Here is a 57671-nt window from a genome sequence, read left to right as displayed (position 1 = left end):
AATTTTTCGACCAGCCTCATGGGTGTGATCGGAACCTGCGTAATGGTCACGTCGAAAGGCTTCAGCGCCTCCTCGATAGCCGAGGCAATCGCTGCCGTCACAGGCAGCGTGCCGCCCTCGCCTGCGCCTTTGACGCCCAGCGGATTGAGTGGCGAGGGTGTCTCAGTGTGCAGCACTTCGATTTCGGGGATATCGCTTGCCAGCGGCAGCAGATACTCGCCGAAATTGCACGAAAGCAACTGCCCCGACTCGTCATAAACCAGTTCTTCGAGCAACGCATTGCCGATGCCGTGCACGACGCCCCCGACGACCTGCCCATGGACCACCATCGGGTTGATCTGCCGGCCGCAGTCGTCTACCACGACGTAGCGCAACAGCCTGACGGCGCCGATCTCCGGGTCCACTTCGACTTCGACGACATGGCAGCCATTAGAAAAGGTGGACTGAGCCGGCGAGAAATAGCTGGTGTGCTCGAGACCGGGTGTCATGCCTTCGTCGAGCGAGTAACCAGGCATACCAACGCCTACTACGGCCAACCGGGCCAGGCTGATGCTGCGCTCCGGCGCACCGTCAACCGACACCATGCCGTCGGCCAGAACAATTTGTCCTGGATTCGCCTCGAGCACTTTTGCCGCCAGTGCCTGAATCTTGTGCCGCACTTCACAGCAAGCCATGTGCACGGCGTTTCCTGCGTTGACCGCGCTGCGCGCGGCAAAGGTACCGATGCCGAGTGAGATGCCCTGGGTATCGCCGGTCACGATCTTCACTGCCGCTGGCGCAACACCCAGCTGGTCGGCAGCAATCTGCGCCAGTGTCGTGTGGTGCGACTGGCCCTGCGGCGCAGCGCCGGTGTAAACCACGATACTCCCGTTAGTGCCAATCTTCACCGTTGCGCCTTCGTACGGTCCAAGGCCGGTGGCCTCGACAAAGTTCGCGAGGCCGATACCTAAATAGCGCCCTTGCGCCCTGGCGGCTGTCTGGCGGGCCGGAAAGCCGGCCCAGTCTCCGTTTTGGAGCGCCAGTGCCTGAGTGCCGGGATAGTCGCCGCTGTCATAGAGTACGGGGCTGCCATCGCGTCCAATCACGCGGCAGTTAAAGGGCATCTGCTCGGGACGGATAAAGTTGCGCCGACGGACTTCGCTCCGATCCAACCCGAGTTCCTGCGCCACCCTGTCCATGAGCCGCTCCATCGCGAAGACCGCCTGTGGCCGACCTGCGCCGCGTACCGGGGTAGTGGGCACCTTATTCGTAAAGAAGGACTTGAGTGTCAGCGCGAAGGTTGGAACGACGTAAGGCCCCTGGAGCGTAGTCATGGATATCCAGGGAAGGACAAGACCCCAGGGCACGTAGGCGCCGGTGTCATGAGCCAGTTGGCCACGAAGCCCCAAAATACGCCCTTCCTGGTCGACGGCCAGCTCCAGGTCCCATTTCTGGTCGCGCTCCTGGTGCGTGGCGACAAAATTCTCGCGCCGGTCCTCGATCCACTTCACGGGACGCCCCAGGAGTTGCACGCAGTGCGTAATCAACGCGTACTCCGGGTAGAACGAGCCTTTCGGACCGAAGCCTCCGCCCACGTCAGATGGCGCCACAACACGCAACTCGTCGTCGGCCAGGCCGAACAACTCCTGCAAGATGCGTTTGATCCGGTGCGGTGCCTGCATTGCGCCGTACAGCGTAAAACTCTTGCCGAGGGGAGATGGCACCGCGACGCAGCCGCGCGTTTCCATGAAGAAGGCGCCCCCGCGGTGTTGATCGAAGCTCGCCTTGATTACCTTATGCGCACAAGCGAAAGCCGCGTTGCAGTCGCCATCGGCGAACAACGCTTCGCCTGCGAGGTTCGATTCGATCGCCAGGTGCGCCCTGGGCGCGCCGGCCTCGATTGCCTGATCCAGGGAGACCACTGCCGGCAGGGTTTCGTATTCGATATCCGCGAGCTCAGCCGCATCCTCGGCCAAGGAACGCGCGAGCGCCACGACGACCGCCACGGGCTCGCCAACATAGTGCACCTCCTTGTCGGCCAACGCATACTGCGTGATCGGGTGCCGGATCGCCGGATTAGGCATCACCAACGGCATCGGCTTGATCTTGAGGCAGTCCGGCAATTCATCGAACGCAAAGGCAGCCACCACGCCAGGCGCGGATCGGGCACGCGTCAAGTCGATGGCTCGAATGCAGCCGTGCGGTATCGGGCTGCGCAGAATAAAGGTGTGCAGCAGGTCGGGTATCTGAATATCGTCGACATAGCATCCGGTGCCAGTCACCAGCGCCGCGTCCTCCTTGCGGGCAGCGGGAGCACCGAAGTGGGTGCCGGTCATGATGTCACGCTTCATGCCGCGGCTCCATTCGCGCGTGCCCGCGTCAGTTCGCGCACTGCCTCGACGATGTTCTGGTAGCCGGTACAGCGGCAGACGTTACCCGAGAGCATGTCGCGGATCTCTTCGTCGTTTGGCAGGTAGCCGGCCGGTAACTGGCCCAGCCAGGCATCAATCGTCATCAGGAAACCGGGCGTGCAGAAACCGCATTGCAGTGCGTGATGTTTGCTGAACGCGCGTTGCAGCGGCGAAAGCGCATCTGGCTTGCCCAGCGATTCGACGGTCGCGAGCTGCCTGCCGTTGACCTGCACTGCAAGCATCAGGCAGGAGCGCACCGCAGCACCTTCCACTTGCACGGTGCATGCGCCACAGGCGCCGTGCTCGCAACCCACGTGGGTGCCGGTAAGGCAAAGGTCATAGCGCAGAAAGTCGGCGAGCGAGGTCCGCACGGCGACGGTACGTTCGACCTTTACGCCATTGACAGTCGTCGTAATGTCCGCTTCGTTCATGCGGTGCCTCCGTGTGTCATGCGCGCATGCGCGGTAAGCAGCCCGCGTCGCACAAGCACCTGCGCGAGGTGCCGTCTGTACTCCGCGCTGACGTACGCATCCGAGCCAGCTTCGAGATCAACCGCACAGCCTGCCGCCTCGCGGAACAGATCCTCGCAACCGACTCGACCTTCCAGCAGGGCTTCGGCTGCATGCAGTCGGATCGGAGCGTCACCGCACCCGCCCAGTGCGATCGATGCGCGCGCGATCCTGGCGCCCGCGCCTGGCGCCAACAGCACAGCCACGCTTACGATGGCGAAGTCGCCATGCCGGCGCGCGAACTCGGTAAAAGCCCAACCATGACCACGCGGCCATGCGCGCAGACGAATCCCGGTCAGCATCTCGTGCGGCTCAAGGTTGGTCACCAGGTAGCCCAGTGCCCAATCAGCCATCGCGATCTCGCGCGTTCCATCGCTGCTCTCTACGGTGAGTCTGGCGTCGAGCGCTGTGCACACGGTGGGCAATTCCGCCGCCGGGTCGGCATGACAAAGCGAGCCGCCTATCGTGCCCCGGTTGCGGGTCTGCAAGTGGCCGACATGGCCCAATGCCTCGACCATCAGAGGCATGGCCTCGCGCAGTTGCTCCGAGCGCAGTAGGTCGCGTTGACGCGTCATTGCACCAATGGCCAATTCGGCGCCGTCGGCGTGGATGGCGGCAAGATCGGCGACGCCGTTGATGTCGATCAGGTGGTTGGGCTGCGCAATGCGAAAATTCATCATCGGCATCAGCGACTGCCCACCTGCAAGCACCTTGGCGTTGGGTTGTTCCGCGAGCAACGCCAGCGCCTCTGATCGGCTACGCGGCGCGTGGTACTCGAATGCGATGGCTTTCATCGTCTACTCACAGCGTAAAGATATTGATAGCGCAAGCGCCGTGGTCCAAACCCGAGATGCCCCCACCTGTGCAGTGTGCCAGTCCTACCTTTGCACCTTCTACTTGCCGGCCCTTGGCCTCGCCGCGCAGTTGCCAGACGATCTCGGTGATTTGAGCAATGCCGGTGGCGCCCACTGGATGGCCCTTGGACAGCAGGCCGCCGCTCGGATTGACCGGGATGCGCCCTCCCACAGAGGTAGCGCTGCTCTTCAGCAGTTGGATCGCTTCACCTTGGGGGCAGAAGCCAAAAGCCTCGTAGTACAGCAGCTCGGCAATCGTAAAGGCGTCATGTACCTCGGCGACCGAGATATCGCCCGGGCCGATGCCTGCCTCCTCGTACGCATCCTTGGCGCCGCGCACCGTGATCTCGGGCGTGGTCATGTCGCGGAAGCCAGTCATGTACTTGCCGGAAGTGAGATGCGACGTCGCGACCCACACCGGCTTGCGGCCGGAGGCTGGGACGCATTCCGCGGCACACAGCACCACAGCAGAAGCGCCGTCGCCAGTCGGGCAGCAGTGCATCAGCGTGAACGGCTCGGCGATAGGACGGGCGTTGAGCACCTGCTCCAGCGACACTTCGTTGCGCAACTGCGCCCAAGGGTTGAGTGCCCCGTGCTTGTGTGCCTTCACTGCCACCTGCGCCAAGTCTGCGTCCGAGATGCCGTGCTCATGCATGTAGCGACGCGCGCGCATCGCATACATCACCGGCATGCTCATGCCGACCGACACCTCGTGATCCTCCGGCTGTCCTGGCAGAACACCGCCACCCAACGATGTGAGCTTGTCGATGCCCAGCACCAGGGCGACATCGCAGAGGCCGTTGGCGATCGCCAGCCACGCTTCCCGAAAGGCAGTGGCGCCGCTTGAACAAGCGTTCTCGCAGTTCACCACCGGGATGCCCAGCAAGCCCAGCGGGCGCAACACACGCTGGCCAACCAGACGACCGCCATACGCGGAACCGCAATAAACGGCCTCGATTTGCTTGCGATCGAAACCGCTGTCTGCGATCGCCTGCTTGACAACCGGCCAACCAAGGTCTTGCAAAGTGGTGTCAGGACGCTTGCCGAATTGGCTCATGGCGACACCGGCAACAGCGACGCGACGGAAATTGTTACGACTCATCGCGCTTACTCCGGAAGGAAGCAGTGGGCGTAAACCGGCTCGCCGTTGGCGTCGTTACACACGATGCCGATACCAACGCGGACAGTGGAATCGAGTTCGGGCCTCCAACCCTCCGGGCCCTGGACGATCCCGACCACACGTACGTTGCGCTCCTTGAAGTCGACGAATGCCAGCACATAGGGGGTCTTCCAGCCAGCGCGGCCGGAATGCACCACTGAGTAGGTATAGACGGTGCCGGTTGATGGCACCTCGATCTTGTCGATCGTCTCCTCCCAGCATGCGGGGCAAACCTTGGGCGGCGGAAATACCGATTGGCCGCAATGACGGCAGACCCCCGCCATCACTCGCGGCGAGCCGTCGGAGGCATAGACAATGCTGCCCGGAATGGCCCAGACCGGGCGCTCAATGCTGTCGGGGATAACGTGGCTCATAAGTCAAACTCACTGGTGAAATTGGACGGATTCGCTAACGGCGAGCAGGATCTTGCCGGCATGCTCACCGCTTTCCATACGCTCATGTGCGCGGGCGGCCTCAGCCAGGGGAAACTCGGAATCGATGTGCAAACGGATTGCAGACAGGTCCAGCCAGTGCGCGCCGGTCAGCGCTGCAGCAAGCCGCGCTTTGTGTTCGCGCGGCAGTTGCCGCAAGCGCGAGGCGGTGATCCACACCTGGCGTGTCATCAACGCGGCACCATTGAGCGGCTCTGGCCCGCCGGAGGATGAGGAGAGGTAAACGATGCGGCCACCATCGGACGCGAGCTTCAGATTGGAATTGAAGTAGCGCAAGCCTGAGAGATCCAGGATCACGTCCATCCCATTGCCTACCGCTTCTTGCAGAGCTGGAAGAAAGTCAGGCGCGCGATAGTTGAAGGTACGCGCTGCACCGAAGCTGGCACTCAGTGCACGCTTCTCCTCGTTGCCGCAGGTTGACCAGACTTCAGTGCCGCGCATGACGGCGAGTTGCGTGGCAATCAACCCGACCCCACTCGTGCCACCATGGATCAGGAGCCGCTCGCCGGGTTGCAGCCTGGCCAGTTCGATAAGGTTGTACCAGGCGGTAAATAGGCCCTCAGGCAACGCGGCTCCGGTACGCAGTTCATCGGTCGGCCAGGGCAAAGTCAGCGCTGCGTCGGCCAGACACATCTCGGCATAGCCGCCGCCATCGACCAACGCGCAGATGGAGTCGCCGGGCCGGAAGTTCTCTACGCCGGGCCCGCAGGCCATTACCTCGCCCGCCACTTCGAGGCCTGGGATATTCGCTGGCAGCGTGATATTGGGATGGCGCGCGGACGCCCGCTGGTTGCAATCATGCCGGTTCACACCAGCGTAGGAAACACGAAGCAGGAGCTCTCCTGGTCCCGGTTGTGGCTGCGGGCAGATAATCCCCTGCAGTACCTCGGGGCCGCCCGCACGCGAAATATGGATCGTTTGCACAGCCAGTCCGCTCCTGTTGCTCGTCTGGCTAAAAATATACGGCAGGCATTCCGCTGCATCAAAACTCGTATTCCGTTCAGCGGAATCGTCATTCCGACGCCAGACACCGGTTAAGCGAACTGCCTACTGGCATAAGGGCGCCGTAACGACTAGGGGATTGATTATTGGATTCCGTTGAGCGGAATGCTTTGCCATGCAGGTGTGTGCGACCTCGGCTATGACAACATGATTGCTCTCTCTGCAGCGAGCATCAGCGACGGGGTAAGGCACGTCACCCATGGTAAAGGGGCGGAAGTAGCCCTCACCGGATAGGTAAGCCGGCAGGCTACCTGTCCATTCATTCGGCAACAAGTGCTGCCTGGGTCTGCATCTAACCGGGTCAAATAGCGTGACCCGGCGTTTACCTATTAATTTCTGGGGTGCATTCTGGAAACCCACCCCATTACCGCCGTTGATTACGCATCGGCAGTCACCCTGGCGAACATGTCGCTGTACAGCGCGCGCCATCGCAGCAGTTCCGCCCGCTCGCCGATATGCATCGTCTCCGCCGCCTTGTGGATCGACAGGCGCTGACTGCGAAGCTCGTCGGCGATGCGATCCGCGAGATCAGGAAAATCCAGCGACCGGCCCTGTGCCTCGATGGTCTTGCGGAGGTTCTATTCCCTGTACAGCGTGAACTTGTCCGGCGAGCAGAAGTAACCGTTGCGCACGACATGCGTGAACGCATGCGGGAATGTTTCGCCAAACTCAAGCAGCAGTTCGAGACTGTCGCGCTGCCGGTTGATCACCCATAGCATGACGAGACGCCGGGCCAGGTCATCCAGCGTGGCGGCGAGTGTCCCGCCGTACCGGGCAACGCCGGCCTGACTTCGCGCCGCCGTATTGACGACGACTGTCGCGTCCCGATGCTGATCGCAGAAATTGACGAAATCGATCCAGCCGGCCGCCTCACCCAGATCACATGAAGCGCATCCGATTTCATCATGGATGGCTTTCATGACATCAGGATTCGACGTGTCCGTCTCCACCAGGACGGTGTGGACATACGTGCGCCGGAGATATTCGACCAGCGCCAGCGTAACGAAACTCTTCCCAACGCCGCCCTTGCTGCCGCCGACCATAGATTGCAGGATTTTCCATTGCCATTTCGGACCTCTACAGGTTTTCGGTATCCGGCGTGATCGGAAATCCAAGGAAGCCCCGGACCTCTGTGCGTTCGGGTCCGGTAGTTCCCCCATCCCCTTTCTGCTGTAATCCGGCGCGCGCATGGGGAGAATGTGATTGCTTCGCCTGATTGTCTTTCTTCCCCCGAGACGATGTCATGGCGATATTCGTAGCGACGTGCCGCTCGGCCTGCACTGCCTTTTCTTCCCTGGCAGCACGCTGCATCGCGTATCGCAACGTACCGGCGCTGATTTCCACACCGTCCTGGGCGATCTGCTGGACGATTTCTTCCTGTGTGTAGCCCTTTCTCTGTGCATCGATGATTTGAGACTGCATGGACTTCATTGCATCCCGCACATTGACGCGGTGCTCATGCGCGGGCTTTTCCGGCAGTGCATCGAGACGGCGAGCTGCTGCGCCCCATTGCGCCCGGGTAAAGCTTTTCATCACCGGCATGATTAGCTCCTGCACACAGATTTCATGCCATCTTGCAAAGGGGACTGGCACGCGTCAATCCTTGGAAACAGACTCGAATCGGCGTGACGGACGGTGCTGGATTGCACTGGACTTCTCTGGACAACAAATTTTTTTGCGCCGTCGCGTGCGCGCAACGTACCGTTATTACGCATCGGCCAACACGAGTGCATCGGCCTTCGAGTCGAATGATCGGAGGCTGTGCATTGACAACGGGCAGCACACGAAATCCGTCACTCGCCAATTTGCGTCGGATGATCGTGGGATTTGATGTGACGTGTCTGTCTGATGCGCGGCCTACGGTACAGGGCGCGGAACTTTCTCTGTTCAATTTGCGCGAGCGTCGGCATCCTCGCGCGCGGACTCAATACGGCCCTTGAATCTTTCTGTGCTGAGCACGGCAACCCCTGCTCATCCATGTTGCGCCATCAGTCATGCCTTCGCGATCCCGGTCAATCATTTATTTGCGTGTGGGGGGAAACCCGCTCACGCGATACGCTATTTTTTTCAGCCAGGTCAGTTCATCTTGCTGCGCGGATGAGTACATTTTTTTTGCGGCAGGTGTTCATCTTTCTGCGCAACCACTGGCGACCACACTCACAGGATTTGCGGAAGACAAAAGGAAAAGAATAACAACGAGGGATGGAATATCAGGGACTTTCGAGTCGGTAGTGGCACGCGCAAACTGGCACGCACAGCGGCGCGCGAAGCGGCGTGCTGTTTTCTTCCGAACGACGAGGTGAACCATGAACAGTCCCATCACGATCGGCATTGATCTGGCCAAGGAAGTCTTCGCGATCTGTGTGCTCGACGAACGCGGTGCTGTCCGCGAGCGACGGGTGTTGCGCCGGGCGGCATTCGAGCGCTGCGCCGTGCAGGCCCCCAGTGGCACCATCGCGATGGAATCGTGCAGTTCCGCCCATCATTGGGGACGCTGGTTCTCAGCCCGCGGTCACACCGTACGCCTGATCGCCCCCGAATTCGTCGCCCCGTTTCGCAAAGGCGGCAAGAACGATGCGGCAGACGCCGAGGCGATTGCAGTAGCGGCCCGTCAACCCACCCTGCGGTTCGTGACCATCAAGACGGTCGAACAGCAGGCCATCCTGAGCTGGCATCGCGCCCCCCTGGGATGGATCGAGGAGCGCACCGCACTGATCAATCGCCTGCGGGGACTACTCGCCGAATTTGGCATCGCGCTCGGCCGCTCCCGATCGACACTGCGAGCTGCATTACCCCGACCCACCGACGACGCGGCACTACCCTCGTCGATCCGGGCACTCCTGCTGGAAGCGCGCGAGCAATTCGCCGCTCTTGAAGCGCGCGTCACACGGTGTGATGCCGAAATTGCGGCACATCTCGCTGGTAACGGTCCCGCCCGGCGCCTGCGGGAACTGCTCGGTATCGGACCGCTTACCGCCAGCGCGCTGGTAGCCACCGTTTCCAATGCATCCAGCTTCAGGAACGGCCGGCAGTTTGGCGCCTGGCTCGGCCTGACGCCCCAGCAGCATAGCTCCGGCGGCAAATCCCGACTGGGCAAGGTGACCCGGCACGGTGATGGCTATCTACGCAGCCTGCTGGTACAGGGTGCGCGCAGCGCCCTGCAGTCAGCCTTGCGCTGCCTGCCCGACAGGCTCTCCCGCCTCGGGCGCTGGATCGTCGACCTGTTCCACCGCAAGGGCTATCACAGGACGCTCGTCGCAATCGCCAACAAACACGCCCGCATGCTGTGGGCGATGCTGGCTCACGACGAAGCCTACGATCCGCTCGCCTGGCAGCGCTATCGCGCGCCGGCCGCGACCGCGACCGTGTAGTACCAGGCACTTCCCGCCACGCTGCAACGTGCAATAGCAACATGAGGTCAGACCGAACGGGAGCAAACCCCGGCTATCCTGCTGGCCAGCCCCATTCCGTGGCGGTTGATCCCCGCTGCGCAGGCTGCGTCTCGGATGGAATTGGGAGCTCCCGTGCGGCTTCGATATGGTGGCCCGCGCTGGCAGTTCTGGCGCGAGAAGGCCGGTTACAGGGATGCAGTCTGCTACCTCTACAGCTCAGCACACGCCCAGCATCTACAGCCTCACGGCAAAGGAATCGCAAATCACGCGGATATTAAAAATCAGGTCGTACACCGTACCGGGCAAACTTCGTGCGCAGAGGTTTACTCCTTCGCGCAAATCCCACGCGCGTCCGTGAAGTCGGTGAACAGCAATCTGCGCAAATAAAATGAGCATCGAATACGAGCGGTGCCAACGTGCGGCGCAGGAAAACGTGTCACACGCGCAGCAACCCTGCGTAACCGGGGAGCGGAAAGCGCAAATAGATTGAGTACCCCGTGTGCATCAAAACACAAACGAAGACGATCATCCACGGCCCATAAACCGTAGTTGACATACAGCGAAAGTCCTTACAGTAGGATAGGGGGTTCGGAGAAGTAGCGGAGTTTGTTGACGTTGATATGCTTGGCACCCACACTGGACCGATTACCGACCGCCATCTCCATTCGCTCGATGGGATTGGCTGGAGGGTATGGTATGTTCGCCTGCCGATGTCTCAAAGGTCGAATATGCAGCGTTTCACGCCATGAACGATGTGGCTCAAATCACGACCTGCTCCTACTATGCGAAGGGTCCGCACAGGCTTTTTGTTGTGAGCAACGCCACAACTCAAGCCCTGTACCGCTAAAGTCAGAGGACAAACGATACGAGCACAGGCATAAGTCTCGTGCGCCCGCGACCATCGTTTCAATCATTACGGGCAGTAGACATGAAGAATGGTGGGCGACCCAAGGGTTGCTGGTAATGACGCGTTCGAGCGACAGAGTTCAAACGTTGTCACTTAAGGCGCACGTGCACGTAGTTGAGGCGTTAAGCACGATGGGTTGGTCCGTGATGTTTTTCTGCGGACGGCAGGTAGGGCGTCTCGCAAACGACCGAGCTTGGGCGTCTTGCTGCGCCGAGAGTGACGGAGATGCCCGACAAGGCCTCTACGTCGCCGTGATTCGCGCCCCCCTGCGATGGATGCAGTTGTCAATTCGTGAGCCTGGAATTGCGGCGAACAGCCTGTGGTGGCTGCCCCAAAGTCCGCAGAAAGGCACGACGCATACGTTCTCGGTCAGCAAAGCCTGTTTCCCTGGCAACCTGGTCCATCGAAAAGCGGCCTTGCTCCATCATCAGGCGAGCAGCCTCGACTCGGAGGTTCTCCACCGCCTTGGCAGGCGACTGCCCAGTTTCGGCGCGAAAGGCTCGCGTGAACTGCCTTGGGCTAAGGTGCGCAACTTCAGCTAGCTCGTCAACAGACAGCGTGCTCTGCAAGTTTCTTCTTGCGTAGTCGAGCGCGCTTTGAATCCGGTCCGACTTCGGTTCCAGCTCCAGCAGGGCTGAAAATTGCGATTGCCCGCCCGCACGACGGTGGTAAACGACAAGCTTTCGTGCAACAGATCGAGCAACGTCCGCTCCGTGATCTTTCTCCACCATAGCCAAGGCCAGGTCGATGCCTGCGCTCATGCCTGCTGACGTCCAGATTGTCCCATCAACGATGAAGATGCGGTCCTCCTCCACCGTCACGCGTGGAAATCGCGACTTAAGGTCTCGTGCAAACGCCCAATGCGTGGTCGCCCGGCGATCATCGAGAAGACCGGCTTCAGCCAGAATAAATGCGCCGACGCATGTTGTGGCCAGCCGCTGACATGCCTGGCGTGAGCGTCGGACGAATTCGAGCAGACGAGGTGTTGCGGGCTCGGGCAGCATACCGGCTCCGATGATGACCGTGTCGAACCTCGCCTCACCGAAAGGGTCGGTTTCAACGCAGAAGCCTGTTGAAGATCGCACTAGACCGCCGTGTTCCGATAGCAGCGTGGTGTGATAGACGTCCTCGCCCAGAACAACGTTGGCAACCTCGAAGGTGGTAAGCATCGTCAGACCCATCACCTGAAAACCGGGGAACACGACAAAGCCGACGTGGTGCACCATCGTCTCCACGGGATGTCCGAAAAAGGTGTTTATACGACCTTCAGGTCATGATGTAAAGCCCATATAGTCACGGACAAGCGTCAATTCAGACGCCATGATTGATTGGAGAAGCTCATGACCATTTCTTCGAACGGCACCGCGCTTGTGACTGGTGCCTCCACTGGGATCGGTGCTGTCTACGCTGACCGCTTGGCACGTCGCGGCTACGACCTGATTCTCGTTGCTCGTAACCGCGAGCGCCTCAACACTCTGGCCAAACGCCTCACGGACGATACAGGTCGGACCGTCCAGGTCGAGGCGGCGGACCTCAGCAACAAGGCGGACGTCCGCCGGATTGAAGCAGTGCTCCAAACAGATGCGAGCATCACCTTGCTGGTCAACAACGCGGGCGTCGGTGCGACCGCGCCGCTTCTGCAGGCCGATGCGGACAAGGTGGACGATATGATCGAGCTCAACGTCAGTGCCCTCACGCGTCTCACGTATGCGGCAGTTCCAGGGTTCGTCCAGCGCGGTGGCGGGACGATCATCAATATCGCGTCCATCGTCGGCATTCGGCCGGAAATCCTTAACGGCGTCTATGGTGCAACGAAGGCGTACGTCCTCGCGTTCAGCCAGTCTCTCGTCCACGAGCTCGCAGACAAAAATATTCGCGTTCAGGCCGTTTGCCCTGGTGCCATCGCCACGGAATTCTGGCCAATCGCCGGCACGCCGGTCGAAAATTTCCCGCCTGAAATCGTGATGTCGGCCGACGATTTGGTGGACGCGGCACTTGCCGGCCTCGACCAGGGCGAACTCGTGACCATTCCGTCCTTGCCTGACGCCGGGGTCTGGGAGGCGTATGAATCAGCCCGCCAGAACTTCACGCTGGAGAACCTTTCCCGCCGTGTTCCAGCGCCCCGATATCACGTCGCGGCAAAACAAGCCGGCTAGAAAGGCGGTTCATGGGGCGGATTCGTCGCGAGCCGAACGGAGTCGTAACGCTCCGTTCGGCCAAACGCAGCGCGGCTGACGCCAGCTTGTTCAAATTAATTCCATTCGAGCGCTCAACGTTGGTAACGTGCATCTCGTGGGAGGATCTTATGGCGGTCGTGTGGTTGGTTATGAGCGCTGAAATACCCGCAAACCCGCAACTTCTGCCAAGCGTGATCATGAGCGATCCCGGCATCACCGAAGGCAAAGCTGCACTTGCTGACTTCCAAAGGACGTGCCCAATTCAGTGCCCGCAGCAAAGGCTGGGGATGCAATACAGGCAGCGATGCGTTTAAGATGATCCTGCTGCATTTGAGAATGCACCTTTTTTAATATCCGATTAAGCCTGTTCGGACCATCTGCCAAGCATGGTCAGCAACGGTCTTGGCGGCGCCGCGAAAACGATCGCCGTCTGCGTGACAACCTAGGCGCGAGTGACCGCTCCGACCAAGCACTTGCCGGCCGGCACGAAGGCATAGATGTCTGCTGGACCTCGAAACCTGCCGTAGAGGTGCTGCTGGATCCAATGGCCGGAGTGGGTCGATCAGAGCCGGACACGTCGGACCGGGCTCGGCCAGGAGCTGCCGTTCGCTATCTCCGTCACGCGGTCATTCGAGCGGCGGCTACGCTCAAGCATCGGACCTTCAGCGTCGGATGGCACCAGGCCAGTCATCTACCTTCGCTGACGCTCACGCATCGGCGGGGGCGCCGGTCGAGTTTCATGATGCCCTCTCCTGTTCGAACAAACGACACAACACGGCCGGCGGGCTAACGGACAACGAACAATGCGATGCAGAGTGCCACCCCGAACGCGTAAGTTCCCAACGCCCCGATAGCACGAGCCGGATTGGGCTTCGACATGGTGGGCCAGGCAACTAGCGAAACGACCAGGAGCAAGCGGCAGGCCGTTGCACCGGCCATGCACCAAAGCTCCCAGTGAGGCGGATTCTGAGAGCCGAGATACAGGAATAGCACCGCAAGGAACGGCGCGTACTCCGCGGTATTGCCGTGAGCGCGAACCAGTTTGGTTAGCAGCTGATCGGGTTCAGACGCGTAGCCGCTCAGCAGCCCGACGCGCGTGCGCACGACCGTGATGGTGAATCCAAGTGCGAACAGAAGCAAACCGAGGACACAGGTGCAGGCCAGTGCGATGCTGTTCATTCCAACTCCTTGCGTGAGCGTCGAAATCAGTGTGAGGGCATGAGACGCTTCTCGCGCCAAAGGCGCGAGTCAGCCGAACGTAAACGCGTAAGCCAGCACGCCAGGGTCGAGAAACGTGATTTCGAAGGTGCGTTCACCGCTGCCATTGGCCTGCCGCACGAGCTGGTACAGACGCTGCCCTGTGATCGTGCCGTTGCCATCCGCATCGATGTCCGCGCCGCGGTCGGCGCCGGGCGCCTTGTTGTCGATCAGCACACGAAAGCGCACGGGCTGGCCGTCGCGGCCGGGCCCCAGCACCAGATGCAAGTCACGGCCACGGAAGCGATAAACAATGCGTCCGTTAGGGCTGTCAAGCCGGGCACTTTCGTCGCTGACCAACCAGCGCCCGTCGAGCCCCCACTGGTTCACCGTCAGGGTCGAGGGCGCGTGATACGTCGCAGTCTCGTCCTGCGCCACCGTGCCGCTCGCGAAGTTCTGCGCGCGTGCATAGCCGACGTAGGTTTCCGGCGAGCGCCCAGTATCGCCTGAGCCGGCAGCGACCTGCGCGCCCTGTACGCCCGGTTGCACGTAGCCGCCGGGCAGGTCCTTCCGGCCGGCCTCAGCGAGCAGTCGGCGGATCACGTCCTCGCTTTGCCTGTAGTCGCCTTCGCCAAAGTGGTGGTGACGAATGTGCCCCTGCGGGTCAATGAAGTAATGCGCAGGCCAGTACTCGTTGCTGAACGCCTTCCAGATGGTGTAACCGTTGTCGAGTGCGACCGGGTAATCTACGCCCAGGTCCTTCACGGCGTGGGCGACGTTGCCGGGATCCTTCTCGAACGCGAACTCGGGCGCGTGCACGCCGATCACCACCAGTCCGTAGTCCTTGTACTTGTCAGCCCAGCTTCGCACGTACGGCAGCGAGCGGATGCAGTTGATGCAGGAGTAGGTCCAGAAATCGACCAGCACCACCTTGCCGCGCAGCGACTGCGCCGAGATCGGCGGGCTGTTGAGCCACTGAGTGGCGCCATCGAGCGCGGGCAGATCGCCCTCCACCGGCAGCGTATCGCCACCAGCGTTGACGGCGAGTTGCACGAGAGGCGCAGGGCGCATCGCGTCGATCAGCTTCTGTTCGATGCCGCCCGTGCTGGCCAGCGACACGCGTGTCAGCAGCCCGGTATCCAGCCCCAGCGCGATGGCGGCCACACCTGCCAGCACCAGCACGCCCAAGGCGCGGCGCACCCATTTCCCAGCGCCCAGCGAGCGCTTCATCAAGGCGAAGACGCGTCCGCCGATCAGCAGTGCCAGCGCGAGCGACGTCGCCGCGCCCGCCGCGTAGGTGAGCAGCAACAACGTTGTCCGTACGCTGGCGCCTCTGAGGGCCGCACCCGTGAGCAGCAGGCCCAGGATCGGGCCTGCGCAGGGCGCCCAGAGCAGCCCCGTGGCTACGCCCAGCCCAGCCGCCGAGAGCACCGAATCATCCTGGCTCCCGGTGCGCTCGGTGAGCTTGTTGCCAAGCGCCACGAACGGACGGGTGATCCATTCGGCGACGCGCTCCGAGAGCAAGGACAGGCCAAGCACAGCGAGCACGGCCAGGGCGACGAAGCGGCCGTACTGGTTTGCGCGGACGGCCCAGCCGCCGCCGACGGCGGCCAGCGTGGCGACCACGGCGAAGGTCAGCGCCATGCCCGCCAACATCGGCAGTCCGTTGCGTGCGAACGGGCGGTCTGCTCGCGAAAATACGAAAGGCAGCACCGGCAGGATGCACGGACTGAGGATGGTCAGTGCACCGCCGAGGTAGGCAAGGATTAGTACTAGCATGATGGCGACATCCGGGAGGGGTAGCGTGGCTATCTGCGATGGGGGCGGGCCGACTGGCGACGGCGTCGGCCGTCGGCGCAAAGCCGACAGGTGCCCCACCGAGACGATTACCGGTCAGTTCGTCGACTTCGCGGCAGCCTCAATCACTCGCGCGACTGCGGCCGGCTGCGAGATAAAGACAGCGTGGCTTGCGCTCACTTCGGTCACCTTGGCACCCGAGCGTTGATACATCCAGCGCTGAAGCTCAGGGCTCACCATATGATCCTGGGTGGTCAGGATGGCGTAGCTGGGCTTGGTTCGCCATGCCGCCACAGAAACGGGCGCCCCCAACGCTTTCTCGGCGAGCTGGTCCTGCGAGTCCGCCAGGAATTGCGCGTCCGGGGGCGGGACGTCTGCGGCAAAGTTCTCACGGAATTTCGCCGGCGGGAGGAAGAAATACTTGTCCGGCGTCGCTCGCATCGCATCGTTGGGTGCGGCGAACTTCTGCAGCAACTGGCCGCTTGCTTCGCCGGCGTCGGGTTGCAGTGCCGCCACATAGACGAGCGAGCTGACCTTCGGATCCACACCTGCCTCCGTGATCACTGAGCCGCCGTAGCTGTGGCCGACCAGCACCACCGGGCCCGGCTGCTGATCGATGACGCGCCTGGCGGTATCGACGTCCTCGGCGAGGCCTGTGAGCGGCTCTTGCACGATCGTCACGTGGTAGCCATCCTTGACCAGTATGTCGTGGACGGCCCGCCAGCCGGAGCCATCCACCAGTGCGCCGTGGACAATGACCACATCCTTCGCAGCCGCCTTTGCCTCGGCGTGAGCCATGGTGGCGCCCAGGGCAATCAGGGCGGCAATGGCCAGTTTATTTCGCAGTACAAACATTTTACTCTCCAGAATCGTCTGTAGTTGCCCGTCGTTCGCGAGAATCGTGCTTGACGGGCGAGAATTGAACGGTGATGGCTAACCGGGAATCAGTGCAGCTTGTACTTGATCGCCAGAACGTCGATCGGCTCGACCGATGGAGGGCTGGCAAGCATTTCGTCGACCCGCGCCATCAGGGCGCCGGCCATACTTCCGTGCAGGTGTGCCTGGCGATCTTCTTCGCTCGCAAAGGCGTCGAAGACGCCGAACGTCGTCGGCGACAGCCTGAGGGCGAACCAGATCGGTGTGGTCGCCTCGCGATTCGTCATTTCCAGGCCGGCGTCGAGGAAGTCCGCTACCGCCTGCTCTTTTCCCGGCTTGGCTTCAAGTCGGACGAATAGTGCTTTCTTGATCATCTTGGCTCTCCAGTTTGCGCGTGACGGGTTCACGCGTTGGAATAGACTTTACAAACAGAGCGCCCGTGGAGATACTGTCTCAATCGACAATTTTGGTATCGATCCTGCCATGAAGATTGTTGTCCTGGCGCTCGAGGGCGTGTTCGACACCGGCCTCACCACCGTGCTCGATGCGTTGACGACGGCCAACGAACTTGCGCGCTCGACGGGGATGGCCACCCCGGGCTTCGAGATCACCGTCGTAGGGGCGCGGCCAGAGGTACGCACCGCACTTGGGTTGCAGGTTCCCGTGCGCGACATGACAGACACCCCGGCCCCGGATTGGGTCGTCGTACCGGCGCTCAACCGGACGACGACGGATCTGCTCGTGCCTTCGCTAGGCCGGGCGGACGTGGTCGATGCGCTCGGGGCATTGCGCTCGTGGCACAGTGCCGGCGCGCGTATCGGAGCCGCTTGTACGGGCACCTTTGTGCTGGCCGAAAGCGGCTTGCTCGATGGGCGCGAAGCCACGACCACCTGGTGGCTTTCTCCGGTGTTCCGGCAACGTTACCCTCGAGTGCACCTGGACGCGCATCGCATTGTCGTGCCCAGCGGCAGCACGGTAACGGCGGGGGCCGCTCTGAGCCATCTCGACCTTGCGCTTTGGCTGATCCGCAACAACAGTCCCGAGCTTGCGGCGCTCGTGGGCAAGTACCTCGTATTCGATTCGCGGCCGTCGCAGTCTGCCTTTGCGATCTCCGATCATCTGGCCCATTCTGACCCGCTCGTCGAGCGTTTCGACCGTTGGGTGCGCGAACACCTCGACACGGCCATCGCGCTCGACGACGCCGCCGAAGAATTGGCGACCAGCAAGCGAACGTTGACGCGCCGTCTAAACGAGGTGCTCGGTAAAACGCCCGTCGAGTACATTCAGGATCTGCGGGTCGAGCGCGCCGTTCATCTGCTGAAAACGAGCAAGCTGAGCGTGGATCGCATCGCCGAGCAGGTCGGTTACGCGGACGGCGTGACGCTGCGCACGCTGCTGCGGCGGCGCATAGGTAAAGGGGTCCGGGAGGTGCGGGCTTCGTGAGCCTTCTCGACAATTGGAGTGTGCCGGCGGCGGTGCTCGACTGATCCCGCAAGAGGATTTGCCCGCTGAATCGATGAGTCGAATGACGGCTTCACCCTGGAAACGGCCCCCATCCCGACGTTAGCAGGGAAGACAGCTTCGGGTCGGGCTGCGTCAGCCCGCTCTTCAAATTCATCGCCGGAAAGCGGCCAGTGGAATTCGGCATCCCGGAAGCGGCCAGTCGGCAGTGCGAACTCCCGACCCGCTCCAGCCGTTCGATCTAGCACGAACGCAACGGCTCCTTGGGAGGTACAAGGGCCTTGGCGCCGGGGCGTCGGTCGATAAGTCCCGACCTTTCGCGACGCTCGCGGGTTAATGATGGAACGGCCGCTCGAGCGAGATCGGCGGTGGTAACGAGTTGGCCGATAACGACGTGATTGAACAGTTCATTTCGCGTGCGAGTGTGGCGACCAACTCGGCGGCCGGCATCGCTCCCGACAGCCGTACTCCCTGCCCTGCCCATCGCACCGCATAGTCGAAGCTACCGTGCGCCTCTGCCGCAGCATTCAGCGCTTGGGCCGCAGCGAATGCGAACGGAAAATCGGGTACCCGCGGGCAGTCGGGATCTTGCCCGAGATCAGTGAAATGATTTTCGATGCTGCAAGCGGGCCTGCCAGAGATTGCCCCAGTCGTTGCAGTCCTGCTTCGCGGGTCGAGAAGCGCAGCGCGGTCGGCCTCGTTCGCAGCAGACTCACCGTGCCAAGGAAAGCAGTCCCCAGCTGTGCCGCTTGCGCACCCAACGCGAGCACAGCGGCGATACCGGCACCGTCCATGATCGCCCCTGCGGCAACCACGCGCAGTGAGCTTTCGCGCAGCAGCAATCGAACAAGGGTCATCGTGCCGAGCCGTTCGTCAGCAAATGCTGGATCAAACATGCCGCGGTGGCCGCCCGCCTCGATCCCCTGCGCAACAATGGCATCGATTCTCGCTGCCGCTATTTGCCCCGCTTCGTCCAGATTGGTCGCCGTCGCCATCAGCACAATGCCGGTGTTGCGCAACGCTTCGATTTTTTTCGTGGGTGGCAACCCGAAATGAAAGCTGACGGCAACGGGACGTTCTTCCAACAGCATCGTCAACATCGCGTCGTCGTCGACGAAGCTTTCGTATCCAACGCCCGAGGCTATCGTGGGCTCCGCCTGGAAGCGCGCGAAATGCGGCTTCAGATACGTGAGCCACCGAGCGTCGCGCACCGGATCCACGACCGGGCGAACGTGGCAGAAGACGTTCACGCTAAACGGCCGGTCGCCGAAGTAGCCCAGCCGGCCATCGGCGCCTGGATGATCGGTACGGCAATTCCAAGTTTCGGGAGCAGCTCAGCTCTGTTCCCAGTGATGCTCATCGCACGCTCCTTCACCCGTTCACCAGATCATGACTAGGGTATGGCAATTGTGCGCTCGTCACGTCGACGCGGATCGAGTCCAGGCTGGGGTGCTATGACGAAGGGGTTATATCGACCCGATTCAGCCAGCCGCCCAGTTGCGACCGGCGCGGCGCCTCTCCGAGTACAGTGGACATTCGTGAGGCGAAATCGTTGGCGTGTTCACGACCTTTGCGGACGCGTGCCTTGACGCAAATTCGTGGGCAAAGTCATCCCGCGCCGATAGCTCGCTAACCGCGCTATTCACTGACTCCGCGTGTGTCATTGCGCCAGTTGCCAGCGCAGTACCGGATGCGTCGCGCCGGCAGGCATCGACCACACCCCCGTCGGACTGAAGTCATATCCGACGAACGAGGCCGGCGTGCTCATCTGAACGGTCGTCAGCCCGTTCGCCGCGGGAATCGGCGTGCCGTACAAGACGCCGACTGTGGCGTTCGTGGTGTCGGAGTTCCAGTACACATCGCTGCCGATCGTGCCTGTATTGGATCGCGCGATGCCAATCGGTCCATAGCCGGTCGGGTTTGTCACAGAGCCGGTTGCGAATGACTGGGTGATCGTTCCTGAGTTAGTGACGACGAGTGCCGCGCCGCCGCATGGCGTACCGGCAGCGCCTCGGCAAAAGAAAGGTAACGATGTCGAGCCGGTGGCATAAGACTGGCTGATCGTGCCGCTGTTACCGCCGACCAGGCCGCCACCGCCCTCAGCGATATAACCCGACGAATCGACAGGCCCCGTGGCGAAGGATTGGCTGATCAGGCCGCTATTCGTGCCCACCAGACCACCGAGCCCACCCCCCGTTGACACGGCGGCGCTGCTCGAAGAACGCAGGATCGAGCCGGCGTTGGTGCCTACGAGCCCACCGGCGATCGAAAAGTCGACCGCATTGCTGAATGCGACGGTACGAACCGTGCCGGACGTGTTGACCCGCACGACCGTGCCGTTGTTGATGCCGGCCAGCAAGCCCATATAGACGACGGCCATCTGGAGGGGAGTCGTGCTCGCCGTGCCCGAAATGTCGAGGTTGCGCACGACGCCCCGGGGGCCGATTACACCGAACATACCCATCAAGCGTGAGAACTCGGAAGCCACCACCTGCGCGACCGTTAGCGAACCGATCGTATTGCCTTGTCCGTCGAACTGCCCCATGAAGGGTGTGAAGACGGTGCCGATCGCAACGAATGGCGTGCTGCTCGTCGCGCTCGCATCGATGTTCCTGCCGAGTGCGTAGTTACCGGTGAGATTGTTGGCGACGTTCGTCAGATCGGTCAGCGAGTTCACCAGCTTGTATGCGGTGATTTGGGTGACCAGGCCGCTGAATGCCGGAGGTGTCCACCCCGGGTTGCTCAGCTGCGTGCCGGCAACGTAGCTGCCGTTCATGTCATAGAAAGCGCTCAGCGCACCTGTGCTCTTCGACCAGTCGAGCGTGCCGTTATTCACGACGCTGCCGCCGTTATCGATGCCGGTTGCGTCGGCGCGCAAGTTCAGATTGCCTGCGCCGTTATTCGCGACCGTCGCGCCGCTTCCGACTGACACATCGTGGAACGCGGCGAGCGTCAGCGAAGCGGGACCGCGCCAGCGCAGGTTCGATGCGACGTCGATGTCGCCCGTTGCGCCCATCGCGCCGGTCGTGGCGACATCGACGGAGGTGCCAGCATTCAGGCTTTTGCGCAGCGCGCGTGCAGCGGATTGATCGATCGTGAAGGCGGGCGTCGACAGATTCCATTCACCGGCACGGACGGCGGCCTTTGCGTCGAACGCCAGTTGCGCGGCGTCGGTGTCGACCGTCCCGCCGCTGCCGTCTGCGTTCGTGGCCGTGACGACGCCCGCCTGCTCGACCCGGCCGCCGTCAGCGACGAGCCAGACATGGCCGTCGCGGTTCGCCGTGCCCGTGGCCCGGATGCGCGCACCACCGCCGGCGAGCGCAAACACGTTGCCATCGGCGGCCTGCAGGCTGATCTGCGCGGCTCTGATGCGTCCGCTGTTGACAACCGTACCTTCACTGCCTGTCTGCACGAACACCTGCTTGCTGCTGGTCGAGTCCTGCAGCAGCACCTGTTCGCCTGCGGCCAGCTCGGCCGTACCGTCAGGCGCCTTGATCGTCCCTCCGTTGACGACCGCTCCTCGCGCGATCAGGAAAACATCGGCGCCACTCGAACTGATTTTGCCGAGGTTGATCACGCTCGCATTCGAGTTGCCCCACAGCGTGAGTGCGCCGCCATCCATGAACGCACAGTTGTCGGCATCGAGCGTGGACGCGACGAAACGGCCGCCCGTCGTCACGACACCCGACGGGCCTACGACCACGCCTTGCGGATTGATCACATAGAGGCTGCCCGTTGCACTGAGCCTGCCGAGGATGGCCGACGGCGAGCCGCCCGTGACCCTATTCAATGTCGCGCCCGAGCCGTTGTCGAACGCAACGCGGTTTTGGGCACCGATAGAGAAGCTGTTCCAGTCGATCACGCCGCGGGTCGAACCTGGCTGCGTGACCAGCAGCGCACTACCCTGACTGGAGATCGTGCCGGCCCCGGCGACGTACTGACCGCCTTGCGGAAGAACGCCCGCGGCAAGCACGGCGGAGGTGAAAGACGCTCCAGCAAGCGAGATGCCTAAGGCTATCCAGATGCGTCTGCTAGACTGCCAACGATGTGGTGCGCGACGCGCAGCCGGACGTAATTTGGGTCGTGACATACATTTCCCCTCTCCGCGTAGGGGCGGATGGGCCACTAACGACCACGGCGCCGAGCGGAGACGCGCTGGTCGCAGTGTCTGAAGAATAGCCGTTGCAGCCGCGGATGGATGCCGATACTTCGGCGTTTTGTGCCTGGTTGTCGGGCTTTTTTGGCCATTCGTCGTGTTGCTGCATCCATGATGCGCTCACGAATTCTGAGGTCGAGTTGCTCAAGGACGTTGCGGCCTTTTCTGTCGGTTCATAAGCTTTGTACAGCGGAGGGCGATGGCAACTAGCGCCGCTTCTGTTTCAAGGTCCAAGGGCGGTTTGCAGCGCTGACGCGACGTCTGAATGTACGTGAGGCCCAGAGCCACGAGTGACGCTTGATGGCCGGTTCGAACCAGTGCCACCGGCAATTTGCTCGCCAGAAACCGGCCATTGAGCGGGGGCGGACGCGACCTTGGCTACTCAAATTGGATGGCGACCTCGACCGGCGGCTCCTGGCCGACAGTCGCCTTTTAGCCTCCGAATGAAACTCTAAATTGTGCGGAGCTATCCATAAGACTGAGTTCCTGCCTCGCGAAGGAATGCATCGTCACATTGACGCGACACTCCACCATCGGGGAACTCACCTGGCACTGGTGCCGTGCACGTCAAAACACGAATTCTGTCGCCACTTTAGACGCAATTGAGCTTAGACCTGGTTGACCTGCTGTCATGCAGCAGTTGAAACCTGACCCGGCGCAATTGGCACCACGACTGCCGAGTGTCCGGCGCAGTACAATGACCAGTGCTCCATCATCTTCCGACGCCGCTCGACCATATCGCCCCGCTGATACGCGGCACGTGACTTGTTTTTGGTCTGGTGCGCGGGTGCCTTGTCGACCAGAACGTCCGGATATTCGCCGTATTCCTCTGCCCAGTCCTGAAACGTTGATCGGAAGCCATGAACTGTGAACTTGGTGTAGCCCATTCCTGCAAGCAGTTCCAGCATCGCCATGTTCGATAGCGGCTTGCCTTTCTTATCCCCGGGGAACAAGTAGCCCCACTTCGCCATTTTCAGCGCCTTCTCGACGAGCCCGCACGCCTTGTCACATAGCGGCACGCGATGCGGGATACCCATCTTCATGCGCTCACCCGGAATCGTCCATATCCTGGTCTTCAGATTGAACTCCTCCGGCGCGGCGAACTGTACCTCGTTCGTTCGGGCGGCAGCCAGGATCAGCAGATGCAGCATGATTGCAGAGCGCGCGTCCTCCTCTTCCTTGGCCTCAAGCTTCGTTATGAAGCCGGGATGTCGGACCACGGCATAGCCGGATGATGCTGCACGGCTGCGCGCTTGCGCTTCGCCAGCACCTTGTCCAGGTGGCCGCGCCAACGCGCCGGGTTCTCGCCCCCTCGATAGCCAAGCACCTTCTCGGCGTCAAGAATCGTCTCGATGCGACCGCGCACACGGCTCGCGGTCTCACGCTTGTCTGCCCAGATCGGCTGCAGGATTCGGACGATCATCGCCGTGTCGATGTCTTTCACATCCCTATCACCGATTATCGGATGGGCATACGTCGCGAGCGTGCTGGTCCACTGCTTAGCATGCTTGATGTTCTTCCAACTGCGGCGATTGTTTTCGATATATTCCGCCGCGGCGATGCGGAATTGCCGTGAACCTTCGGCAGCCGCCTTGCGCTGCGCCTCGTTGCGCGCCTCGATCGGATCGATCTTGTCCTTCAGGAGCGCCCGGCAACGCGCCGCCTCGGCGCGGGCCTGGGACAGCGAGACCGTCGAGATCGGCCCGAGGCCCATCTCGCGCGAACGTCCGAAGAGCCTGAACTGGAAGATCCACGAGCGTGAGCCCGAGGCGGAAATCTGAAAGTAAAGGCCCCCACCGTCCGGGTAATAGCCCGGATCGACCAGTTTGCCGACGCGCAGCGCCGACAGTCGATGAAGTTGTCGAGATTGAGATGCCCCCACTTCTCACCCCCACTCCCACCCCTACTTGATGGGTCGATTGTGTTGGTATGAACTGGAACGTGCAAGAAGAAAAAAACCCCCAAAACCTTGATGTTTCAAGGCTTTGGGGGTGTTTTTCGGAATCAGTCGGAATTTCGCGGAGCGAGTCCTGGCGGAGAGAGGGGGATTCGAACCCCCGATAGGCTATTAACCTATACACGCTTTCCAGGCGTGCGACTTAAACCGCTCATCCATCTCTCCGGCGGGGAGCCGAATTATAGCAAACTTCGCGCCTTGCGCCACACCCCTAGCCAACGCCGCACACAAACGCCCTACGGATGCCGGATATAGTCGACCAGAGCGATCGTATAAGCGTCCGCGTTGCGATCGATCAAACTCACCCCGATCGCCACGAGAAACCCCGCCGGCACGCCGAACACGCCCGAGCTGATCGGCTCGATGCCGAACCAGCGCGCACCCGTGAAACCCGTCATCTGCGTGAAAAACGGATACGTCGACACGATGTAGTAGATGCACACGACGAGCCCCGCGACCATCCCCGCCACTGCGCCCAGGCGCGTCGTGCGCTTCCAGAACACGCCCAGCACGAGCGCCGGAAACAGGCTCGACGCCGCCAACGAAAACGCCGCCCCGACCAGAAACAGAATATTCCCCGTATTCAGCGACGCAACATACGAAGCGAACAGCGCGACACCCAGCAGCAGAATCTTCGAGATCGTCACGCGCCGCTGGCTCGACGCATTCGGATCGACCATGTGGTAGTACACGTCGTGCGACAGCGCGTTCGCGATCGTCAGCAGCAGACCATCCGCGGTCGATAGCGCCGCCGCCAGCGCCCCCGCCGCGATCAAGCCCGACATCACATACGGCAGCCCCGCGATCTCGGGCGCCGCGAGCACGACCATATCGGGCTGCATCTGGATCTCGCTCCAGCGCACGATGCCGTCGCCGTTCGTATCGGCGAGGCTGATCAGGCTCGGTTCGACCTTGCGCCATTGCATCAGCCACTGCGGCAGATCGGCAAAATGATGGCCGACCAGATTCGACAGGATCTCGTACTTGATCAGCACCGCGAGCACCGGCACGGTCAGATAGAACAACGCGACGAAAAAGAGCGTCCAGCCCACCGAGCGGCGCGCCGACCCCACCGAAGTCGTCGTGTTATAGCGCGTCAGGATATGCGGCAGGCTCGCCGTGCCAAGCGACAGACACAGAAGCAGCGACAAAAAGTTACGCGCATGGGTGCTCCGGTCTTCATCGCCGACAGCAGGAAACGGTTCGTGCATCGGCACCGGGGCGGTCGCCCGCATCAGCATGTCGTCGCGCTTCTGGCTCCACACGATCTGCGCGGCGGCGGCATCGCGCGGAAACTGTTCGAGCGCGCGCTCGCGTTCCTTGATCTCGCGCAACGGACCGTTATGGCGCCGCAGATCGCCGACCTCCTGCGTGAGCCGCTGCTTCTCGTCGATGAACGATTGCGGCAGCGTATCGAGCCGCATCTGCATCAGCGCGGCACGGCGTCGATAGTCGTCGCGCACGCGCTCCTCGAGCGGCGCGTCGCGCACCTGCTTCTCGAGCGCTTCCATGCGCTCCATCAGGCGCCCATAGCTGAATTGCGGCACCCAGCCGAGGCCGTCCTTATGCGCGATCATCGACACCGGTATCAGCATCGCGAGGATCAGGATGATGTACTGCGCAACCTGGGTCCACGTAACGGCGCGCATGCCGCCCAGAAACGAGCACACCAGAATCCCCGCGAGCCCGCAGAAAATGCCGACCGCGAAATCGACGCCGATAAAGCGCGTCGCGATCAGCCCGACACCCTGGATCTGCGCGACCAGATAAACGAACGAGCACAGGATCGCGGCGAGCGCCGCGAGGCCGCGCACCGCGTTGCTCGAATAGCGCGTGCCGAGAAAGTCGGGAATTGTGTAGCGCGCCAGCTTGCGCACATACGGCGCGAGCAGGAACGCAACGAGACAATAGCCGCCGGTCCAACCCATCAGGTACGCGAGGCCATCGTAGCCGGTCGCGTAGATCGAGCCCGCGAGACCGATGAACGACGCGGCCGACAGCCAGTCGGCCGCGGTCGCCATGCCATTGAAGGCCGACGGCACGCGCCGTCCCGCCACGTAGTATTCGACCAGATCGGACGTGCGCGACAGCACGCCGATCACCGCATACACCGCGATCGGCACGAACAGGAACACATAGCCGATCCACACACCGGGACCGGTGCTGCGCTCGATGCGCCACATCACGTAGACGAACAGCAGAAAGCCGAGCGTGTAGAGCGCGTACGAGCGGATCAGCCGATGCGTGAGTTTCATCGGCTCAGCGTCCGCGCGCGGCCGGCGCGGCCGTGCCGACGTTGACTTCATCGTTCGCGCCGCTGGTGGAATCCGCGGCGGGACCGCTTGCGGCATCGCGCTGCGAATCCGCTTCGAACGCGCGCTGCAACCGACGATCGGCGCGCTGCATCAGCACGATATAGACGACGATCAACGCGAGGTAGATCAGGATCGCGCCCTGCGCGCCAAAGTAGAACGGCAGGCTGAAGCCGCCAACGCGCACCTGCGCAAGCGCGGGCGCCAGCAACGGCACGACGAAGGAGACAAAGAAGCCGAGCGTCATCAGCACCGCGATCAGCGCGAGGTTGAAGCGCCAGTACTTGCGATGCGCGAGCGCCATCGCCGCCGAGACCGGAGGCGGTTCGGGCGGGGGGTTCAACGTGGCATGGGAGGATAGGTGCGGCGCGGCCATGCGCCTATGTATCAAAAAGGCAACGGCGAGGCAATTGGGATTGTCCGCGCAATGCCGTGATGCAAGCCGTCCGCTCGATTCACGGGTCTGCTCGATACACCGGCAAGTGTGTCGATCGACACACCGCCGCCGTCAACGCAGACCCGCTTACAACGCTTTAAATCGACTCGCCGAGCTGGTCGAGAATCGCCGGGTTTTCCAGCGTCGACACGTCCTGCGTGATCTCCTCGCCCTTCGCGAGCGAGCGCAACAGACGACGCATGATCTTGCCCGAACGCGTCTTCGGCAGGTTCTCGCCGAAGCGGATGTCCTTCGGTTTCGCGATCGGACCGATCTCCTTGCCGACCCAGTTGCGCAGTTCGTTCGCGAGCTTGACGGCCTCTTCGCCTTGCGGACGCGCACGCTTCAGCACGACGAACGCGCATACCGCCTCACCGGTCGTCGCATCGGGGCGGCCCACCACGGCTGCTTCCGCGACGAGCGGATTGGCGACCAGCGCCGACTCGATCTCCATCGTGCCGAGACGATGGCCCGACACGTTCAGCACGTCGTCGATGCGGCCCATGATCGTGAAGTAGCCGGTTTCCTTGTCGCGCACCGCGCCGTCGCCGGCGAGATAGAGCTTGCCGCCGAGCTCCTCGGGAAAGTAGCTCTTCTTGTAGCGGTCCGGATCGCCCCACACGTTGCGCAACATTGCCGGCCACGGACGCTTGACCACCAGAATGCCGCCCTGCCCGTTCGGCACGTCCTGGCCCGTTTCGTCGACGACCGCAGCCATGATGCCCGGCAGGGGCAGCGTGCACGAACCCGGCACGAGCGGCGTCGCGCCCGGCATCGGCGCGATCATGTGACCGCCGGTTTCGGTCTGCCACCACGTATCGACGACCGGACAACGGCCGCCGCCGACGTTCTCGTAGTACCACACCCACGCTTCCGGATTGATCGGCTCGCCGACCGTGCCGATGATGCGCAACGTCGACAGGTCGTAGCTCTTCGGATGCACTTTGGCGTCGGCCTCGGAGGCCTTGATCAGCGAGCGGATCGCCGTCGGCGCCGTATAGAACAGCGTGACCTTGTGTTTGGCGATCATCTGCCAGAAGCGCCCGGCGTCCGGATAGGTCGGTACGCCTTCGAACATGACCTGAGTGCCGCCGAGCGTCAGCGGTCCGTACGTGATGTAGCTATGGCCGGTGATCCAGCCGATGTCGGCGGTACACCAGAACACGTCGGAGGGGCGCCAGTCGAAGGTCCACTTCAGCGTTTGCGCGGCCCACAGCAGATAGCCGCCGGTGCTGTGCTGCACGCCCTTCGGCTTGCCGGTCGAGCCCGACGTATAGAGGATGAAGAGCGGATGCTCGGCGTCGACCCATTCGGGCGCGCATTGGTCCGACTCACCCTGCGTGAGTTCGTGCATCCACAGGTCGCGTGCGCCGTCCCACGCGACCTTGCCGCCGGTGCGCTGGTACACGATCACGCTCTTGACCTTCTCGCAGCCGCCGAGCGCGAGCGCTTCGTCGGCGATGCTCTTCAGCGGCAAGGCCTTGCCGCCGCGCATCTGTTCGTCGGACGTGATCAGCGCGACCGCGCCGACGTCGACGAGCCGCTCGTTGAGCGACTTCGACGAGAAGCCGCCGAACACGACCGAGTGCGTCGCGCCGATACGCGCGCATGCCTGCATCGCGACGACGGCCTCGATCGACATCGGCATATAGATGACGACCGGGTCGCCCTTCTTCACGCCGCGTTTTTTCAGCGCATTCGCGAAGCGCGATACGCGTTGCAGCAGATCCTGATAGGTGACGTTGGTGACGGTACCGTCGTCGGCTTCGAACACGATCGCGACGCGCCCGCCGTTGCCGGCCTCGACGTGACGGTCGATGCTGTTATACGACGCGTTCAGCTGGCCGTCTTCGAACCACGTATAGAACGGCGCCTTCGATTCGTCCAGCACCTTCGTAAATGGCTTGTGCCAACTTAGCGTCTCCTTCGCAAGACGCCCCCAAAAGCCTTCGTAGTCGCGCTCCGCTTCGGCGGCAAGCGCCCGGTACGCGTCCATGCCGGAGATCGTGGCACCCTTCGCCGTGTCGGCGGAGGGCGGAAAAACGCGGCGTTCCTGAAGAACCGATTCAATCGCAGACATCGACAACCCCTTGGTGAAGATGAAAAACGGAAAACCTGTACGGGCGCGCATCGCGCGCGGGCCTTATCCTGTTCGAGCCGCCACGAGCGGCGCTGTCTCCCACCTCGCAATGCCGTCAAACGCGCGCGCGTGCGGCATCGCAACATCCGTGCTTGCAGGCACCCTGCTCGATCAACCCGCGTCAAGGCTCAACCATAAGCGCCGCAACTTACCGGCCACTTACGCACATCGTGTTGATCTGCAAGCGAAAACCCTTAGATCGGGCGAGCCACCGACGTGCTTGAGCGTTGATCAGACGAGATGCGCGCGGAAAAAATCGCCCGTTCTACGGAGCGTTCAATGTTCACCCGCAGCACATCGCATGCCGCTGATGCGAACCCGTTGCACCGTCCGGTCGCCCGCCTTCGCACCCTTACCACCGGTCGCACGGCCTCTTACAATGCTAACTGAACTAGCCGTCCGGATTCCAGCTTGAATCGCTACGCCCTGCTCCTCATTACCTCGATGCTGCTGGTGGGCAGCAATGTCGGAATCGGTAAATCGATCGTCGCCTTCGTTCCCGTCCCGCTGTTCGCGCTGCTGCGTTTTGTCATCGCGATGGCCGTGCTATGGCCGCTCCTGCGCGTGACCAAACTGCGCCGCGTCAAACGCGACGAATGGATCAACCTGTTTTTACAAGCGCTATTCGGCACCTTCGGCTTCACGCTGCTGATGCTCAACGGCGTCGCGCGCACCAGCGCGGTCGCGGCCGGCGTGATCACGAGCACGATTCCGGCGGTCGTCGCGCTGCTGTCGTGGCTGCTCCTGAAGGAGCGGCCGGATGGCCGCGCGCTCGCGTCGATCGCGCTGGCGATCGTCGGCGTCGTCGTCATCAATGTCGCGCACGGCGAGGCGGGCGCGGACGCGACGGCCGGCACCGGCTCGCTCGCGGGCAACTTCATGGTGCTCGGCGCGGTGTGCTGCGAATCGCTGTACATCATCCTGTCGCGCCGCCTCACGCAGACGCTCGCGCCGATCGACATCTGCGCGTACACGCATCTGTTCGGCCTGTTGCTGATGCTGCCGCTCGGCGCCGGCGCGCTCGCGCATTTCGACTATCGCGCGGTGCCATCGAACGTCTGGATGCTGGTGCTGTGGTACGGGCTGTCGGCCAGCATCTTCTCGTTCTGGCTGTGGATGAAAGGCATCCGCCACGTGTCCGGTAGTCTCGCCGGCGTGTTCAGCGCGGTGCTGCCGGTCGCCGCGGCGCTCTACGGCATCGTGTTCCTCGGCGAGCGGCCCACGCTCGCGCACGGCATCGCGCTCGCCTGCGTGGTCGCCGGTATCGGTCTCGCGAGCCTGAAGGCGCGTAGCGTGCCGCCGGTCGCATCGTAGTTCGTGCGTGGCGGGCGCGCTGCCCGCCGCAGAGCAGCAGATTCGACCGACGCTGTACAATACGGCGCCCGACGCGAGTCTCGCGATCCTCCGATGGCCGCGCCCCGCACCGCCGTCGGCGCCTGGCCCGTGTTCCGTCACGCCCGCTTCATCTGACCGTTGCCTATGTCCGCTTCGCGACCCGCCTCCGCCCGTCCGCGCCGCCCTATGCGCGCGCTGCCCCACCTCGTATTCATGAGCCGTTGGCTGCAGGTGCCGCTGTATCTCGGGCTGATCGTCGCGCAGGCAGTCTACGTCGTGCTGTTCCTGAAGGAAGTCTGGCATCTGGTGTCCGACGCGATGAAGCTCGACGAAACCAGCATCATGCTCGTCGTGCTGGGCCTGATCGACGTGGTGATGATCTCGAACCTGCTGATCATGGTGATCATCGGCGGGTATGAAACGTTCGTGTCGCGCCTCGGCCTCGACGGCCATCCGGACGAACCGGAATGGCTCGATCATGTGAACGCCGGCGTGCTGAAAGTGAAGCTGTCGATGGCGCTGATCAGCATCTCGTCGATCCATCTGCTGAAGACCTTCATCAGCCCCGACCAGAACACGACGCACACGATCATGTGGCAGGTGATCATCCACGTCACGTTCCTCGTATCCGCGCTCGTGATGGCGCTCGTCGACCGCCTCACCACGCACACGCATCCCAAGCATTTCGAAGAGCCCGCGGCATTGCACGCCGTGGGCGGCATCAAGGTTTCCACTCCCCTGAAGGCGCAAGACTGACCGCACGCGCTGCGATCCGAAAACAAGCGCCTCCCCACTGAGCTAGCCATGACCGTCATCAAACAGGAAGATCTGATCCAGAGCATCGCTGATTCGCTGCAGTACATCAGCTACTACCATCCGCTCGACTACATCGAAGCGCTCGGCCGCGCATACGAGCTCGAACAGAGCCCGGCAGCGAAGGACGCGATCGCGCAGATCCTGACCAACAGCCGCATGTGCGCCGAAGGCAAGCGCCCGATCTGCCAGGATACTGGCATCGTCACGGTATTCGTGAAGGTCGGCATGGACGTGCGCTGGGACGGCGCGACGATGAGCGTCACCGACATGATCAACGAAGGCGTGCGCCGCGGTTACCTGAACCCGGACAACGTGCTGCGCGCATCGATCGTGAGCCCGCCCGAAGGCGCGCGCAAGAACACCAAGGACAACACGCCGGCCGTGATCCACTACGAGATCGTTCCGGGTAACACCGTCGACGTACAGGTCGCGGCCAAGGGCGGCGGCTCGGAGAACAAGTCGAAGTTCGCGATGCTGAACCCGTCGGACTCGATCGTCGACTGGATTCTGAAGACCGTGCCGACGATGGGCGCCGGCTGGTGCCCGCCGGGCATGCTCGGCATCGGCATCGGCGGCACCGCTGAGAAAGCGATGCTGATGGCCAAGGAATCGCTGATGGACCCCATCGACATTCAGGACGTGATTGCACGCGGACCGAAGGACTGGATCGAAGAGCTGCGCGTCGAGCTGCACGAGAAGGTCAACGCGCTCGGCATCGGCGCGCAGGGTCTCGGTGGCCTGTCCACGGTGCTCGACGTGAAAATCATGGCCGCGCCGACGCACGCCGCGTCCAAGCCGATCGCGATCATCCCGAACTGCGCGGCGACCCGCCACGCCCACTTCACGCTCGACGGCTCGGGCGTCGCCAAACTCGAAGCGCCGTCGCTCGACGCATGGCCGAAGGTGCACTGGGAACCGAACACGGAGACCAGCAAACGCGTCGATCTGAACACGCTGACGCCGGAAGAAGTGGCCGGCTGGAAGCCGGGCCAGACGCTGCTGCTGTCCGGCAAGATGTTGACGGGCCGCGACGCCGCGCACAAGCGCATCGCCGACATGCTCGCGAAGGGCGAGAAGCTGCCGGTCGATTTCACCAACCGCGTGATCTACTACGTCGGCCCGGTCGATCCGGTACGTGACGAAGCGGTCGGCCCGGCAGGCCCGACCACCGCGACGCGGATGGACAAGTTCACCGAGACGATGCTCGCGCAAACCGGCCTCATTTCGATGATCGGCAAGGCCGAGCGCGGCCCGGTCGCGATCGAGGCGATCAAGAAGCACAAGGCCGCGTACCTGATGGCTGTCGGCGGCGCCGCGTACCTCGTGTCGAAGGCGATCCGCAGCGCGGAGGTGCTCGCGTTCGAAGACCTCGGCATGGAAGCGATCTACGAGTTCGACGTGCAAGACATGCCGGTCACGGTCGCCGTCGATTCGAACGGCACCTCCGTGCACCAGACCGGCCCGAAGGAATGGCAGGCCAAGATCGGCAAGATTCCGGTCGCCACGGCTTGATGAGTCGCAATTAGCGCCACTCGGATCGGGCGAAAAGCCGGGGCTGCGGTCCCGGCTTTTTTTTGCCCCGCATCACGCATGCGCAAGGCGCCGCACGCACGAGGCCGCAAGCGCCGCCAAAACTTGTGTCGGATTCTTGGCTTTTTGGGGCATGGCGTTTATTGTTGTTGGAAATTCAAGGTCCCCGAAAAAGGAAATAACATGCAAGGCGACAAGAAGGTCATCGAATATCTGAACGCGCAGCTGAAGAACGAGCTGACCGCGATCAACCAGTACTTCCTGCATGCGCGGATGTACGGTCATTGGGGCCTCGATAAGCTCGGCAAGCACGAGTACGACGAGTCGATCGGCGAAATGAAGCATGCCGACATGCTGATCGAACGGATCTTCATGCTCGACGGTCTGCCGAATCTGCAGGACCTGCACAAGCTGCTGATCGGTGAGGAAACCAAAGAGATCCTCGAATGCGATCTGAAGCTCGAACAGATTTCGCAAAGCACCTGCAAGGAGGCGATTGCCTACTGCGAATCGGTGCGCGATTTCATCTCGCGCGAAATCTTCACGAAGATTCTCGACGACACCGAAGAGCACATCGACTGGCTCGAAACCCAGCTCGATCTGATCGACAAGGTCGGTATCCAGAACTACCAGCAAAGCGCGATGGGCTCGGTCGAGTCCTGAGCGAGGCACCTTGAAGCATCCCGCGAGGTAGCGGCGCGAATGCCTGCCGGGCACGCATTCGCGCCCGGACCGTACCGCGTGGGCGATATACTTGCGCGCTTGCTCGCGCTTTGCCCTGGCTCCGCCTGTTTCTTCGACCACCACGTCACGCTCGTTTTCTTCACTATGCCCGTCCCCGCGCCGTCCCCGACTGTCCGCAGTGTTGCCTCTGGCGCCGCGTCGCAGGCGCCGATCGGTATTTTCGATTCGGGGCTCGGCGGACTGTCGGTGCTGCGCGCGGTGCGCGCGCAACTGCCTGACGAGGCGCTGCTGTATGTCGCCGATTCGCTGTACGCGCCCTATGGCGAGCGCGACGACGACTTCATCACCGACCGCACGCTAGCGATCGGCGAATGGCTCGCCGCACGAGGCGCGAAGGCGCTCGTGGTCGCGTGCAATACGGCGACCGCGCAGTCGATCGCGCTGGTGCGCGAAAAGCTGCCGATTCCGCTAGTCGGCGTCGAACCGGGCGTCAAGCCCGCCGCACTGCAATCCAGGAGCCGCGTCGCCGGCGTGCTGGCAACCCAGGCGACGCTGCGCAGTGCCCGCTTCCAGGGACTGCTCGAACGCTACGCCGCCGATTGCCGCTTTCTCTGCCAGCCCGGGCACGGGCTCGTGCAGGCGGTCGAGCGCTGCGACGTCGGCTCGGCCGAGCTGCGCGCACTGCTGCGCAGCTACCTGCAACCGATGCTCGACGCCGGCGCCGACACGCTGGTGCTCGGTTGCACCCATTACCCGTTTCTCGACGCTGCGATCCGCGACATCGTCGGCGAGCGGCTCGCGCTGATCGACACGAGCGTGGCGATCGCTCGCCAACTCGAACGCGTGCTTGAGCAGCACGGCCTGCGCGCCGCCACGCCGGCTGCAAGCACGCCGCTACCACGCTTCTACTCCACCGACGACGGCATCCATCAGCAGCAACTGGCCGCCACACTGCTGCGGATCGAGGCTGCGGTCGAGCACGTCTTGATACCCTCCCGCCGCACAGCCGCATCGGATTCCCGCGCCGCCTAGAGCCGGGTCTCGCTCACCGCTGCCCGTTCTTCGGACGAAATCCATTCTAAGAGGCTGGTTTTGTTACAAAAAATCGCAGACGATGCTTGTCAAACGAACCAAACAAAATGATAATAATTCGCATTAACGTTAGCTATGACGCCGCCATGATCGTCTGTGTTTGCAAATCCGTTTCCGACCGCACCATCCGCTCCTCGATCGCGGACGGCATCGACTCGTTCGACGAGTTGCAGTTTGAACTTGGCGTCGCCTCGTGCTGCGGCAAATGCGAGGAATCCGTGCGCGATGTGATGCTGCAAAGCGGCGTGTGCGCGAGTCGTTGCGGTGTGGTCGAGCCTCATCAGCAAGTGCAGAGCATCGCCGAGGTCGTGCAGGTCACGTTCTACGAGCGCAAGGCAGCCTGAATTAGCTAGCGGGGCGCGGTGCAAGCCGTGTCAGTGTCCCAAAGCCCCTATATTTCATGCGCATTTAACGCTTAATGCGACATTGACAGTGCCGCATGTCTGCAACAAAACCGCAGTACAGTCCGCCGTACCGCGTTATCCCACTGCCGTCAGCAAGCCAGTATTCGTACCAGCCAGCTACCCCGCTCTCCCCTTCGAAAGGAGTTCGAGATGGAATTGCTGATTGGTTTCGTGACTACTTTGTTCATTTCGCTGCTGATTTTCCGAACATGACGATGTCCTGTCTGCCGCGCCGCCCGAACGGTGCGCTGCCACACTGACCATGCAGGCTCCGCACCCCGTTACCGCAGGCGCCCCGCTGGCGTCGTCCACCCGCCCGAATTCCCGCGTGCTGACGACCACCGCCGTGGTCGCCGCGGTACACGTCGCGCTGCTCGCCGTGATCATGACGCTGCGTCACGAGCCCGTGCAGGTCGCGCTCGAATCGCACGTGATGACCGCCGAGCTGCTGCCGCCCGCACCGGTCGCCGCGCCGGCCGCGCTGCAATCGATCGCACCGCCGCCGCCTCAGCCGACGCCGCCCGTCCATACGAAGCCGAAAGTCCAGCCGAAGCCGGCCCCGACGCCAAAGCCGACTCCCACTCCGACTCCGTTGCCCGAGGCCGCTGCTCCGTCGCCGACGCCCGTCGCGGCGCCCGATCCGACACCACCCGCGCCTGCCACACCGGCGACGCCGCCCGCCGCGGCAGCGCCCGCGATCGGCAAACAGACGATGGACATCAGTGCGCCAAAGAACGTGTCGCATCTCGATTGCAACATCGCACATCCGGACTACCCTGCGCTGTCGCGGCGCCGCGGCGAGGCCGGCACGGCGTACGTCCATTTCGTGGTCGGCCTGACCGGCAAGCTCGAAAGCATCGAGTTGAAGAAGAGCAGCGGCTTTAGCCGTCTCGACGACGAGGCCGTCGCCGCCGTGCGCGCGAGCGCCTGCAAACCGTATCTCGAGAACGGCGAGCCCGTCAGAGCCGCGTACACCCAGCCTTTCAACTTCAATCTGACCGACTGAAGCAAGCTTTCAAAAACAAGGAATTGCGATGCAAAACTACGGATTGGCGCACGTGTGGGCGCAAGGGGATTTCGTGACGCGCGGTATCGCGCTCGCACTGTTGATCATGTCGGTGATGTCGTGGAGCGTGATCATCGTCAAGGGCTGGAATGTGGTGCGCCTGAAGCGCCTGACGAAGAACGCCGAGCAGGCGTTCTGGCATTCGGACGACCTCGCCGACGGCGTGAAGAAGCTCGGCGGCGGCGCCTCGACGCCGTATGACAATCCGTTCCTCGCGCTCGCGCTGTCGGGCCAGGAAGCGGCCGACCATCATCACCAGACGCAGCCGCATCTGCATGACCGCATGGACGTGTCGGACTGGATCACGCGCTGCCTGAAAGACACGATGGACGAAAGCGTCGCGCGCATGCAGAGCGGTCTCGCGATTCTCGCGTCGATCGGCAGCACCGCGCCGTTCGTCGGCCTGTTCGGAACCGTGTGGGGCATCTATCACGCGCTGCTCGCGATCGGCGCGAGCGGCCAGTCGTCGATCGACCAGGTGGCCGGCCCGGTCGGCGAAGCGCTGATCATGACCGCGTTCGGTCTGTTCGTCGCGATTCCGGCGGTGCTCGGCTACAACGCGCTGACGCGCGCCAACAAGGCGATCGTCGCGAAGCTGAGCCGCTTCGCGCACGGCCTGCATGCGTTCTTCGTAACGGGTGCCCGTCTGTCGTCGACCAAGCGCGGCGACGGCCTGCGTCTCGCGACCCGCGCCAACTGATCGACGAGGCACTCCAATGGCAATGAGCCCTTTCGCCGGAGACGATGACGACGGCCTGATGAACGAGATCAACATGACGCCGCTCGTCGACGTGATGCTGGTTCTGCTGATCGTCTTCATGGTGACGATTCCGGTGATCCGCCACGCGGCCAAGATCGATCTGCCGCATGCGAGCAGTCAGAAGGAAGACACGAAGCCCCCGCAGGTGACGGTGACAATCGACGCGGACGGCAACGTGCTGTGGGACAGCACCAAGGTCGACGACGCGGCGCTCGCCGCGAAGATCGCCGCGGCCGCGCAGGCGAGCCCGCAGCCGGAACTGCATCTCGATGCGGACCGCAAGGTGCCGTACGAGAAGGTCGCTCAGTTGATGTCCGCCGCGCAGGCTGGCGGACTGACGAAGATCGGCTTCGTCACGCAGCCCAAAGCGAAGTAACGGGTCGCTGGCACGCGAAGCAGAACGCTCGTCCACGCGCAAAAACCCGTTGAAACACGGCCAGAAAGTAAAAGGCCTTCATCGTCGGATGAAGGCCTTTTTTGTGCGCGCTCGGCGCCTTCGGGCGGCGGGATCATTTGCCATCGGCCGAAGACTGATAGCTTTTATCACCGCATGCGAGGGCCGTGGTCGACACGGACAACGCGGTCAGCCCTATCAGGCCCGCTATGATAGCGGCCATGAGTTTTCGCATAGGAGACTCCTTAGCGAAAGGGATTTCACTATATTCCTGTGCGCGCGCGCATTCAAGCAAACGGCCATTGAAAGTAACCATAACAGGCCACGCTTAAATGCTAAAAGCGATTTGCGAAGCGCGATAGCGGCCGCAGCGCACCGTGCGACTCTTGAGTTTCCTCAAGCGCCTGATTAAGCCACCGTCGACGCAACCGGAGCCGCCGCCGCAACCGATGCCTGCGCCACCGTTTTGTTGCCGTGCGCAGGACACTCGCCCATGATGTGCTTACCTTCATCGGGATCGAGCATCTCGACCAGATAATCGACGAACGCGCGCACGGCCGGCACCATGCCCTGACGCGATACGAACACCGCGTACAACTGCGGCGTCGGAAAACTCCAGCCCGGCATCACGGGTGACAACAGTCCCGCCCTCAACGCGGCGCCATACATCATCTCGGGCAATGCGGCGATGCCGACACCGGCTAGCACCGCCTCGCGAATCGTCATCAGATCAGCGGTCACGAGACGCGGCTCGTGCTCGTGAGCATGGCGCGTACCGTCGGGCGAGATCAGGTTGTACACGTGGCGGCCGTCGCTCGTCGGCACGTCGAGTGTTTCGAAGCGGTTCAGGTCGGACGGCGTCAACGGCGGCGCATTCTGCTGCAGCAGGCTCGGCGCGCCGACCAGCATCTGCTCGGTGCGCCACAGCGGCCGCACGACGATGTTCGCGTTTTCCGGCGGATCGGAACGCACGCGCAGCGCGACGTCGATCGAATCCTCGAACAGATCGACCACGCGATTGGTCACGCGCATCACGACGCGCACTTCCGGATAGCGGTGCATGAATTCCGGTAGGATCGTCGACAGAATCGTCTGCGAGATCGTGACCGGCACGCTGACGCGCACCGTGCCACGCGGCGACGAGCGCAGCTGCTGCACGACATTGACCGCCGCCTGCGCTTCGCTGAGCATCGCCTGACAGTGCTGGTAGAACAGCTGCCCCGCTTCCGTCAGCGCGAGCTTGCGAGTGGAACGCTGCAACAGCCGCACGCCGAGCGACGCCTCCAGCTCCGTGAGCCGGCGCGACAGGCGCGACTTCGAGATGCCCAACACCCGCTCGGCGGCCGAAAATCCGCCATGTTCGACGACCTGCGAAAAGTACATCAGGTCGTTCAGGTTGTGTGAATCGATCTTCATCTCATCGTTCCATAAACAGAACAATCCATTGCCGAGGGGCGGCTGGCACCGCGAAAAACGGTCCCTATAATAGCTCCATGTTTCAGAAATAACGCTATTCCCCATTTTTCGAGGTGATATTGATGACTACGTCACGTACGATCGAACGCACGTTTCCGTCGGTTCGCACGGTGGAAGGCGGCGGATTCGTCGTTCATCGACCGTTTCCGACGCGTCTCCTGATGGACTTCGATCCGTTCCTGCTGCTCGACGAAATGGGGCCGGTCGACTATGCGCCGGGCGAGGCCATCGGCGCGCCCGATCATCCGCATCGCGGCTTCGAGACGGTCACCTACGTGCTCGAGGGCCAGTTCGGCCACAAGGACTCGGCGGGTCATTCGGGCACGCTGCACGCCGGCGACGTCCAGTGGATGACCGCGGGCGCGGGCGTCGTGCATAGCGAAATGCCCGACCCAGAATTCACGCGCACCGGCGGGCGCGTGCACGGCCTGCAGTTATGGGTGAACCTGCCGCGTCGCGACAAGATGATCGCGCCGCGCTACCAGGAAATCCCGTCGGCACGCATCCCAGTCGCGACGTCCGAGGACGGCCGGGTGCGCGTCAAGGTCATCGCGGGCGAGGCGCTCGGCATCAAGGCCGCTATCGAAACGCGTACGCCGATCCTGTATCAGCATTTCTCTCTGCAGCCGGGCGCGACGATCCGCCAGCCGGTGCCGGCCGACTATCGCGTGTTCGCGTATGGGCTGTCCGGCAAGGGCGTGTATGGCGAAGGCGACGCGCGCGCCGACCTCGACGCGCGCACGATGGTCGTGTTCGCCAACGACGGCGACACGGTGACCATCACGGCCGGCGACGAACCGCTCGAAGTGCTGCTGCTCGGCGGCGTGCCGCTGAAGGAGCCGGTGGTGCGCTATGGCCCGTTTGTGATGAATACCGAGGACGAGATCCGTCAGGCGGTGGTCGACTATCAGGCCGGGCGGATGGGCGCGATCACGCATTGACCGGCTAACGCGCGCCGCCAGATTGCCCCTCTCGGGGCGCGAACACCGGTAAATTCGGTCACAATATCGGCTCATGTCGCGCGAGCCGCGTTGCTTGCAACAGTGCGAGGCGCGCGACCCAATATGATCGCTATCACAGGAGCGCGCATGGCAGAGCCCACCGTCACCGCCCACATCGGTTCGACGAATTTCCAGGTCGTGTTCGACGACGGCAAGCACACATGGATTGCCGACGAACCCGAATCGCTAGGCGGCGGCGACCGCGGCCCGACACCGGTCTCGCTGCTGCTGTCGAGCCTCGGCGCGTGCACGTCGATCACGCTAAAGATGTACGCGCAGCGCAAAGGCTGGCCGCTCGCGAGCGTACGGGTCAAACTGTCGATGGAAACCGGCGACGCGGGCTCGACGATCGACCGTCAGATCATGCTCGATGGCGAATTGTCCGACGAGCAGCGGGAACGGCTTTTGCAAATTGCCAATGCATGCCCGGTGCACAAGATCCTCACGCACACGATCTCGATCCGCTCCGCGCTCGCCGTCGCTTAACAGGCGCACCAGACGATGCATAGGACGGTCGGACGTCGCCCGTTCGGGCCACGGGCATTGCAATATTTTCATAGGACGCAGTCGACTTGAATTTCGAACACCTCATTCAGATCAACGATCCGTTGAATCCCCTCGTCGAATCGATGACCCGCGAGCAGCTGTGGGAAGGTCTCGTGTTGCGCGCCGAGCAGCCGCAACTGTTCGTGATGGGTCTCGACAGCTGCACGATCCTGTCGCGCGACGGCAATGTGCTCGAGCGTGAGTTGCACTACGGCCAGGCCACCGTGCGCGATCGCGTCACGCTGCAGGAAAGCGACAGCGTGCGCTACGACATCCTGCCGACCGCCGAACACGTTGGCGGCTCACTGACGATGACGATCGAGCAACCCGACGAACTGCAGTTGTTCCTGCGCTTCGAGTACGCGACCACGCTGCCCGTCTCGACGACCGATCAGGACGCCGTGCGGACGCAGGAGATCGTCAAGTCCGCGTATCGCGAGAACGATATCGACACGGTGAGGCTGATCCGCCAGTACGTCGCGACCAAACAGGAACCGGGACCGTTGCACTGAGAAACCGCGCGGGCGTCTTGCCCGCGCCGCTGCGGAGCCATGTCCAGGATGGCCCCAAGGTCGTCGTCTAGCCGCACATTTCATTCAGCTATCAGAAGTCGAATCCGATGAATTTCTCGCCCTTGTAAATAGGAATAGTTATCATTTAGAATCATCCCATCGAATCGACGAACAAGCTAGAACGAATGACCGATATGACTCGCTCCACCACGCTCAGCCTGCGCCGCTCGGCGTCCGCGCTAACCAGCCGCACGAAGCCGTCGACGACGACCGCGCAAGCGGCGAAGCCCACCGCGGAACGCACCGCCGGCCAAGGCGAGACGGCGGAACGGGTCGTGCGCAGCGACGCGCTGCTGCAAGGCCATAGTCACATCAGCATCGTGCACAACGGCGAGACGTACCAGTTACGTGCGACGCGCCTCGGCAAGCTGATCCTGACGAAGTAGCAACGCAACACGAAGTAAGTACCGGGTATTGTGGGGACCACCTCCCCGAGAGGTGTTAGGCATTAGCCAGCCACGACGGCTTGCACGCGAGAACTAGACCCCTTCGTGTAGACACCAAGCCAGCCGTCGCAGCAAGCCAGGCCGTTTTTTTCGGTTCTCATTCGAAAGCGGAAGCGCGCAACGGCGCACATCGCTGAAGTTGAAAATGAAAAAGCCGTGGGATGTTGCCATTCCACGGCTTTTTCTTTGCGCTTGCTTTCTTTGCGCTTGCGCCTGCGTTCGCACCGAACACAGGCCAAACACTTACTTCGACGCCCAGCCCCAGAACATCAGCCACCACGCGCTGTTGACGACCGCCAGCGCCGCGACGAACCACAGCATCGCCAGTGCGCGCTGCACGAAGCGCTCGCTATAGCGACGCGTGACGAGCCACGCGAGCCATGCGCTCCACGCGCTGGCAATCACGAGAATCGCGATGCGCAGATCCGACGCCCACCACAGTGACACGTGCTCGGCGCGCAGCAGCGACAGCGTCGTCGCCGACAAACCGAGGAACACACCCGCGCCCGCAATCGGAATCAGCCCCTGCGTCAAGTGATGCAGCCGCGTTGCGTTGAAGCGCCCGAGCATGCGCGTGGCGCCCGTCAGCAACAGCAGCAGCGCGGTGCCGTAGACGAGCGCCGTCGCGACGATGTAGCCGATCAGCAGCGAGCCGTCGAGCCACGAGAACACGTCGTTCTGGTCGGGGTAATGCGTGAACAGGAACCACGGGGCATTGGTGTCGAGCGGCCACGTGATGTCGTGATCGACGAGCCAGGTCGCCGCGAACATCTTCAGGTCGATGAACCAGCGCGACGCGGTCCAGTGGAACGCACCGATCGCGATGCCGAGCAGGCCATACAGGATCAGCGCGGTGTCCCACGGATTCGCCTTTTTGTCGCCCAACTGCACGACTTCCGTCGACGGCTTGCGCCACGTCAGCTCGATCGCATCACGGTGTCCGCTGCAGCGGCCGCACATATGGCAGTCGGCCGCGCCCTTCATGTTGCGCAACGGCACGAGCGGCGCGCAGTTGATCGGAATCACCCGGTGCCCATGCTCGCCGTTGGTGTAGGAACGGCGCCACGCGTCTTCGTCGACCTTGTAGTGAAACGGCGCGAGGCGCGCCAGAAGCGAAAAAACCCCGTTGACGGGGCACAGGTATTTGCACCAGACGCGCTTCTCGCGTCCATACAGCAGACCGATCACGATGGCCGCGAAAGTCGAGCCGCCGAGCACCAGCAGCACCGCCTTCGGATACTGGTAGACGCTCACCATCTGGCCGTAGATCGTCGTGATTCCGAACGCAACGAAGGGCCAGCCGCCCCAGCGCATCCAGTGCGGAATCGCGCGGCCGCGGCCGTACTTGCTCGCGAACTCGGCGAGCGCGCCCTCCGGGCACAGCACGCCGCACCAGACGCGGCCGAGCATCACCATCGACAGCAACACGAACGGCCACCAGATGCCCCAGAACACGAACTGCGCGGCGAGCGTCAGGTTGCTCCACAGATGCGCGGTATCGTCCGGCAGCGGCATCAGCGCGGGCGCGATGATCAGGAACGCGTACACCGCGACCACGACCCATTGGATGCCACGAATCACCGCGCCATGGCGCTGCATCCACTGGCCGACCGCCGCGAGGCGGCCCGGCCGCGAAGCCATCACGGCGCTCATGCCGCGCGCCCTGCTGTTTGCTGCGCGGGCTTGCGAGTGGCGCGGCGCACCAGCAGATAAACGACCGCCCAGTAGACGGCATAGGCAAGCAGATTCATCAGTGCCGGATGCGCACGGTAGCCGGTCAGCGTCGCGACGAGCGAACCGAAGGTGCTCGAATCATCGAGGATCGCCGACGAATTCCACAGCTGGTCGACGAGCGTCGGCAGGATTTCCTTGTCGATCAGCTTGTCGATGCCGGTCTGGAACAGCCCCGCGCCGAGGAACAGCAGCATGATTTCGGTGACGCGGAAAAAGACCCGCCACGAGATGATCTTGCCGCCGAGCTGCAACACGTAGAAGGTCAGGAATGCGAGCGCGAGACCGATCGCGACAGCGAGCATCTGGCTGCCGTCGACATGACCCGACTGGCCGAAGCCGAGGCCGTACAGGAAGATGACCGTTTCGCTGCCTTCGCGCGCGATCGCCAGCGCGACCAGCAGCGCGACACCCCACCAGTTCGAATCGCGCTTGCTCTTTTGCAGCGACTGTTCCATGTCGCGCTTCAGCGTGCGGCCGTGCTGCTTCATCCACAGCACCATCTGCACGATCAGCACGCAGGCGATGAGCACCATCGCGGTCTGGAAGTAATCCTGCGCGTCACCGGAGAGCACCTCGGTGAAGCCGACCAGCGCCGCGCCGAGCGCGACCGCCGCGATCACGCCGGCCGCCAGGCCGCCCCACAGGTACGGCAGGCCGCGGCGCGCGTCGTCGTCGCCATTTTTCAACCACGCGTACAGGATGCCAACGACCAGCAGCGCTTCGACACTTTCCCGCCACACAATGAACAGAATCTGACCCATTCAAGCTCTCCCTTCGATCCTTCTACTGCCCGCTTCCGTTGTCTCGCTCGAACGACAGCGCCCGCTTCCTGCGGCGCTCGCCGCCGATCGAGACCACTGCTTACTTCGCGACGATCACGCCCTGCGCCTGCTGATGAAAGTCGTCGAAAAACTTGTATTCGCCCGGCTCGAGCGGGGCGATCACGACGAACGAATCGGCTCCCGGCGCCAGCACCTTCTCTTTACGCAATTGCACGCTTTCGAATTCCGCCGCGCCCTTGCCTGTGTTACGCACTTCGATCTTGATACGCTGCCCCGCGGGCACTTCGATGCGGGCCGGGTTCAGCTTGCCGTCGTTCATTTCGAGCTTGAAGGTCGGCAGGTCGGCTGCGTGAGCCGTGGCCGCCAGGCAAAACGTGGCGGCGAGCATCGTGATCTTTCGGTTGATTCCCATTGCCCTTTCCGGAAAACGCGACACGCCGACGCCGGGTATCACACCGACCGTCCGCGCGCCGTCTGCTGCATTCACTGATACGTCGAGCGACCGCGTTTGCATCGCGCGCCGATCAGTAACCGCCCTTCTTGCCGATGCCAGCGAAGGTGAAGTCATATTCGAGCGTGATGGGCTTGAACCACGGACCCACGCCGGTTTCCTTGTCGACGTGGCGGCCGAACGCCATGTGGCCCGTCTGCATCGGCGGTTCGACGATCAGCTTCAGGTGATACTTGCCGGGGCCTTGCAGTTTGACGTTGTCGCCGTAGTGCGGACCGTCGTTCGCGACCATCGCCATCAGGTCGCCCTTCAACGGCTGGTTCGAGCCGGCCTTCGTCAGTTCGTAGCGCACCTGCAGATAAGGCATCCAGTCGCCTTCGGCGAAACCGGTCGGATTGTTCTTGACCGCGTGAATGTCGGACTCGAGATGGATGTCCGAATCCGACGCCTTGCGCATCATGCCTTCGGGCTCCATCGTGATCGGCTGCAGGTAGACCACGCCGATTTCCATGCCACCCTGGATCTGCTGCTTGCCGATCGGATATTCGGCGGCCGAGGCCGACAGCGCCGCGACTGCGGCTACCGTTGCCGCGCCACCCCGCACAAAGGAAGAAATCCGCATTGATGCTCCTTGTTTTTATCAGACTGGAATCGATTTCATTGAAACATGGGGCCGCAAGACAGATGTAAATTTAAATGCGAACCATTCTCAATATTGGTTGAGTTTATCATCGATCGCTGATGAGAACAAACCTGTTAGTGCGCTCGGCCTCATGCCAGCATGGTTTTAAGGTTCGCTTAAGAAAATCTTTGTGTGTCGAGGAAGGTGGGACGGAATTCGTCACGACCAAAGTGCCCGCTCCGGACGGCTCCCGCGGGAGCTCAGGTACTGGCCAATGAGAAAGGGCGTGGCGAGCGGCCGCGCCCTTTCATGGTGAACAAAAGCGGTGGTGGGAAACGTCAATTAGTCGACGCCCGACACGTGATCGCCGACATTCGCGCCGAACACGCGCTGACGCAGCAGCGCCAGCTGGTCGCGGGTCTGCGCGGCTTTCTCGAATTCGAGATTCTTCGCGTACTCCATCATCTGCTTTTCGAGGCGCTTGATTTCCTTGGCGAGTTGCTTCTCGGACATGTCCTCGAACTTCGCGCGGGTCTGCTGCTCCTTCAACTCGGCGCGCGCTTCGTCGACGTTGTACACGCCGTCGATGATGTCGCGAATCCGTTTCACGACCCCACGCGGCGTAATGCCGTGCGCGGCGTTGAACGCGATCTGCTTGGCCCGGCGCCGCTCGGTTTCGTCGATCGCGCGACGCATCGAGTCGGTGATGTTGTCCGCGTAGAGGATCGCCTTGCCGTTCACGTTACGCGCCGCCCGACCGATGGTCTGGATCAGCGAACGCTCCGCGCGCAGGAAGCCTTCCTTGTCCGCGTCCAGAATCGCGACCAGCGACACCTCGGGAATATCGAGCCCCTCGCGCAGCAGGTTGATGCCGACCAGCACGTCGAACGCGCCGAGACGCAGATCGCGAATGATTTCGACGCGCTCGACCGTGTCGATGTCGCTGTGCAGATAGCGCACCTTGATGCCGTGGTCGGCCAGAAACTCGGTGAGCTGCTCGGCCATCCGCTTGGTCAGTGTCGTGACCAGCACCCGATCGCCGGCCTTGATGCGCTCGTTGATCTCGCCGAGCACGTCGTCGACCTGGCTGCGCGCCGGCCGCACCTCGATTTCGGGATCGACGAGGCCGGTCGGGCGCACCAGCTGTTCGGCGACCTGCCCCGACGTCTTCTTCTCGTAATCGGCGGGCGTCGCCGACACGAACACGACCTGGCGCATCTTGCGCTCGAACTCGTTGAACTTGAGCGGCCGGTTGTCGAGCGCCGACGGTAGCCGGAAACCGTAGTCGACGAGGTTTTCCTTGCGCGCGCGGTCGCCGTTGTACATGCCGTTCAGCTGGCCGATCAGCACGTGCGATTCGTCGAGCATCATGATCGCGTCGGGCGGCAGATAATCGACGAGCGTCGGCGGCGGCTCGCCCGGCGCCGCGCCCGAGAAATGCCGCGAATAGTTCTCGATGCCCTTGCAGAATCCGAGCTCCTGCAGCATTTCAAGGTCGAAGCGGGTGCGCTGCTCGAGCCGCTGCGCCTCGACGAGCTTGCCTTCGCTATAGAAGAACTCGAGCCGCTCGCGCAGTTCGGCCTTGATCGTTTCGACCGCGCGCAGCACGGTGTCGCGCGGCGTCACGTAGTGCGACGACGGATACACGGTAAAGCGCGGAATCTTCTGCCGCACGCGACCGGTGAGCGGATCGAACAGCTGCAGCGTTTCGACTTCGTCGTCGAACAGTTCGACGCGCACCGCCATCTCGGCGTGCTCGGCCGGGAAGATATCGATCGTATCGCCGCGCACGCGGAACGAGCCGCGCTGGAAGTCGGCTTCGTTGCGGCTGTACTGCATCGCGATCAGCCGCGCGATGACATCGCGCTGGCCGAGCCGGTCGCCGGTGCGCAGCGTCAGGATCATCTGGTGGTATTCGGACGGATTGCCGATACCGTAAATCGCCGACACCGTCGCGACGATCACCACGTCGCGCCGCTCCATCAGGCTCTTGGTCGCCGACAGCCGCATCTGCTCGATATGCTCGTTGATCGACGAGTCTTTCTCGATGAACAGATCGCGCTGCGGCACGTACGCTTCCGGCTGGTAGTAGTCGTAGTACGAGACGAAGTATTCGACCGCGTTGCGCGGAAAGAACTCGCGGAACTCCGAGTAGAGCTGCGCGGCGAGCGTCTTGTTCGGCGCGAACACGATCGCCGGGCGGCCGAGCCGCGCGATCGTGTTGGCCATTGTGAAGGTCTTGCCGGAGCCGGTCACGCCGAGCAGCGTCTGGAACGCGAGACCATCGCCGACGCCTTCGACGAGCGTCTCGATGGCCGTGGGCTGGTCGCCGGCGGGCGGATACGGCTGGTAGAGCTTGAACGGCGAACCGTCGAACGTGATGAATTTGGATTCGTCGAGCGTATCGTCGGCTTCAGTCAGATGGTGTTCGGACATGAGGGGCGGCACCGGCCTTGGGCAAAGAATCATTCTAACGGGTTGCGGAAAGCGAAGATCGAGCGGGGTTACGTAGGGGGCGCTGGCCGTGCGGGCGGCGGCGTGTCATGGCCCTTTGCGGACTTGTGCGCGAGGCGAAGGACAGCGCACCTTGGCCGGGTCGCGCGGTCGAAACCGCCCCGTCCGCTCGAATTCCTTTCTGCCACATGGCTCCCAGTGCCTGTTTTTCAAGCAAATAATTGCCCTTGGGCCATCTGGTCGTCCGAAAAAAGCGCCCGGATTCGTTACAATGCGAAGTTGCGCTCGCTCGCCGCTGTCCATAGGCCGTCCCCGATTTTCGCGTTTCGTCGAACTCACGCCGCACACGCGAAACGCCGCCGACGCTCCACATGAGGCCGCCCGCGCGCGAAGCCGCCCTCTTTTCACTACTGCTGCCCACCCATCATGTCTCTGTTCTCCGCCGTCGAACTAGCTCCCCGCGACCCGATTCTGGGCCTGAACGAAGCTTTCAACGCCGATACGCGCGCCACCAAGGTCAACCTCGGCGTTGGTGTCTACTTCAATGAAGAAGGCAAGATTCCGCTGCTGCGCGCCGTGCGCGAGGCGGAAAAGGCCCGCGTCGATGCCGCGCTGCCGCGTGGCTATCTGCCGATCGAAGGTATCGCCGCTTACGATGCCGCCGTGCAAAAGCTGCTGCTCGGCAACGACTCACCGCTGATCGCGGCCGGCCGCGTCGTCACGGCGCAGGCGCTGGGCGGCACGGGGGCGCTGAAGATCGGCGCGGACTTCCTGAAGCGCGTGAATCCGAACAGCAAGGTCGCGATCAGCGACCCGAGCTGGGAAAACCATCGCGCGCTGTTCGAAGGCGCGGGCTTCGTCGTCGAATCGTATCCGTACTATGACGCGCAGACGCACGGCGTGAACTTCGACGGCATGCTGAGTGCGCTGAGCAGCTATGCGGCGGGCACGATCGTCGTGTTGCACGCGTGCTGCCACAACCCGACCGGCGTCGACCTGAGCGTCGAACAGTGGAAGCAGGTCGTCGAGGTCGTCAAGGCGCGCAATCTCGTGCCGTTCCTCGATATCGCCTACCAGGGCTTCGGCGACAACATCGAAGCGGATGCGGCAGCCGTGCGTCTGTTCGCGGCGCAGGAACTGAACGTGTTCGTGTCGTCGTCGTTCTCGAAGTCGTTCTCGCTCTACGGCGAGCGTGTCGGCGCACTGTCGATCATCACCTCGAGCAAGGAAGAAGCGGCGCGCGTGCTGTCGCAACTGAAGCGCGTGATCCGCACCAACTACTCGAACCCGCCGACGCACGGCGGCTCGGTGGTCGCGGCCGTGCTCGCGTCGCCGGAACTGCGCGCGACGTGGGAAAGCGAACTGGGCGAAATGCGCGACCGTATCCGCGCAATGCGCAATGGTCTCGTCGAGCGCCTGAAGGCAAGCGGCGTCGATCGTGACTTCAGCTTCGTGAACGCACAGCGCGGCATGTTCTCGTACTCGGGTCTGACGGCTGCGCAAGTGGATCGTCTGCGCGAAGAGTTCGGCATCTATGCGGTCAGCACCGGCCGTATCTGCGTGGCTGCGCTCAATACGCGCAACCTCGACGTCGTCGCCAACGCGATCGCTCACGTGCTGAAGTAAGGCAATTCACGGCGCGGAGGTTTGCCGCGCCAATGCAGCAGGTTTGCCGCTGCAACTGTCTGTAGAAACGGTGCCCTTTTGAGAAAAGGGCGCCGTTTTTTATGCCTGGCGGACTGTTCGTTCGGCCTTGCCGGCGCGGCGTCGGATTTCTCCGCGAAGAATCAGCGCGAGTCCCGATGAATATCGTGCGTGACGAACCCGGCATCGTTCTGCGGCATATCGAGCCAGTCGGGCTGTTCGAGCGAACGGACAATGTCTTCGAGACCGCTTCGCCAATGCTCGCGCATCGTCGACAGACCGAATTGAAAGTCCTTGTAGTGACCTTCGTATTCCTTGTGCCGGTAGATCAGGTGAATCACGTTGTAGCGCTTCGAGCACGACAGATCTTCGGCCAGCTTGCACCACGGATCGTCGCGTTGCTCTTCGGGCACACGGTCCAGCACCTCGCGCAGTACGTGACGAAAACGCTGCGAACGCTGCAGCATGTCGGTCACGAGACGCGTACGGCTCGAATACTGGATGTCTTTCATGCGCCCCTGCACGTCGGTGATGTTGTCCGGCACCGGCCCGATCGCGCTCCATAAATCGACCTGAAACGCGAGCGTATCGCGACGCGGTGTGGTCTGGAGCACCTCGTAGAGCGGCGTATTCGACATCAGGCCGCCGTCCCAGTAGAACTGACCGTCTATCTCGACGGCCGCGAAGCCCGGCGGCAACGCGCCCGACGCTATGAAATGCTCGGGCCTGAGCGTGGTGCGCGTATTGTCGAAGTACGCGAAGTTGCCGGTGCCGCAATTCACCGCGCCCACCGACACGCGTATTTCCCCGGAATTGATCCGATCGAAATCGCACAGCGACTCGAGCGTGGCCTTCAGCGGCGTGGTGTCGTAGTAGCTCGCCAATTGCGGCGAGCCGGACACTGTCGGCAACGGCGGCGGGAAACGCGGCACGAAAAAGCCCTTTTGCCCTTCGACGATCGCGCTCATTGCCTGCGCTGCCGTAAATGCCTTGCGCACCGCTTCGCTCGAATTGAAGAGCACGTGTTCGACCGGAGCCGGCAACGGCGGTCCGAACGCCGGCTGGCAGATCGTCTCCCAGAATTGCAGCAGACGCTCGACGCGTCGTTCCGGCGCATTGCCCGCAATGATCGCCGTATTCAGCGCGCCGATCGAAATTCCCGCGATCCAGTTCGGTTCGATGCCGGCTTCGTAAAGCCCCTGAAAGACGCCGGCCTGGTAGGCGCCGAGCGCGCCGCCGCCTTGCAGCATCAGCGCGACGGTTTCGTAGTCGGGCAACCGGAGGTGCCGGCGCGAGCGGGCGGCAATCGCCGGACCCGCACCTTCCCCGTCGCCGGACACGCCCACACGCGCCCGCTTCAGATTGCGTTGCGCCATGGGCCGCCCCTTAGTGCATATACCAGCCGTGGCTCACGACGAACGACTGGCCGGTCAGCGCCGCGCTCGGGAAGGTCGACAGGAACAGCACGGTCTGCGCGACGTCTTCGACCGTCGTGAAGATACCGTCGACGGTACCGCCCAGCATCACGCGCTTGATTACTTCCTCTTCGCTGATGCCGAATTCCTTCGCCTGCTCGGGGATCTGCTTGTCGACGAGCGGCGTGCGCACGAAGCCCGGACACACGACGTGCGAACGCACGTTATGCGCAGCGCCCTCCTTGGCGAGCACGCGCGACAGGCCCAGCAGAGCGTGCTTCGCGGTCACGTACGCCGACTTCAGCGGCGAGGCGAGATGCGAGTGGACCGAGCCCATGTAGATCACGACTCCGCCGCGATTGTCCTTGTACATATGCTTGAGCGCTGCCTTGGTGGTCAGGAACGCGCCGTCCACGTGAATGGCCTGCATCTTTTTCCAGTCCGAGAACGAATAGTTTTCGATCGGATTGACGATCTGGATGCCGGCGTTGGAAACGAGAATGTCGATCGAGCCGAATTCCTCGGCGACCTTGTCGATACCCTGGTTGACGGCGTCTTCGCTCGTCACGTCCATTGCCACGCCGATTGCCTTACCGCCGCCCTTTCTGATTTCTTCAGCAACGGCGTTCGCGCCCTCCTGGTTCAGGTCGGCGATCGCGACCGCCGCACCTGCCGCAGACAGAGTCAACGCGATCTGTTTGCCGATGCCACTCGCGGCGCCAGTGACGACGGCGACCTTGCCGTTCAGATTCGAGTTCAGAGACGACATCCAGAACCTCCATGCAGTTGATGAGCAATGAGACCACGAAGCCGCGCGCTGGGAGAAGTCGGCCAAACGGTATAGACCGTTCGGCGGATGCAGCGCGGCGGCTGACTTTGCTATTGTGCATGAACCCTGTGAACGACATAGGTAAAACGCACGCCGAACCGGATCTATTTAAACTGAACGCTTCCGGACTGAATCCGGGCTCCATTCCCGTGGCATCACCAACCAGGAGACATGCATGAATTATCGACGTCTGGGCCGCTCCGGCCTGCAAGTGAGCGAGTTGTCGATCGGCTCATGGGTCACGTACGGCAACCAGGTGGATCACCGCGCCGCGCGCGAATCGCTTGCCGCGGCGCGCGACGCGGGCGTCAATTTCTTCGACAACGCCGAAGTCTATGCGGGCGGCAAATCCGAGGAAATCATGGGCCATGCGTTGAAGGAACTCGCGTGGCCGCGCGTGAGCTACGTCGTGTCGACGAAATTTTTCTGGGGACTCAACGAAGCGCCGAATCAGTACCACACGCTGAACCGCAAGTATCTGATGAACGCGATCGACGGGTCGTTGAAGCGCCTACAACTCGATTACGTCGATCTCGTGTTCTGTCACCGTCCCGACCCGAACACCCCGGTCGAGGAAACGGTCTGGGCAATGAGCGACATGATCGCGCGCGGCAAGGCGCTGTACTGGGGCACCTCGGAATGGAGCGCCGACGAGATTCGCGCCGCATATGAAATCGCCGAGCGGCATCATCTGCACAAGCCGGTCATGGAGCAGCCGCAATACAACCTGTTTCACCGCAAACGCGTCGAGCAGGAATACAAGCGGCTTTACGAGGACATCGGCCTCGGCCTGACCACGTGGAGTCCGCTGGCATCGGGCCTGCTCACCGGCAAATACCGTGACGGCGTGCCCGCCGACAGTCGCGCGCAGTTGCAGGGCTATGACTGGCTGCGTCAGCAGCTCACCGACCCGACGCGCAACAACGTGGTCGGCCAGCTCGGCGCGGTCGCCGACGAACTCGACTGCACGGTCGGTCAGCTCGCGATCGCGTGGATTCTGAAGAATCCGAATGTCAGCACGGTGATCACGGGCGCCTCGCGCGTCGAACAGATCGGCGAAAACATGCAGTCCGCCCAGGTGGCGACGCGCATCACGCCGGAGATCAAGCAGCGGATCGAGGAGATCATCGGCGACGCCCACGAGTAATCGCGCGCGCAGCGCCACGCACTGAGTGACTAACCGGGCACGCGCGGTCGCGTACAATACGCGACCGCGCGTCGCCGGCTCCTTCGGGGCCGGCCTGCGCTCTCTCAGCGTCCTCTCATCATGCTCAGCTACCGCCACGCCTTTCATGCCGGCAATCACGCCGACGTTCTGAAACACGCCGTCGTGTTGCAGCTCCTGCGCTACCTTGGCCAGAAGGACAAGGCCTACTGGTATATCGACACGCACGCGGGCGCCGGCGTCTACTCGCTGAAGGAAGGCTACGCGACGAAAACCGGCGAGTTCGAGACGGGTATCGCAAAACTGTGGGGACGCAACGATCTGCCGCCGCTGTTCGCCGACTACGTCGACGAAGTCAGCGCGCTCAATGCGGATGGTCAGCTGCATTTCTATCCGGGCTCGCCGTATCTCGCGTGGCGACAGATGCGCGCGCAGGATCGTATGCGGCTATTCGAATTGCACAGCACCGAAATCGATGTCCTGCGCCACAATTTTCGCGACGCGGGTCGCCGCGCGATGCTGTACGCGGGCGACGGCTTCGACGGCATTCTCGCGCTGTTGCCGCCGGCGCCGCGTCGCGCGCTGATCCTGCTCGACCCGTCGTATGAAGACAAGCGCGACTACGGGCGCACGCTGCGCTGTGTCGAGGAAAGTCTGAAGCGATTTCCGACCGGCACGTATGCGGTCTGGTATCCACAGGTCAAGCGCCCCGAGTCGCAGCGTTTTCCCGATCAGCTGAAACAATTGCAGAAGGACAACTGGCTGCACGTCAGCCTGACCGTCAGCAATCCGCCGGAAGACGGCTATGGGCTGTTCGGTAGCGGCATGTTCATCCTGAACCCGCCGTATACGCTCGCCAAGATGCTGAAGGACCAGATGCCATGGCTCGTCAAGATGCTCGGCGAGGACAAGGCTGCGACGTTCAAGGTCGAATATCGCGGCAATTGAACGCGATGTGCGACGCGTGAGCGGATTGCGCGTGCGGTCTGCAGTTGCCTGCCCGCGCAAGCCGATCTGCGCTCGGGCTCACTTCAACTGCGCGGCCGCCTTGCTCGCGAACTGGTTCGTATAGGTCGCACTCAAATCGATCTTCTTCGGATCGAGACGGCTGTCGAACGACGACAACGCGCGCAGCGCCGTCGCCGGCCCATCTGCGGGCATCAGTCCGTCCGGCGAGTACGCGTCGCGCACATTGTGAAAGGCATCGAGATAAAGCGTCGGGTCGCCCAACAGATAGGCTTGCGGCACCATCTTCAGCAGATCCGCATCGCTCGCGGTCTGCAGCCAATGATTCGCGCGCACGATCGCGTTGGTCAGCGCCTGCGTCGTCTTCGGATTTTTCTGGATGAAGCTTTCGGGCGCATAAAGCGTTGCGGCGGGCATCGTACCGCCGAACACCTCCTGCGTGCCTTTGACCGTGCGCGTATCCACCAGCACCTTGATCGCGCCGCTACGCGTGAGCTTGGTCATCATTGGATCGACATTGGATAGCGCGTCGATCTGCCCACTGCCCACCGCGGCCAGCACTGTGGCGCCGCTTCCGACGCCGATCGCCGAAATGTCGCTGCGCTGCACGCCGGCCTTGCGCAACGCGACGGTAAGCACGAGGTCCGTCGACGAACCCGGCGCGCTCACGCCGACCTTCGCGCCTTTGAAGTCCGCGAGCGACTTGATCTGATCGGCCTTCGACTTCACCACGCCGATCACGATCTGCGGTGCGCGGCCCATCAACACGAACGCGCGATAGTGTTGCCCCTTCGCCTGCATGAACAGCGTGTGCTCGAACGCGCCCGCGCCGACTTCGGCGCTGCCGCCCACCACCGCTTCGAGCGCCTTCGAGCCGCCCGCGAAATCTTCGAGCGTGACGTTCAGGCCTTCGTCCTTGAAGTAGCCGAGCTGCTGTGCGGCGAGGACTGGCAAATAGTAGAGGCCGGGTAAGCCGCCGACGGCCATCGTCAGTGTCGGCATTTCCGGCGCGTCCTTCGCGAACCCGGCGCCGGGCAGCGTAGCCAGTGCGAGGAGGATCAGGCAGGCGCGCGTCGCACGCTGCATCCAGTGATTGGGCATGATGACGTCTCCTTTGTGTTTTCCGTTCGAAGCGGTGACGCAGGCGCGCAGCCGGGATCGAAGCTCACGGCGACGAGGCGCGCAACGATTGTCGTCGGGCGGTTCCACCAACGCCATGCGCCCAAACCCGAATGGGATTGTCGGGGGCGAGCGAGGCTGGCGTATTCGGCGGGAGAAGCGACACGGGTTAGAAGCGTCGCCGACGATCTTTCGCGCCGTCGCTACCTATTGCGGAAACGGCACTGGTCGCGGCATCGGCCGGGGCGGCACGCCACCACCCGCCGGCAACTGCATATAAGGCGCGACCACGAACGGCGGCGGCGATTCTGCAGGCAGCTCGACCGGTGCCGCGATCGGCGGCGCGGCGACGATCGGCTCCGGCGCAGGCCGCGCGCTTAGGAGTACGGTACCGCTCTGGCCATTATTGATGCCGCCAAGCGTATCGAGAACCACAGGAGGACGCTCGTAATCGGACACCGCATATGCGTCCGACGCGGCATAGAGGGTGGCGATGGTTGCCGTGGCGGCCGCGGCCATCATGGATCGGAAAGTTTGCAGCGAACGGACGGAGGACATAGGCAGCCCGATTGGTTATGAATGCCGTCTTGCGCGAATAACGTCCTACATTACCGCGGCCCGCGTTACGAAGCTAGTCGATATTCGCCATGAGCAGCCTTCTTGCGGCGATCACTCGAACAACGCCCGAAGGCGCGCGGTTTTCGATGTGCAGATACGACAAAGCCCCGCTTTGACGGGGCTCGACATTGGTACTGCAATGGCCGCGCAAAAGCAGGCGCCGCCAGGTCAAACTCAAAGCGGAAACTCAGCGCGAATAGCCGTTGGTTTCGAGCGAACGGATGCGCTGTTCGAGCTGGACGATATCCGACGACGATGCGAGGTATGCCTCACGACGGCTACGTTCAGCGGTTTCGAACCAGGTGCTCAGCTTCTCAAGAATGAATGCAAACATGACGTTCTCCAAGGATCAGATCGACTCCCCGGTGATTTGACATCAGGGATTTCCCGTAAAAGGGTTAACCCGCATTATAGCCCTCAGGTGCAACCTGACCAGTGAAATGCCCGCATGATGTGCATTCCAATTTGGAATGATGCACTTCCTTGGTGCACTGGCGGTGCTGATTTTATTTGAGATTTCCCGCACGCTCGGCGCAGACGTCCTTGCCCTGATTTCCACGCACACTTTCGGTGCGCCACTCGGTTTGAGCAAGCGAAGCGGCAGACGAAGTTGCGACTCTCCCCGACCCACCGGCTAAAGCGGATGGCAACCTTGTCCCGAAACGTGGTCTGCATCCGCTAGTCGCTCAATAATCGGACAATCTGGCCGGTCATCGCCGTTGCAATGATCGGCCAGATGCGCGAGGGTGTCGCGCATGTCCGTCAACTCGGCGATGCGGCGATCGAGTTCGGCAACATGCTCGAGCGCGATCCGCTTTACTTCGGCGCTCGCACGTGAGCGGTCGTGCCATAGAGCGAGGAGTCGCCGGATATCCTCGACCAGAAATCCGAGCCGGCGCGCCTGCCGGATAAAGCGAAGAGAGTGCACTTCCTGCGGGCCATACACGCGATAACCAGCGCTCGTGCGCGCCTTCGCGGACAAAAGACCGACGCTTTCGTAGTAGCGGATCATTTTTGCCGTAACGCCCGACGCGCGGGCCGCTTCGCCAATGTTCATGACTGTTTTCCCATGATTGCGGATGAACTCGAAACGATCCTACACCTTCCCATCGTGGGAAGGTCAGCTACCCAAACACGAAACGGCAGGCATAATTCGGCTATCCGCGATCTGATTCCGCTGAGGTCTTTGCAATGACAATCGAACTCCATGTAGAAGGCATGAGCTGCCAGCACTGTGTTGCTGCCGTCACGAACGCGATTCGCGAGCACGACGCCGCCGCGCAGGTTCAGGTAGATCTCACGAGCGGCCGTGTGCTCGTGGAGTCGACACAACCGATCGAGGCGCTGAAGGCCGCGATTGACGAAGCCGGATACACGGCCACGTCTCTGCGCTGAGGGTGCGGGGCATGTTCAAGGTTGCCGTAATCGGTGGTTCCGGGCTGCTCGGGCGCGCGCTCAACGACGAACTCGCGCGCCAGGTCGATTGGCACATCGTCTCCACGGCATTTAGCCGGCCGTCTCCACAGATGGTCGCGTTCGATATTCGCGATAGCCTTGCGGTCGAGCGTTTCATCGACCACGTGGCACCGGATGCCGTCGTGATTGCCGCGGCGGAGCGCCGACCCGATGTATGCGAGCGCGATCCGGCACATGCTCGTGCGTTGAATGTTGATGCCGTGCGAATAATCACCGGGGCGGCGAATCGACGCGGCGCGTGGACGCTGTCGATCTCGACCGACTACGTGTTCGACGGCAAGCACCCGCCCTATCGTCACGACAGCACGCCCGCGCCACTGAACGCGTATGGACAGAGCAAGCTCGAGGGAGAGCGCGCGCTAATCGAAACGGCCGAGCTCGGATGCGTGCTGCGCCTGCCGCTGCTGTATGGGCCGATTGTGAGTTGGTCGGAGTCAGCCGTGACTAGCCTTGTGCCGGCGATCGCGGCGTCGGCAGCGCCCGGCAGCCAGGCGGCCAAGATGGACGCTTGGGCGATCCGCTATCCTACGTTCACGCCCGATGTCGCGGTCGTGATCCGACAGATGCTCGAGCGACACGCGCGCGGCGAAACGATCTCCGGCATCGTGCAATGGTCCGGCGACGAACCGATGAACAAGTACGAGATCGCCGTGCGCCTGGCAGAAGCATTGCAACTCCGCGCGCATTTGACGGCGCAGCACACGCCCACCGACGCGACGCCGCGCCCTCACAACTGCCATTTGGCATCGAGCCGTCTGGAGGCACTTGGAGTCGGCCAACGCACACCGTTCGATACGGCGATCCGGCAGGTGCTAGCCGCGTTTGCATGGCGGGGAACGGCGACTCCCGCTTGATCTTGCGGCTTGCGTGCGGACGCTAATAGCAACGCAGGAGCTTGAGGATGCGCTGCGGATCGGAGAGTAGTGAAGCGCGCGGAATTGACCGCGCAAACGCAAAAACCCCACCGCTGGGCGGTGGGGTTTCTGGCTTTGGGGGAGCCTGACGATTACCTACTTTCACACGGGCAATCCGCACTATCATCGGCGTGGAGTCGTTTCACGGTCCTGTTCGGGATGGGAAGGGGTGGGACCGACTCGCTA

The 57671-nt window shown here is 62.5% G+C and carries 51 protein-coding genes, 1 tRNA gene, 1 rRNA gene and 2 pseudogenes (1 of these 55 running past the window's edge); 21 read left to right on the top strand and 34 right to left on the bottom strand.

The features are described from left to right. From AB3X95_RS00275 to AB3X95_RS00240, 8 genes and pseudogenes are all read right to left on the bottom strand, one after another. On the bottom strand, positions 1 to 2330 hold the 5' portion of the coding sequence (locus tag AB3X95_RS00275) for a molybdopterin cofactor-binding domain-containing protein (RefSeq protein WP_368620387.1). The gene continues 22 nt to the left of window position 1, outside the view; 2330 of the gene's 2352 nt are visible here — the first part of the coding sequence; it begins with the start codon at positions 2328 to 2330; its stop codon lies off the left edge, out of view. Continuing rightward, a complete protein-coding gene (locus AB3X95_RS00270; RefSeq protein ID WP_368620386.1) occupies positions 2327 to 2821 on the bottom strand; it encodes a (2Fe-2S)-binding protein in 495 nt (164 codons plus the stop codon). Before AB3X95_RS00270 ends, AB3X95_RS00275 begins: the two co-directional genes overlap by 4 nt. After that, positions 2818 to 3693, bottom strand: coding sequence for a xanthine dehydrogenase family protein subunit M (locus AB3X95_RS00265; RefSeq protein ID WP_176123870.1), 876 nt, complete (start codon positions 3691 to 3693; stop codon positions 2818 to 2820). The genes AB3X95_RS00270 and AB3X95_RS00265 overlap by 4 nt, the downstream gene beginning before the upstream one ends. Before the next feature lie 7 nt (positions 3694 to 3700). Next, a complete protein-coding gene (locus AB3X95_RS00260) occupies positions 3701 to 4855 on the bottom strand; it encodes a thiolase family protein (protein ID WP_176367221.1) in 1155 nt (384 codons plus the stop codon). Positions 4856 to 4860: 5 nt separating this feature from the next. Further along, positions 4861 to 5286 (bottom strand): Zn-ribbon domain-containing OB-fold protein, encoded by a 426-nt coding sequence (locus AB3X95_RS00255; protein WP_368620385.1) that lies wholly within the window; start codon positions 5284 to 5286, stop codon positions 4861 to 4863. A 9-nt stretch (positions 5287 to 5295) separates the two neighbouring features. Further along, a complete protein-coding gene (locus AB3X95_RS00250) occupies positions 5296 to 6288 on the bottom strand; it encodes an NAD(P)H-quinone oxidoreductase (RefSeq protein WP_368620384.1) in 993 nt (330 codons plus the stop codon). 455 nt (positions 6289 to 6743) lie between these two features. Continuing rightward, positions 6744 to 7409, bottom strand: a pseudogene (locus AB3X95_RS00245) (protein mobD). Positions 7410 to 7443: 34 nt separating this feature from the next. Continuing rightward, the gene (locus tag AB3X95_RS00240) at positions 7444 to 7908 is read right to left on the bottom strand and encodes a hypothetical protein (RefSeq protein WP_368620383.1); all 465 of its coding nucleotides are present in this window, start codon (positions 7906 to 7908) and stop codon (positions 7444 to 7446) included. A gap of 764 nt (positions 7909 to 8672) precedes the next feature. On the opposite strand from AB3X95_RS00240, the gene AB3X95_RS00235 reads away from it, so the two are divergent. Further along, positions 8673 to 9737 carry an IS110 family transposase gene (locus AB3X95_RS00235; RefSeq protein WP_368620382.1) on the top strand — a complete coding sequence of 355 codons (1065 nt, stop codon included), beginning with the start codon at positions 8673 to 8675 and terminating at the stop codon, positions 9735 to 9737. A 1212-nt stretch (positions 9738 to 10949) separates the two neighbouring features. Here the strand turns inward: AB3X95_RS00235 and AB3X95_RS00230 are convergent. Beyond that, a complete protein-coding gene (locus AB3X95_RS00230; RefSeq protein WP_368620755.1) occupies positions 10950 to 11888 on the bottom strand; it encodes a GlxA family transcriptional regulator in 939 nt (312 codons plus the stop codon). A 117-nt stretch (positions 11889 to 12005) separates the two neighbouring features. On the opposite strand from AB3X95_RS00230, the gene AB3X95_RS00225 reads away from it, so the two are divergent. Next, a complete protein-coding gene (locus AB3X95_RS00225) occupies positions 12006 to 12821 on the top strand; it encodes an SDR family NAD(P)-dependent oxidoreductase (RefSeq protein ID WP_368620381.1) in 816 nt (271 codons plus the stop codon). Between the two features lie 807 nt (positions 12822 to 13628). On the opposite strand, the gene AB3X95_RS00220 is transcribed toward AB3X95_RS00225, so the two are convergent. The 4 genes from AB3X95_RS00220 to AB3X95_RS00205 form a co-directional block, all read right to left on the bottom strand. Next, positions 13629 to 14021, bottom strand: a complete 393-nt coding sequence (locus tag AB3X95_RS00220; protein WP_176369747.1) for an MAPEG family protein — start codon at positions 14019 to 14021, stop codon at positions 13629 to 13631. A gap of 69 nt (positions 14022 to 14090) precedes the next feature. After that, positions 14091 to 15818: a cytochrome c biogenesis protein DipZ gene (locus AB3X95_RS00215; protein ID WP_184227249.1), complete on the bottom strand. Its 1728-nt coding sequence runs from the start codon at positions 15816 to 15818 to the stop codon at positions 14091 to 14093. Between the two features lie 114 nt (positions 15819 to 15932). After that, entirely contained in the window at positions 15933 to 16691 is a 759-nt protein-coding gene (locus AB3X95_RS00210) for an alpha/beta fold hydrolase (protein ID WP_184227250.1), read from the bottom strand. An 89-nt stretch (positions 16692 to 16780) separates the two neighbouring features. Next, entirely contained in the window at positions 16781 to 17086 is a 306-nt protein-coding gene (locus tag AB3X95_RS00205) for a putative quinol monooxygenase (protein ID WP_368620380.1), read from the bottom strand. Between the two features lie 109 nt (positions 17087 to 17195). Between AB3X95_RS00205 and AB3X95_RS00200 the strand changes: the two genes are divergently transcribed. Beyond that, complete coding sequence (locus AB3X95_RS00200) at positions 17196 to 18155, top strand: GlxA family transcriptional regulator (protein ID WP_176369755.1); 960 nt, start codon at positions 17196 to 17198, stop codon at positions 18153 to 18155. 351 nt (positions 18156 to 18506) lie between these two features. Here AB3X95_RS00200 and AB3X95_RS00195 read toward each other — a convergent pair. The 8 genes and pseudogenes from AB3X95_RS00195 to acs form a co-directional block, all read right to left on the bottom strand. Further along, positions 18507 to 19533: pseudogene (locus tag AB3X95_RS00195) on the bottom strand (NAD(P)H-dependent flavin oxidoreductase). A gap of 300 nt (positions 19534 to 19833) precedes the next feature. Then, on the bottom strand, positions 19834 to 22263 hold the full coding sequence (locus AB3X95_RS00190; RefSeq protein WP_368620379.1) for a beta strand repeat-containing protein: 2430 nt from the start codon (positions 22261 to 22263) through the stop codon (positions 19834 to 19836). Positions 22264 to 22958: 695 nt separating this feature from the next. Then, entirely contained in the window at positions 22959 to 23480 is a 522-nt protein-coding gene (locus tag AB3X95_RS00185) for a tyrosine-type recombinase/integrase (RefSeq protein ID WP_368620378.1), read from the bottom strand. Positions 23481 to 23524: 44 nt separating this feature from the next. Next, positions 23525 to 24211 (bottom strand): tyrosine-type recombinase/integrase, encoded by a 687-nt coding sequence (locus AB3X95_RS00180; RefSeq protein WP_368620377.1) that lies wholly within the window; start codon positions 24209 to 24211, stop codon positions 23525 to 23527. A gap of 149 nt (positions 24212 to 24360) precedes the next feature. After that, positions 24361 to 24451, bottom strand: a tRNA-Ser gene (locus AB3X95_RS00175). A gap of 71 nt (positions 24452 to 24522) precedes the next feature. Then, complete coding sequence (locus AB3X95_RS00170) at positions 24523 to 26541, bottom strand: sodium:solute symporter family protein (RefSeq protein WP_368620376.1); 2019 nt, start codon at positions 26539 to 26541, stop codon at positions 24523 to 24525. A 4-nt stretch (positions 26542 to 26545) separates the two neighbouring features. Then, a complete protein-coding gene (locus AB3X95_RS00165) occupies positions 26546 to 26974 on the bottom strand; it encodes a DUF4212 domain-containing protein (RefSeq protein ID WP_176123501.1) in 429 nt (142 codons plus the stop codon). Positions 26975 to 27131: 157 nt separating this feature from the next. Beyond that, positions 27132 to 29114 (bottom strand): acetate--CoA ligase, encoded by a 1983-nt coding sequence (gene acs, locus AB3X95_RS00160; RefSeq protein ID WP_368620375.1) that lies wholly within the window; start codon positions 29112 to 29114, stop codon positions 27132 to 27134. A gap of 471 nt (positions 29115 to 29585) precedes the next feature. Here acs and AB3X95_RS00155 point away from each other — a divergent pair, with 471 nt between their 5' ends. The 9 genes from AB3X95_RS00155 to AB3X95_RS00115 all read left to right on the top strand — a co-directional run bounded on the left by AB3X95_RS00155 (position 29586) and on the right by AB3X95_RS00115 (position 37237). Beyond that, positions 29586 to 30488: a DMT family transporter gene (locus AB3X95_RS00155; protein WP_368593186.1), complete on the top strand. Its 903-nt coding sequence runs from the start codon at positions 29586 to 29588 to the stop codon at positions 30486 to 30488. 207 nt (positions 30489 to 30695) lie between these two features. Next, on the top strand, positions 30696 to 31265 hold the full coding sequence (locus tag AB3X95_RS00150) for a TIGR00645 family protein (RefSeq protein ID WP_217709947.1): 570 nt from the start codon (positions 30696 to 30698) through the stop codon (positions 31263 to 31265). A 48-nt stretch (positions 31266 to 31313) separates the two neighbouring features. Next, positions 31314 to 32837, top strand: a complete 1524-nt coding sequence (locus AB3X95_RS00145; RefSeq protein ID WP_368620374.1) for a fumarate hydratase — start codon at positions 31314 to 31316, stop codon at positions 32835 to 32837. Between the two features lie 201 nt (positions 32838 to 33038). Next, the gene (gene bfr, locus AB3X95_RS00140) at positions 33039 to 33518 is read left to right on the top strand and encodes a bacterioferritin (RefSeq protein WP_176109072.1); all 480 of its coding nucleotides are present in this window, start codon (positions 33039 to 33041) and stop codon (positions 33516 to 33518) included. Positions 33519 to 33683: 165 nt separating this feature from the next. Beyond that, complete coding sequence (gene murI, locus AB3X95_RS00135; protein WP_368620754.1) at positions 33684 to 34571, top strand: glutamate racemase; 888 nt, start codon at positions 33684 to 33686, stop codon at positions 34569 to 34571. Between the two features lie 146 nt (positions 34572 to 34717). Continuing rightward, positions 34718 to 34975: a bacterioferritin-associated ferredoxin gene (locus AB3X95_RS00130; RefSeq protein WP_176123507.1), complete on the top strand. Its 258-nt coding sequence runs from the start codon at positions 34718 to 34720 to the stop codon at positions 34973 to 34975. Positions 34976 to 35297: 322 nt separating this feature from the next. After that, positions 35298 to 36041: an energy transducer TonB gene (locus tag AB3X95_RS00125; RefSeq protein WP_368620373.1), complete on the top strand. Its 744-nt coding sequence runs from the start codon at positions 35298 to 35300 to the stop codon at positions 36039 to 36041. A 28-nt stretch (positions 36042 to 36069) separates the two neighbouring features. Then, complete coding sequence (locus AB3X95_RS00120; protein ID WP_176369489.1) at positions 36070 to 36801, top strand: MotA/TolQ/ExbB proton channel family protein; 732 nt, start codon at positions 36070 to 36072, stop codon at positions 36799 to 36801. 16 nt (positions 36802 to 36817) lie between these two features. Beyond that, the gene (locus AB3X95_RS00115; RefSeq protein WP_176369490.1) at positions 36818 to 37237 is read left to right on the top strand and encodes a biopolymer transporter ExbD; all 420 of its coding nucleotides are present in this window, start codon (positions 36818 to 36820) and stop codon (positions 37235 to 37237) included. 426 nt (positions 37238 to 37663) lie between these two features. Here AB3X95_RS00115 and AB3X95_RS00110 read toward each other — a convergent pair whose 3' ends face one another. Beyond that, complete coding sequence (locus AB3X95_RS00110; RefSeq protein WP_368620372.1) at positions 37664 to 38671, bottom strand: LysR family transcriptional regulator; 1008 nt, start codon at positions 38669 to 38671, stop codon at positions 37664 to 37666. Between the two features lie 122 nt (positions 38672 to 38793). Here AB3X95_RS00110 and AB3X95_RS00105 point away from each other — a divergent pair, with 122 nt between their 5' ends. From AB3X95_RS00105 to hemP, 4 genes are all read left to right on the top strand, one after another. After that, positions 38794 to 39672 (top strand): pirin family protein, encoded by an 879-nt coding sequence (locus AB3X95_RS00105; RefSeq protein WP_176123512.1) that lies wholly within the window; start codon positions 38794 to 38796, stop codon positions 39670 to 39672. Between the two features lie 147 nt (positions 39673 to 39819). Further along, entirely contained in the window at positions 39820 to 40218 is a 399-nt protein-coding gene (locus AB3X95_RS00100) for an OsmC family protein (protein ID WP_176109080.1), read from the top strand. Positions 40219 to 40304: 86 nt separating this feature from the next. Further along, positions 40305 to 40790 (top strand): SRPBCC family protein, encoded by a 486-nt coding sequence (locus tag AB3X95_RS00095; RefSeq protein ID WP_176109081.1) that lies wholly within the window; start codon positions 40305 to 40307, stop codon positions 40788 to 40790. A gap of 185 nt (positions 40791 to 40975) precedes the next feature. Next, positions 40976 to 41236: a hemin uptake protein HemP gene (gene hemP / locus AB3X95_RS00090; protein WP_368620371.1), complete on the top strand. Its 261-nt coding sequence runs from the start codon at positions 40976 to 40978 to the stop codon at positions 41234 to 41236. 303 nt (positions 41237 to 41539) lie between these two features. On the opposite strand, the gene AB3X95_RS00085 is transcribed toward hemP, so the two are convergent. The 5 genes from AB3X95_RS00085 to uvrB all read right to left on the bottom strand — a co-directional run bounded on the left by AB3X95_RS00085 (position 41540) and on the right by uvrB (position 47321). Beyond that, on the bottom strand, positions 41540 to 42949 hold the full coding sequence (locus tag AB3X95_RS00085) for a 4Fe-4S binding protein (RefSeq protein ID WP_368620370.1): 1410 nt from the start codon (positions 42947 to 42949) through the stop codon (positions 41540 to 41542). Continuing rightward, the gene (locus tag AB3X95_RS00080; protein ID WP_176109084.1) at positions 42946 to 43791 is read right to left on the bottom strand and encodes an FTR1 family protein; all 846 of its coding nucleotides are present in this window, start codon (positions 43789 to 43791) and stop codon (positions 42946 to 42948) included. The genes AB3X95_RS00085 and AB3X95_RS00080 overlap by 4 nt, the downstream gene beginning before the upstream one ends. Positions 43792 to 43891: 100 nt before the next feature. After that, complete coding sequence (locus tag AB3X95_RS00075) at positions 43892 to 44224, bottom strand: cupredoxin domain-containing protein (RefSeq protein ID WP_013088988.1); 333 nt, start codon at positions 44222 to 44224, stop codon at positions 43892 to 43894. Positions 44225 to 44336: 112 nt separating this feature from the next. Continuing rightward, a complete protein-coding gene (locus AB3X95_RS00070) occupies positions 44337 to 44885 on the bottom strand; it encodes an iron transporter (protein ID WP_176123516.1) in 549 nt (182 codons plus the stop codon). A gap of 342 nt (positions 44886 to 45227) precedes the next feature. Further along, the gene (uvrB, locus tag AB3X95_RS00065; protein ID WP_176123517.1) at positions 45228 to 47321 is read right to left on the bottom strand and encodes an excinuclease ABC subunit UvrB; all 2094 of its coding nucleotides are present in this window, start codon (positions 47319 to 47321) and stop codon (positions 45228 to 45230) included. A 444-nt stretch (positions 47322 to 47765) separates the two neighbouring features. On the opposite strand from uvrB, the gene AB3X95_RS00060 reads away from it, so the two are divergent. Beyond that, positions 47766 to 48965, top strand: a complete 1200-nt coding sequence (locus AB3X95_RS00060; protein WP_368620369.1) for an amino acid aminotransferase — start codon at positions 47766 to 47768, stop codon at positions 48963 to 48965. Positions 48966 to 49126: 161 nt separating this feature from the next. On the opposite strand, the gene AB3X95_RS00055 is transcribed toward AB3X95_RS00060, so the two are convergent. Next, positions 49127 to 50359: a DUF3734 domain-containing protein gene (locus AB3X95_RS00055; protein WP_368620368.1), complete on the bottom strand. Its 1233-nt coding sequence runs from the start codon at positions 50357 to 50359 to the stop codon at positions 49127 to 49129. A 10-nt stretch (positions 50360 to 50369) separates the two neighbouring features. Continuing rightward, positions 50370 to 51167 carry a 3-hydroxybutyrate dehydrogenase gene (locus AB3X95_RS00050; protein WP_176109089.1) on the bottom strand — a complete coding sequence of 266 codons (798 nt, stop codon included), beginning with the start codon at positions 51165 to 51167 and terminating at the stop codon, positions 50370 to 50372. A gap of 235 nt (positions 51168 to 51402) precedes the next feature. Between AB3X95_RS00050 and AB3X95_RS00045 the strand changes: the two genes are divergently transcribed. After that, positions 51403 to 52374 (top strand): aldo/keto reductase, encoded by a 972-nt coding sequence (locus AB3X95_RS00045; protein ID WP_176123520.1) that lies wholly within the window; start codon positions 51403 to 51405, stop codon positions 52372 to 52374. A gap of 120 nt (positions 52375 to 52494) precedes the next feature. Then, positions 52495 to 53340 carry a 23S rRNA (adenine(2030)-N(6))-methyltransferase RlmJ gene (locus AB3X95_RS00040; RefSeq protein ID WP_368620367.1) on the top strand — a complete coding sequence of 282 codons (846 nt, stop codon included), beginning with the start codon at positions 52495 to 52497 and terminating at the stop codon, positions 53338 to 53340. 78 nt (positions 53341 to 53418) lie between these two features. Here AB3X95_RS00040 and AB3X95_RS00035 read toward each other — a convergent pair whose 3' ends face one another. The 4 genes from AB3X95_RS00035 to cueR form a co-directional block, all read right to left on the bottom strand. Next, positions 53419 to 54459 (bottom strand): ABC transporter substrate-binding protein, encoded by a 1041-nt coding sequence (locus tag AB3X95_RS00035; protein WP_368593201.1) that lies wholly within the window; start codon positions 54457 to 54459, stop codon positions 53419 to 53421. 225 nt (positions 54460 to 54684) lie between these two features. Next, a complete protein-coding gene (locus AB3X95_RS00030; protein ID WP_368620366.1) occupies positions 54685 to 55035 on the bottom strand; it encodes a hypothetical protein in 351 nt (116 codons plus the stop codon). A 247-nt stretch (positions 55036 to 55282) separates the two neighbouring features. Next, positions 55283 to 55429 carry a DUF3563 family protein gene (locus AB3X95_RS00025; protein ID WP_013088978.1) on the bottom strand — a complete coding sequence of 49 codons (147 nt, stop codon included), beginning with the start codon at positions 55427 to 55429 and terminating at the stop codon, positions 55283 to 55285. A gap of 300 nt (positions 55430 to 55729) precedes the next feature. Next, entirely contained in the window at positions 55730 to 56152 is a 423-nt protein-coding gene (gene cueR, locus AB3X95_RS00020; RefSeq protein ID WP_368620365.1) for a Cu(I)-responsive transcriptional regulator, read from the bottom strand. 134 nt (positions 56153 to 56286) lie between these two features. Here cueR and AB3X95_RS00015 point away from each other — a divergent pair, with 134 nt between their 5' ends. Then, positions 56287 to 56490: a heavy-metal-associated domain-containing protein gene (locus AB3X95_RS00015; RefSeq protein ID WP_176382369.1), complete on the top strand. Its 204-nt coding sequence runs from the start codon at positions 56287 to 56289 to the stop codon at positions 56488 to 56490. A gap of 11 nt (positions 56491 to 56501) precedes the next feature. Beyond that, complete coding sequence (locus tag AB3X95_RS00010) at positions 56502 to 57425, top strand: dTDP-4-dehydrorhamnose reductase family protein (RefSeq protein WP_368620364.1); 924 nt, start codon at positions 56502 to 56504, stop codon at positions 57423 to 57425. A 143-nt stretch (positions 57426 to 57568) separates the two neighbouring features. Here AB3X95_RS00010 and rrf read toward each other — a convergent pair. After that, positions 57569 to 57671 (bottom strand): 5S ribosomal RNA (rrf, locus tag AB3X95_RS00005); the annotation flags it as partial.

It is taken from the genome of Paraburkholderia sp. BR13444, assembly GCF_040948755.1.
GTDB lineage: Bacteria > Pseudomonadota > Gammaproteobacteria > Burkholderiales > Burkholderiaceae > Paraburkholderia > Paraburkholderia youngii.
The sequence above is the reverse complement of the archived record's forward strand: the minus strand, read 5'-3'. Positions and strand labels throughout refer to the sequence as shown.

Excerpts from the sequence above, each read along its gene's own strand:
- AB3X95_RS00010 (WP_368620364.1), top strand. The coding sequence starts at position 56,502 with ATGTTCAAGGTTGCCGTAATCGGTGGTTCCGGGCTGCTCGGGCGCGCG.
- AB3X95_RS00125 (WP_368620373.1), top strand. The coding sequence starts at position 35,298 with ATGCAGGCTCCGCACCCCGTTACCGCAGGCGCCCCGCTGGCGTCGTCC.
- acs (WP_368620375.1), bottom strand. The coding sequence starts at position 29,114 with ATGTCTGCGATTGAATCGGTTCTTCAGGAACGCCGCGTTTTTCCGCCC.
- AB3X95_RS00120 (WP_176369489.1), top strand. The coding sequence starts at position 36,070 with ATGCAAAACTACGGATTGGCGCACGTGTGGGCGCAAGGGGATTTCGTG.
- cueR (WP_368620365.1), bottom strand. The coding sequence starts at position 56,152 with ATGAACATTGGCGAAGCGGCCCGCGCGTCGGGCGTTACGGCAAAAATG.
- AB3X95_RS00170 (WP_368620376.1), bottom strand. The coding sequence starts at position 26,541 with ATGAAACTCACGCATCGGCTGATCCGCTCGTACGCGCTCTACACGCTC.
- AB3X95_RS00225 (WP_368620381.1), top strand. The coding sequence starts at position 12,006 with ATGACCATTTCTTCGAACGGCACCGCGCTTGTGACTGGTGCCTCCACT.
- uvrB (WP_176123517.1), bottom strand. The coding sequence starts at position 47,321 with ATGTCCGAACACCATCTGACTGAAGCCGACGATACGCTCGACGAATCC.
- AB3X95_RS00015 (WP_176382369.1), top strand. The coding sequence starts at position 56,287 with ATGACAATCGAACTCCATGTAGAAGGCATGAGCTGCCAGCACTGTGTT.
- AB3X95_RS00145 (WP_368620374.1), top strand. The coding sequence starts at position 31,314 with ATGACCGTCATCAAACAGGAAGATCTGATCCAGAGCATCGCTGATTCG.
- AB3X95_RS00210 (WP_184227250.1), bottom strand. The coding sequence starts at position 16,691 with ATGTTTGTACTGCGAAATAAACTGGCCATTGCCGCCCTGATTGCCCTG.
- hemP (WP_368620371.1), top strand. The coding sequence starts at position 40,976 with ATGACCGATATGACTCGCTCCACCACGCTCAGCCTGCGCCGCTCGGCG.
- AB3X95_RS00130 (WP_176123507.1), top strand. The coding sequence starts at position 34,718 with ATGATCGTCTGTGTTTGCAAATCCGTTTCCGACCGCACCATCCGCTCC.
- AB3X95_RS00205 (WP_368620380.1), bottom strand. The coding sequence starts at position 17,086 with ATGATCAAGAAAGCACTATTCGTCCGACTTGAAGCCAAGCCGGGAAAA.
- AB3X95_RS00270 (WP_368620386.1), bottom strand. The coding sequence starts at position 2,821 with ATGAACGAAGCGGACATTACGACGACTGTCAATGGCGTAAAGGTCGAA.
- AB3X95_RS00105 (WP_176123512.1), top strand. The coding sequence starts at position 38,794 with ATGACTACGTCACGTACGATCGAACGCACGTTTCCGTCGGTTCGCACG.
- AB3X95_RS00085 (WP_368620370.1), bottom strand. The coding sequence starts at position 42,949 with ATGAGCGCCGTGATGGCTTCGCGGCCGGGCCGCCTCGCGGCGGTCGGC.
- AB3X95_RS00055 (WP_368620368.1), bottom strand. The coding sequence starts at position 50,359 with ATGGCGCAACGCAATCTGAAGCGGGCGCGTGTGGGCGTGTCCGGCGAC.
- AB3X95_RS00100 (WP_176109080.1), top strand. The coding sequence starts at position 39,820 with ATGGCAGAGCCCACCGTCACCGCCCACATCGGTTCGACGAATTTCCAG.
- AB3X95_RS00150 (WP_217709947.1), top strand. The coding sequence starts at position 30,696 with ATGCGCGCGCTGCCCCACCTCGTATTCATGAGCCGTTGGCTGCAGGTG.
- AB3X95_RS00255 (WP_368620385.1), bottom strand. The coding sequence starts at position 5,286 with ATGAGCCACGTTATCCCCGACAGCATTGAGCGCCCGGTCTGGGCCATT.
- AB3X95_RS00080 (WP_176109084.1), bottom strand. The coding sequence starts at position 43,791 with ATGGGTCAGATTCTGTTCATTGTGTGGCGGGAAAGTGTCGAAGCGCTG.
- AB3X95_RS00035 (WP_368593201.1), bottom strand. The coding sequence starts at position 54,459 with ATGCCCAATCACTGGATGCAGCGTGCGACGCGCGCCTGCCTGATCCTC.
- AB3X95_RS00265 (WP_176123870.1), bottom strand. The coding sequence starts at position 3,693 with ATGAAAGCCATCGCATTCGAGTACCACGCGCCGCGTAGCCGATCAGAG.
- AB3X95_RS00185 (WP_368620378.1), bottom strand. The coding sequence starts at position 23,480 with ATGCTGCATCTGCTGATCCTGGCTGCCGCCCGAACGAACGAGGTACAG.
- AB3X95_RS00220 (WP_176369747.1), bottom strand. The coding sequence starts at position 14,021 with ATGAACAGCATCGCACTGGCCTGCACCTGTGTCCTCGGTTTGCTTCTG.
- AB3X95_RS00260 (WP_176367221.1), bottom strand. The coding sequence starts at position 4,855 with ATGAGTCGTAACAATTTCCGTCGCGTCGCTGTTGCCGGTGTCGCCATG.
- AB3X95_RS00045 (WP_176123520.1), top strand. The coding sequence starts at position 51,403 with ATGAATTATCGACGTCTGGGCCGCTCCGGCCTGCAAGTGAGCGAGTTG.
- AB3X95_RS00025 (WP_013088978.1), bottom strand. The coding sequence starts at position 55,429 with ATGTTTGCATTCATTCTTGAGAAGCTGAGCACCTGGTTCGAAACCGCT.
- AB3X95_RS00060 (WP_368620369.1), top strand. The coding sequence starts at position 47,766 with ATGTCTCTGTTCTCCGCCGTCGAACTAGCTCCCCGCGACCCGATTCTG.
- AB3X95_RS00200 (WP_176369755.1), top strand. The coding sequence starts at position 17,196 with ATGAAGATTGTTGTCCTGGCGCTCGAGGGCGTGTTCGACACCGGCCTC.
- AB3X95_RS00165 (WP_176123501.1), bottom strand. The coding sequence starts at position 26,974 with ATGGCCGCGCCGCACCTATCCTCCCATGCCACGTTGAACCCCCCGCCC.
- AB3X95_RS00215 (WP_184227249.1), bottom strand. The coding sequence starts at position 15,818 with ATGCTAGTACTAATCCTTGCCTACCTCGGCGGTGCACTGACCATCCTC.
- AB3X95_RS00240 (WP_368620383.1), bottom strand. The coding sequence starts at position 7,908 with ATGCCGGTGATGAAAAGCTTTACCCGGGCGCAATGGGGCGCAGCAGCT.
- AB3X95_RS00110 (WP_368620372.1), bottom strand. The coding sequence starts at position 38,671 with ATGAAGATCGATTCACACAACCTGAACGACCTGATGTACTTTTCGCAG.
- AB3X95_RS00030 (WP_368620366.1), bottom strand. The coding sequence starts at position 55,035 with ATGTCCTCCGTCCGTTCGCTGCAAACTTTCCGATCCATGATGGCCGCG.
- AB3X95_RS00075 (WP_013088988.1), bottom strand. The coding sequence starts at position 44,224 with ATGGGAATCAACCGAAAGATCACGATGCTCGCCGCCACGTTTTGCCTG.
- AB3X95_RS00190 (WP_368620379.1), bottom strand. The coding sequence starts at position 22,263 with ATGTCACGACCCAAATTACGTCCGGCTGCGCGTCGCGCACCACATCGT.
- AB3X95_RS00040 (WP_368620367.1), top strand. The coding sequence starts at position 52,495 with ATGCTCAGCTACCGCCACGCCTTTCATGCCGGCAATCACGCCGACGTT.
- AB3X95_RS00115 (WP_176369490.1), top strand. The coding sequence starts at position 36,818 with ATGGCAATGAGCCCTTTCGCCGGAGACGATGACGACGGCCTGATGAAC.
- AB3X95_RS00235 (WP_368620382.1), top strand. The coding sequence starts at position 8,673 with ATGAACAGTCCCATCACGATCGGCATTGATCTGGCCAAGGAAGTCTTC.
- AB3X95_RS00070 (WP_176123516.1), bottom strand. The coding sequence starts at position 44,885 with ATGCGGATTTCTTCCTTTGTGCGGGGTGGCGCGGCAACGGTAGCCGCA.
- bfr (WP_176109072.1), top strand. The coding sequence starts at position 33,039 with ATGCAAGGCGACAAGAAGGTCATCGAATATCTGAACGCGCAGCTGAAG.
- AB3X95_RS00050 (WP_176109089.1), bottom strand. The coding sequence starts at position 51,167 with ATGTCGTCTCTGAACTCGAATCTGAACGGCAAGGTCGCCGTCGTCACT.
- murI (WP_368620754.1), top strand. The coding sequence starts at position 33,684 with ATGCCCGTCCCCGCGCCGTCCCCGACTGTCCGCAGTGTTGCCTCTGGC.